This is a genomic window from Streptococcus sp. V940 (assembly GCF_054353495.1).
This window is the reverse complement of record NZ_JBTHHZ010000001.1, coordinates 167396-224317: the sequence shown is the minus strand read 5'-3', so window position 1 is coordinate 224317 and position 56922 is coordinate 167396. Positions and strand designations below refer to the sequence as shown.

Here is a 56922-nt window from a genome sequence, read left to right as displayed (position 1 = left end):
AGTCCATGCTCATATTTCCACTGATGAATGATTTATCTCGTAAAATCATCCATATTGACATGGATGCCTTTTTTGCTGCTGTAGAAATTCGTGACAATCCTAAACTTAAAGGGAAACCTGTTATTATTGGTAGCGACCCTAGGAAAACAGGTGGTCGGGGTGTTGTTTCAACCTGTAGTTATGAAGCCAGAGCATTCGGCATTCACTCAGCCATGAGTTCCAAAGAGGCTTATGAACGCTGTCCTCAAGCTATTTTTATTTCTGGGAACTATGAAAAATATACTAGTGTTGGCCAACAGATTCGAGCTATTTTTAAACGATATACGGATAAAATTGAACCCATGAGTATCGACGAAGCTTATCTAGATGTAACTGAAAACAAGCTTGGTATCAAATCTGCTGTTAAAATTGCTCGTTTAATTCAACAGGATATCTGGAATGAATTACAATTAACAGCTTCTGCTGGTGTATCATACAATAAATTTTTAGCTAAAATGGCAAGTGACTATCAAAAGCCTCGTGGTTTGACAGTCATTCTCCCTGATGAAGCTGAAGATTTTCTCAAACAAATGGATATCGCTAAGTTCCACGGTGTGGGCAAGAAAACAGTTGAAAAACTCCATCAAATGGGTGTATATACGGGTACTGACCTTTTAGAGATTTCTGAAATCACTCTCATTGATCGTTTCGGAAGACTCGGCTTTGATCTATATCGTAAGGCTCGAGGTATAGATAACTCTCCCGTCAAATCAAATCGTATCCGTAAGTCTATTGGTAAAGAAAAAACTTACAGTAAGATTCTAAGTCTAGATGAAGATATTAAAAAAGAGCTAACTCTCCTTTCGGAAAAAGTTGCTCTTAGTCTTCAAAAATATGAGAAAAGTGGTAAGGTCGTCATTTTGAAAATCCGCTATGCTGACTTTTCTACTTTGACAAAACGAAAAACACTGAATCAACAAACACAAGACTCTGAAGAAATTGCTCAAAGTATTATCCAACTCTACGAAACACTGAGTGATAAAGACAAGGGAGTCCGTTTATTAGGAGTCACTATGACAGGATTTTAAAAACCTTGAAGGAATCTTCCTTCAAGGTTTTTCTTTTCTTATACAAATAATCGAACAAAGCTATAAAGTAGCAACACACTACCAAGGACAATACGGTATTTACCAAACACTGTAAAGTCGTGTTTTTTGACATAGCTAGTTAAGAAACGAATGGAAACCATGCTGACTGCAAAAGCCACTACCATGGCTACCAAGAGCAAGAAGAATTGACCAAAGCTCAACACTTCTCCTGCTTTGATAAATTTAAAAATCTTCAAAGCGCTGGCTCCAAACATAACTGGAATTCCTAGATAGAAGGTAAACTCTGTCACCACCGAACGACTAGTACCGTTCAACAAACCACCTACGATAGTGGCACCTGAACGACTAGTGCCTGGCAAAAGGGCCAAGACCTGGAAAAGTCCAATATAGAGGGCTGTTTTATAAGGTAATTTATCTAACTCAGTAACTGTTGGCTCAATTGCTTGCGCTTTGTTGCGTTTTTCAAGATAGATAAAGGCAACCCCATAAACAATCAACATAATGGCTACTGATACCATATTGTGAAAGTGAGTGTCAAACCAGTCATCAAATTTAAAGACTAGAAGAAGAGGTAAAGTCGCAACAAAAACTTTGGACCATAACTGCCAAGTTTTACGGACTTGTACCTTATCCTTACCTGGCTTGAAGGGATTAAGCTTGTTAAAGTAGATAACCATAACGGCTAAGATGGCACCCAGTTGAATGACTACATTAAACATAGACATGAAGGCTTCATTTTGATCTTTATACTGGATAAACTCTTCCGCTAGGATTAAGTGGCCAGTACTTGAAATCGGCAACCATTCCGTAATTCCTTCAACAATACCAAAAAAGATTGATTTTAAAATTTCAAAAAAATACATAGATAACTCCTTTTTCTATCTTTCATTATATCATACTTTTAAAGGCTGTGTTGAGTTTTCTTTAGAAAGCACCAACACTTCCACCACCGCCACCGCCTGAGAATCCTCCACCAGAGCCACCACTTCCAGATGATACAGAGAAGGTACTTGCTGTATTTGCGACCGAGGTGTATAGATTGATTTGAGTAGCAGATGTGTGAAATTGTTTATCCCACCCACAAGATACATAAAGATTCATAGCAGCATTTTCAAGTTGAATATTGTGAAGTTTCATGATTTTATTTACCTTCTTAGCGTATCCATAGAGAGTCGCATAGACCAAAAGACGATTCCAAACAACAATACTCTCTAGTTCAGCCTTATCAAGATGAGCAATATCCCGAAGCATATTTTCAAAACTTGTCCAGAGATAAAAAACTTCTGCCCCTTCTTCATTTAAGGCTCCATCACGAGAAGGTCCTCGAGTTACTAAATGAATCAAACCACTCGCTAGTAAACCAATTAAACCTAAGGAAAGTAAAGAAAGCGAGAAATAGCCATGTGTTCGAAAGCTATAGTAAAAAATGATAAGTCCGACAACACCTGTTACAGCCGAACAGACTTTCATTTTTTTCACAAGATTATTTTCTTTTTCCGTTAAAGGTCGATAATAACTTGGAATTCGTAAAATGTTCACCTTGTCTCGAACACAACTTTGCATACGTTCAAGTCGTCTCTCGAAGGAACGTTTGAGGTGAAAGCCAAATTCTCGAATATGCTTCTCATCAGCTTCCTTAGCTCCATGGAACAAAACTGAAGAAACTTGATACTCAGGGAAAAGATCTGAAAGAGCCAGTTCTTTATTTGTAGAAAGAGTCATCCGCAGGCATTCCTTCTCAAAATTGGACAAACCCTTTTCACTGTTAATTTTGATCCACGGCTCTTCTTCACCTTGAAAAATGGATAAATTCCCGCGATCGACTAAATCTAACAAGGTTGCCTGGATTAGTTGTTCAAAACTGAACTTACCAAACTTCTGCTTGTTTAGAGGGCTAACTTCCTCTAAAGATGTTGAATAGATTGCTTCTGCCAAAACCATTGGAGGTAGGTCCATTGGGGGTTCGTAGAGACGATGATTCTTTGGATATACCTTTTTAAGAGTCGTATGCTGACGAAATTCTCTATAATAGTAGAACGTTACTAGTAAGAGAGCGATAAAGAAGATTGGAAAAATCCATTTTATCATGACCTTGGCGTGCACTTTATCGGCTTTTATTTCTATCTCAACTCTTTTGAAGTTACTTAAATCATCTTCATTCAACCCTTGACTTGGAGCACTTGAGAAAGCCTCTCTTGGCCAATAGGCGTGTAGTTCAACTTGACGTTTTTTAGGAAGATCCTTCATCTTCACCCAGTAGATATCATTGACTTTTTCGACACTTCCCTCATTTAGGAGTTCACCAGTATGGAAAAAGAGTTTCTCTGCCGGACTATCTGAAGTTACACGAAATTCCAGATCTTTGATATCCCCTGAACTATCTGTCAATGGTTGCCAATTCAGCTCAGCAATATCCTGATATAAGAAAAGAAGGTTTTTAAGTTGCCAAGTAACAGTCACACGAACAGTATCTCCTGCGTTTCCCGGATTAAAAATGGTAACCTTGTAGCCATCCTCTTCTTCCTTAGTATATGAAAGGACGTCTTGAACAATCTGGCCATTTTTAGATACTAAGACAGTTGGTTCGTCATCAATTTCAAATCCCTTCGGCATTTTCCCTGCTTTTCCGAGTCCAATCAATTGACCATTAAAATCATCTTTAAAGTGGTAGGTGATTGTTTCTTTGAAAACCGCTGTATTATCTGCATGAATATTCAAATCACCTTTATAGGATAGAATATCGAAGTCTACTGCAAAAACTAGACGAGGCACAAATAGCAAACAGGTAAATACCAGAGCAAGAACCCATCTCTTTTTCATTTTACATTCCCTTTCATGTTTTTTCACTATTATATCATTTTTTAGAAGTTAAGGTTTACTTGTATTGAAAATCTTACCATTTTTAGATACAATAGAGGGAGCCATTTTTAGACTAGAAATAGGAGAAAACATGAAAAAATTATGCTTATCTATCCTTGCTAGCTTAGCCCTTACTCTAGGACTAGTTAGCCAGGTCCAAGCCGATGAATATTTACGCATCGGAATGGAGGCAGCTTACGCACCATTTAACTGGACTCAAGATGACGACAGTAATGGCGCTGTCAAGATTGATGGAACAAACCAATATGCTAACGGTTACGATGTTCAAATTGCAAAAAAAATCGCTAAAGATCTGGGTAAAGAACCACTCATTGTAAAAACAAAATGGGAAGGACTTGTTCCAGCCCTGACTTCTGGAAAGATTGATATGATTATCGCAGGTATGAGTCCAACCGCTGAACGTAAGCAAGAAATTGCCTTCTCAAGCAGTTACTACACCAGTGAACCAGTACTTTTAGTCAAAAAAGATTCTGCCTATGCAAACGCCAAAACACTAGATGATTTTAAAGATGCAAAAATCACTTCTCAACAAGGGGTTTACCTTTACGACTTGATTTCTCAAATTCCAGGCGCTAAAAAAGAAACTGCCATGGGTGATTTCGCACAAATGCGTCAAGCTCTTGAAGCTGGTGTCATTGACGCCTATGTTTCTGAACGACCAGAAGCTCTAACTGCTGAGTCAGCAAATGCAAAGTTCAAAATGATTCAGCCTGAACCTGGTTTTAAAACTGGGGAAGAAGATACCTCTATCGCTATCGGTCTTCGTAAGGATGACGAACGTATCAGCCAAATCAATGCTAGCATCGAAACCATCTCTAAAGATGAACAAGTTGCCCTAATGGATCGTATGATTAAAGAGCAACCTGTAGAAGCTACAACTACCGAAGAAAACAGCAGTAATTTCTTTAGCCAAGTTGCTAAAATTCTAACTGAAAACTGGCAACAACTCTTACGTGGTGCTGGAATCACACTTTTAATTTCAATTATCGGTACCATCGTTGGTCTCGTTATTGGTCTTGCTATCGGTGTTTTCCGTACTGCGCCTCAATCTGAAAATCAATTTATCTACGTTATTCAAAATATAGTTGGTTGGATTCTCAATATCTATATTGAAATTTTCCGTGGAACTCCTATGATTGTACAATCTATGGTTATCTACTATGGAACTGCCCAGGCTTTCGGAATCAACCTAGACCGTACTCTGGCTGCTATCTTTATCGTTTCTATCAATACCGGTGCCTACATGACCGAAATCGTTCGTGGTGGTATCCTAGCTGTTGACAAAGGACAATTTGAAGCAGCTACTGCACTTGGTATGACTCATAATCAAACCATGCGTAAGATTGTTTTACCTCAGGTAGTTCGAAATATCCTACCTGCTACTGGTAATGAGTTCGTCATCAACATCAAGGATACTTCTGTATTGAATGTTATCTCTGTTGTAGAACTTTACTTCTCAGGAAATACAGTAGCAACACAGACTTACCAGTACTTCCAAACCTTTACCATCATAGCAGTTATCTACTTTGTCCTCACCTTTACAGTAACACGTATCCTACGCTTCATCGAAAAACGTATGGATATGGATACCTACACGACAGGTGCTAACCAAATGCAAACGGAGGATTTGAAATAATGAGTCAACCAATCCTTGAAATCAAACACCTCAAAAAATCCTACGGGCAAAACGAGGTCCTAAAAGACATCTCTCTCACTATTCACAAAGGAGAAGTTATTTCTATCATCGGTAGTTCCGGTAGTGGTAAATCAACCTTCCTACGTTCTATCAACCTTCTCGAAACACCAACTGAAGGTGAAATCCTTTATCACGGTGAAAACGTACTTAAAAAAGGGTATAACCTCACTCACTATCGTGAAAAACTAGGTATGGTCTTCCAGTCCTTTAACCTCTTTGAAAATCTCAATGTTCTTGAAAATACGATTGTTGCACAGACAACTGTTCTCAAACGTGAACGATCAGAAGCAGAGAAAATTGCTAAAGAAAACCTTGAAAAAGTAGGAATGGGAGAGCGCTACTGGCAAGCTAAACCTAAGCAACTTTCAGGTGGTCAAAAGCAACGTGTCGCCATTGCTCGCGCACTTTCTATGAACCCTGATGCCATTCTCTTTGATGAGCCAACTTCAGCCCTTGACCCTGAAATGGTCGGTGAAGTTCTCAAAATCATGCAAGATTTAGCTCAAGAAGGCTTGACCATGATTGTCGTAACCCACGAAATGGAATTTGCTCGCGATGTATCACACCGTGTCATCTTTATGGATAAGGGTGTCATTGCAGAAGAAGGCAAACCAGAAGACCTATTTACTAATCCCAAAGAAGAACGTACAAGAGAATTTTTACAACGCTATCTTCGATAAGAAAAAGACTGCCATTGCAGTCTTTTTTTATATTCCAAAAAATTAAAAGGCAGATTCTTTTCGAACCTGCCTATATCCAAAGACTAATCTTCAAATTTTTCATGATTTTTATTGTAGAAATCAATTAAGCCGAGGGCTGTTTCAAAGGAAATGTTTTTAACTTTTGCACGTCCTTGAGCCAAAGCAATGATAGACATCTCACGCGCATTCGTTTCCTTAGAAATACGATACCCTGTGATTTTCTTATCACGAACCCAGCTAACAACTGCTTCTACTTTTTCAAAGTTAGACTTAGCCATGTTATTCTCCTATTTTTTTCTTTACGCAACTTCATTCTATATGTTTTTATAGTATTTGTCAATTGAAACACATATATTAATAAAGTTATTGCGTTAAGATTATGATTATTTAGCTTTCAAAGCTGATAATATATGGGTTCGAATATCTTCAACTCCATTAGGATTTGCTGGCAAGAATATTGTATTATTTCCTTGTTTATCTGCAAAATTATTCAATGTATCCAAATACTGATTGGTTAATAGGATTGACATAATTTGTTCTTCAGTTAATTCGACATTGGCTCCTTTTAACTCTTTAATAGAATCAGCAAGTCCATCAACAATTGCTTTCCGCTGCTCTGCGATCCCCACACCATGGAGGCGATCTTTTTCTGCCTCAGCTTCAGCCGCTGTAACAATCTTAATTTTATCTGCTTCAGCCAATTCTTGAGCTGCCACTCTCTTACGTTGGGCAGCATTAATTTCGTTCATTGATTGTTTGACTTCTGCATCCGGCTCAACTTTGGTAATGAGCGTCTTAACGATAATATACCCATACGTTGACATTTCTTCCGCTACTTGTTTTTGAACTTCTAATGCAATTTCATCTTTTTTCTCAAACAATTCATCCAAAGTTAACTTAGGAACAGATGAGCGCAATGCATCTTCAATATAAGATTTGATTTGAGCTTCAGGTCTCATCAATTTATAGTAAGCGTCTGTAACGTTTAACTCATTTACACGATACTGAGTTGCGACATTCATAGTCACAAAAACGTTATCTTGGGTTTTGGTTTCAACCACGATCTCACTTTGTAAAAGGCGTAGCTGCACACGAGCTGCAATTTTGTCAATGCCAAATGGTGCCCGTAGATGAATACCACTATTACTTAACTTTTGATACTTACCAAATCGTTCGATAATTGCAACAGACTGTTGACGAACGACATAAACAGAGCTCACTAACACAGCTCCTACAATAAGCATTAGAATCACTAGAACAAGTAAAACTTGTAAAACCATGGGAATCTCCCCCTTTCTTCACTTACATTATAGCACTCGTATATAGGTTAGGCAAATGATATGATAAAAATTTTATAGGATATTAAACAAGCATATTATATAGAGTTTCATTCCCATTCAAGTTAATATAAGACGGATCAAATTTCTCCATTCGGTGAATCAAGCCCGCATAATCATGCTTGTTAGCAAGAGCAATCCCGATTAAGACTGGTCCTGTTCCCTTGCTAGCACGTTTAATATACTCAAAACGAGTGATGTCGTCATTCGGTCCTAAAATATCATTTACAAATTCGCGAAGTGCACCTGGACGTTGTGGGAAGTTTACCACAAAGTAATGCTTGATGCCATCATAAATCAAGGCACGCTCTTCCATCTCTGGCATACGGTTGATATCGTTATTTCCTCCAGAGATGATACAACAAATAGTCTTTCCTTTTATATAGTCTGACAGCACTTCCAAGGCCGCCACACTAGCAGCACCTGCAGGCTCAGCTACAATCCCCTGTTTAGAGTAAAGATCTATCAAGGTCTCAGAGATTAAACCTTCATCCACTCCGATAAGCGTTTCAACATTTTTACGGGTTGCTTCATAGGTCAATTGTCCAACCTTCTGCACAGCAATCCCGTCTGCAAACTTATCAATTTCTTTAAGTTTAACCGGACCTCCAGCCTCAAATGCCGCCTTCATGGAACGAGCTCCGTTGGCTTCTACACCCAGAACTTCAATAGCCGGATTCGTTTCCTTTATATAAGTAGAAACTCCTGCAATGAGTCCTCCACCTCCTACAGGCACCAAGACAGTATCAAAATCAATGGATTCTTTTCGCGCTTCTTCTAAAATTTCATAAGCTACTGTTCCTTGACCAGCTTGAACATAGGGATCATCAAAAGGATCAATAAAGGTACGATTTTCAGCAACTGTATAGTCTTGAGCTGCCTTGGCCGAGGCATCAAAGGTATCTCCTACCAATTTGATAGTTACAAAATCTCCACCAAAGAAACGAACCTGACCAATTTTCTGTTGAGGCGTTGTAATTGGCATAAAGATTGTTGCAGGAATCTTCATCTCGTTACAAGTATAGGCAACACCTTGAGCGTGATTTCCCGCTGATGCGCACACTACACCACGTTCACGTTCTTCCTTAGTCAATTGTGAGATGGCATAATAAGCTCCACGAATTTTAAAAGAGCGGACTCGTTGAGCATTTTCTTTTTTGAGATAAATTTTAGCTCCGTATTTTTCGGATAAATAATGATCGTAGTCAAGTGGTGTATTGGCTACGACACCACTCAAAACCTTGTGGGCCTTCACCACATCTTTTGCACTAAGCATAATCTTCTCCTTGATTCTTTTTCAAGATAAAAAGCGGGTTAGGTACCCCCCAACTCGCCTTCTATTTTTATTCTCAAAAATTAGTTGTAGATTTTGAATGCGTCATCGTCGTTTTTACCAACAAATGGCATTGCTTTACGCAACTCTGCACCAACCTTTTCAATTTCAAGGTTAGCTGCTTGTTCACGGTAAGCAGTCAATTTTGGACGTCCAGCTTTGTAGTCGTTGACAAAGTCGTTAGCAAATGTACCATTTTGGATGTCCGCAAGAACGGCTTTCATGTTTTCTTTCACTTGTTCAGTGATGACACGTGGGCCTGAAACGTAGTCACCGTATTCAGCTGTGTTAGAAATTGATTGACGCATTTTCTTGAATCCACCCTCGTAGATCAAGTCAACGATGAGTTTCATTTCGTGAAGCACTTCAAAGTAAGCCAATTCTGGAGCATATCCAGCTTCAGTCAAGACTTCAAAACCAGCTTCGATAAGGGCAGTCAAACCACCACAAAGAACTGCTTGTTCACCAAACAAATCTTCTTCAGTTTCTTCTTTGTAAGTTGTTTCCAAAAGACCAACGCGTGCTGCACCAACCCCTTTACACCAGTCCATAGCGATGTTTTTAGCATTTCCTGTTGCATCTTGGTAGACAGCGTAAAGTGCTGGAACACCAAAGCCTTCTTCGTAAGTACGACGTACCAAGTGTCCTGGTCCTTTAGGAGCACACATGAAGACATCTACATCTGCAGGAACTTTGATGAATTCGAAGTGGATGTTAAAACCATGCGCAAATCCAACTGCATTCCCAGCTTCCAAGTTTGGAGCAATTTCTGCTTCGTACAATTCTTGTTGGATTTCGTCTGGTGCCAAAATCATGATGACATCAGCCAATTTAGTTGCTTCTGCTACTGTATAAGTATCAAAACCATCTTCTTTTGCCTTATCAAAAGATTTACCTGGACGAACACCGATGATCACATCGTGACCTGAATCACGCAAGTTTTGAGCGTGAGCATGACCTTGTGAACCATAACCGATAACAGCGATTTTTTTACCATCAAGTGCTGCTACTTTTACATCTTTTTCGTATTCCATTTGAACTGCCATAGTTTTTCTCTCTTTTCTATTATTTATTGCCTTTTAGGCTGGTTTAACAAATTTAAGTTATTTTTTACTCAATGAAAATCAAAGAGCAAATTAGGAAGCTAGGCGCAGGCTGTACTTGGGTACGGCAAGGCAAAGCTGACGTGATTTGAAGAGATTTTCGAAGAGTATTAATCGCGGGTAAATCCAGTTGCACCCGTACGAGCGATATTCTTGATACCGTATGGTCGAATAACCCGAATCAAAGCTTCACTCTTTTCAGCATTCCCAGTCATCTGAACAGTAATGGAGCTCGGAGCCACATCAACAACAGTTGCACGGAAAGGCTGGATAATAGCTAAAATTTCTGCTCGCTTCTCTGCAGGCGCTGAGACCTTGATCAAGATCACTTCGCGCTCCAAGTGTGGTTTATCTGTGATATCACGGACACGGATAACGTCGACCTGACGGTTGAGCTGTTTGATGATTTGCTCCACTTCATCGTGAGATGCAACATCAATGATAATGGTAATCCGTGACACATTAGGATTTTCTGTCGCCCCTACCGAGATACTCTCAATATTGACTTGGCGTCTAGACAAAACACCAGTAAAACGATTGAGAACTCCTGACCGGTTTTGAAGTTTGGCTGTTAACATTCTACGCATTAAACTTCACCCCCAACATCTCATGATTACTCTTACCAGCTGGTACCATCGGTAAAACATGCTCTTTACGAGAAATATCTACCTCGATAAACATTGGTACATCTTCCAAGATGACTTCCAAATCCTTTTCTAAGGTTTCAGGATTATCAAATTTATAATTCTTAATTCCATAGGCTTGAGCCATCAATTGGAAGTCAGGAAGGCTATCAAAGACTGACTCAGATGTTCGACCATCATAGAAAGCTTCTTGCCATTGACGAACCATCCCAAGTGAATGGTTATTAAGCATGATGACCTTGATTGGAATCTTGTAAATGTTCAAGATTGCCAATTCCTGATTGGTCATCTGGAAACCACCATCACCGACAAAGAGCACGACCTCCTTATCTGGATTAGCAATTTTTGCTCCAATGGCTGCAGGAACTCCAAATCCCATGGTTCCTAGTCCACCTGAAGTTACGAGTTGACGCTCGTTTTGGTATGGATAGTATTGAGCCGTCCACATTTGGTGTTGTCCGACGTCAGTTACGACAATGGCATCACCCTTAGTCAATTCACCAATTCGTTCAATAACTGCTTGTGGTTGGACGACACGTTCCTTCTTATCATAAGAACGAACACGATTCTTATCTTTTGTAACTTTTTCAATCCATTTTTCAGTATTGTTACGAACGATTGGCTCCGCTAGCAACTGCTGCAAGGCCTTTTTCGCATCACCAACAACTGGGATATCAACAGCGATAATCTTACCAATCTCTGCTGGATCGATATCAATATGCGCTACTTTGGCATTCTTCGCAAATGTCTTAGGATTACCAGTCAAACGGTCATCAAAACGACAACCAATCGAAATCATAAAATCAGCTTCTGTCATCGCAATATTAGCCGCAAAGGAACCATGCATTCCACCCATCCCCAAAAACAGTGGATGGCTAGTTGCAATTGTTCCCTGTCCCAAAAGACTGGTAACAACAGGAATTTGATAACGCTCTGCAAATTCATTTAACTCCGCTGCAGCCTCTGCATAGCTAATTCCACCACCAGCTAACAAAACTGGCTTCTTAGCCTTAGAGAGTTGCTTCAAGATCTTCTTGATTTGCATCTCATTAGGTTCTAGAGTTGGTTGATAACTTGGTAAATCTATCTCTGAAGAATAGACAAAGTCCGTTTCAAGAGCAGAAACATCTTTTGGCAAGTCAATAACAACTGGCCCTGGGCGACCCGTAGTCGCAATATGTACAGCCTCTGTAATCACACGTGGAATATCTGCTGTCTCACGAACCTGATAGTTGTACTTGGTAATCGGCATGGTAATTCCGACAATATCTGCTTCTTGGAAAGCATCCTTACCGATTCCCGCTCTTGCTACCTGACCTGTGAAGACCAAAAGGGGAACACTGTCACTCATAGCATCTGCAATACCAGTAATGGCATTGGTAGCTCCTGGTCCACTTGTGACGACTGCGACACCAAGTTTTCCTGTTGACTTAGCATAACCTTCAGCTTCATGAAGACAACCTTGTTCATGTCGACCTAGAATGTGACGGATACCTTTAAAATTATAAATAGCATCATATAAAGGTAATACAGCTCCACCTGGATAACCGAAGATCGTATCGATTCCTAAATCACGGAGTGTTTCCAAAACGAGTTCTGAACCTGACTTTGGTGAATCTAAAATGATTTTCTCCATCGTTCCCCTTTCTCTTCTCAATAAAATGACTTGTTTCTATAATACCATTTTTTCAAAAATTTTCAAGACAAAAGAAACAATTTTCTGAATTTTCTATCTAGACGTTTTTTCACATACTTTTGCTTGCTTATCTTGATACTCGATTTCATTATTTTGAGAAATATAAAAAGGTTGAGACAGATCTGTCTTCAACCTTTTTTTTATATTTTCTACTTATTAAAGTGAGTTAACGTCAACCTTGATACCCACACCTTGAGTAGTTGTGATTGTCAAGCTTGTTACGTAAGTTCCTTTAGCTGTAGCTGGTTTAGCTTTTTGGATTGTTTCGTTGAATGCTTTGAAGTTTTCAACCAACTTGTCAGCTTCAAATGAAACTTTACCGATGATTGCTTGTACGATACCTGCACGGTCAGCACGGTAAGTGATCTTACCACCTTTAGACTCTTCAACTGCTTTAGCAACATCCATTGTTACAGTACCAGTTTTAGGGTTTGGCATCAAGTTACGTGGTCCAAGGACACGTCCAAGACGTCCAACAAGAGCCATCATGTCAGGTGTAGCGATAACTACGTCGAAGTCCAACCAACCGTCGTTGATTTTCGCAACAAGGTCGTCTTCACCAACGAAATCTGCACCAGCAGCTTTTGCTTCTTCAGCTTTTGCACCACGTGCAAATACAAGAACGCGAGCTGTTTTACCAGTACCGTTTGGCAATACCATTGCTCCACGGATTTGTTGGTCAGCTTTTTTCACGTCGATGTTCAAGTTGTATGCAACTTCTACAGTTGCGTCAAATTTTGCAAAGTTAGTTTCTTTTGCAAGAGCTACAGCTTCTTCTACGCTGTATGCTTTTGTGCTGTCGATTTTCTCAAGAGCAGCACGAAGTTGTTTGCTTTTTTTAGCCATTTTCTATTCTCCTTGTAAGTGGTTCAATCGATTTTCATCTCCCACGTCACTTCTCGAAATGATGAAGTCTTGCGGGTTATATAGGGAAGTTATTGATTAGTCAACAACAGTGAATCCCATAGAACGAGCAGTACCTTCGATCATACGCATTGCAGACTCAATGTTTGCAGCGTTCAAATCTGGCATCTTAGTTTCTGCAATTTCTTGTACTTGTGCACGAGTAACTGTAGCAACTTTAGTTTTGTTAGGTGTACCTGATCCTTTTTCAACACCTGCAGCTTTTTTCAAAAGAACAGCAGCTGGTGGTGTTTTAGTAACGAAAGTAAATGATTTATCTTCGTATACTGAGATAACAACTGGAATGATCATACCAGCTTGATCAGCTGTACGAGCGTTGAACTCTTTTGTGAATCCCATGATGTTGATACCAGCTTGACCAAGAGCAGGTCCAACCGGTGGAGCTGGTGTAGCTTTACCAGCAGGGATTTGCAATTTTACAAGTTTTTCGACTTTTTTAGCCATTTTTAAATCCTCCTTTGTGGTTTTGGCGGTAATTTAGAGATTTTTACCTCCCACAAGTATGTTTTACACATACCCTACTATTATACACTAATCTATCTCAAATGCAAGAGAAAAATTCTATTTTTAGAGAAATTTTATAACGGAATTTGTCTATCATTTCGATCATAAAAGGGTTGTAGACTACAATTTAAAAACCGCTCTGTTTTGAGCGATTATAAGAAATAATAAAGTTTAGTAGGAATCCAGTTTTAAGAGCAGGCTTTTCCCTTTTTCAGTACTTCCACTTTCCACAAATCCAAGGGACTCAAAACATCTTCTAGAAATCCGATTAAAAGTGTAGATTTCCTGAATTTTCAACTGTTTCCACCCCTTTTGCTGGGCTAGATCAATTAAAGCCCTTAAAACCTTGCGTCCAATACCTTGATGCTGATAAGCTGGATTGCCAATCACAATAGGAAGATTCTCCTGAGATAAGGCTACATCACCAATTGGAAGCCACTCTCCCTTTTCTCGAAACTCAATCCAGAACAAATCCCCTTGTTCCTCTAAATAGGAATACATGGCATTTAATTTTTCCAAACTATAGGGAATTCTAATGCCATCTACCAGTTCCACCAAATTCACATCTTGATACCAGGATAAAGCTGCATCACGATGATCTGCTAAAAAATAGGGAACTAGACGTAGGGAATCATCTATCCGAATAATCTTTGGCATCTTTTTTTACTCCTAACAACTGCTTCGCTGCCTGATTAAAACCATCACACCAGTTATACCATTTTGCTTCATACTCATCTTGGGCTAAGATATGATTTTTTAAATCTAGAACAGAGTATATCTTTCTTTCCTCGCAAACTTGCGCATAGAGATGATAGATTTCATCACCACCATCTTTATCCCACTCAGCAGAAATCGTATTTTGACCTGCTAACAAAGCTTGGTAAGCTCTGTGATGCCCATCTGTAATCAGCAAGCAATCTCCAGATGCAAGAACACTAATTGGATCAACATTGATTAGTTCTACCGACTGACAACTCATCTGAATATCTTGCAACTTCTTTTCTGATAAGTATAGTTGAGTCGGATGAAGATCTGTAATATTGACTTTCATTTCTTTCTCCTCAAGAAGAGTTAATATCTACTTTTGTTTGCCAGTAAATCTCCATTGAAAGCGAAGTTTGTCATAAAATGGAAATTCAATGAATAGAATTCCAAGACCCAGACAGAGACTGGCAAGAACATCTGATGGGTAATGAACTCCCAGATAGACTCTGGAAATGATTACACTTACTAGATAGATTCCCAGTAAAATCTGGAGAATGAGATTTACAGTCCTATCTTTCACTCTCTGTCCCACAATGATAATTAGAGAACCGATTAGGAGGGTTACTGCTAGCGAGTGACCACTAGGGAAAGAAAAACCTTCTTCTTCGACCAAGTGTAAAATTTCAGGTCGCGGACGTTGATAGAGGTGTTTTAAGGACACAATTAAAATTCCAGCCAAACTAAGATTGCCAGCTACTAAAAGGCTTTCTGACTTCCACTTTTTCAGATAAAAAATAACAGTCAATAGAATTGCCCAAGAAATAACGATTGGTAAGTCAATCAGACGAGTAATCCCACGAAATATAGTTGTCAATATAGCTGGTAAATCTCCACGGATTGCTGTCTGGATAGACGAATCAAATGGTATCAATTGTTCTGGATAAAACTTAACGACATAACCCAGAATTACAAATAGTAAAAGGGCAAAAGAGCCCTTTGTTAAATATGTTTGTTTATCTTTCATAGTATTTCAAAGTTGGTTTCAAGAGGACAAATAATAACCAGAATGAGATGGCAAAGATGACTCCTTCAATCAAATTAAAAGGTAAAACCATTGTCAACAAATAGTTACTTAGTCCTAGTATTTTCTCAATATCAAAATTAGCAAATTTTGCGTACAAAGGTACAGCATAAACGTAGTTTAGAACTAACATGGCTAAAGTAAGACCAATCGTCCCTGCTAATGAAGCTAGGACAAAACGCATGGTTGTACGCTCTTTTTTCCAAATCAGACCAAAAGCAAGAACAAAGACTCCTAAGGCTACGATATTCATCGGCAAACCAATGTAGGTACTAACTCCTTGATTGTTCAAAAGGATTTTCAACAAAGACCGAAGGAATAGTACTCCTAAAGCCGCTGGTAAATCCAAGACTACCAAACCTACAAGAACTGGTAAGATACTGAACTCAATCCTTAAAAAGGATGCCGCTGGTAGAAGCGGAAAGTCAAAGTACATCAACACAAATGAAAGTGCTGATAAAATTGCAATGGTCGAAAGTCGACGTGTGTTTGTCATAACAGGTTCCTCCAATTTTCTATAAAATCAGAAGAAGTTGGAAAGTTTCTCTCTATCTACTCTCTTAACTATCTCAAAAAACAACCTAAGCTTACAAAGAAACTGGTTTTATTTCTATTATAATGAAGCAGAATAGACAAAGCTATTCTTTCGTCTTCTCCCATCCAGACTATACTGTCGGTTGTGGAATCTCACCACATCAGCTTGCGCTCGCGGACTTATTTGGCTAAGATATTTTAGATTTATCTAGACGTCGCAGTCGAAGATAATACTTAAAGTATATCGAGACAAGACAACGAAGAGAAAGCTAAAATAGCTAGTCAAATTTACCGCCGGTCGGGAATCACACCCTGCCCTGAAGACCCTTTTATGATAACAAAAAAAGCTTGCAAGCGCAAGCATTTTATCTCTTCTCAGTATTTATTTCAACTTATCCGTTTCGTAAGTATGAACCAGTTCGAGACCCGCAAAATTTTGTTGACGAAGGGCCTCATAGACAATCATACATACTGTATTGGATACATTGAGACTACGGACATGTTCATCATTCATAGGAATTCTGAGAGCTTTTTCAGGATGTTCCCTCATAAATTCCTCAGGCAAACCTTTATCTTCACGTCCAAAAAGAAAATAATGGTTTCCTTCTATCGTGAAGTCAGCATCTGAATAGACCTTTTCTGCAAACTTGGAAATCAAGTAGACTTGACCATCCATTTTTTTCATAAATTCATCTAAACTATCATAAAAATAGATCTCAAGTTTGTCCCAATAGTCTAGCCCGGCTCGCTTCATTTTACGATCGTCAATCGGAAAGCCCATCGGTTTGATAATATGAAGGGGCGCATTCGTCGCCGCACAAGTTCGTGCAATATTTCCCGTATTTTGTGGAATTTGTGGTTCAAACAATACAATATGATTTGTCATGCCTTGCTTCCTCTCACTGGTGCAAAAAAATAGCCACACTGCCCGGAGTCAAGCTCAGCAAACAGCGTGGTTAAGGCATCGTTAACTTACCTCACAACAGGTTTGAAGTAAATCAGCGAAACTACTTTTTTAGTATAACACTTTCAGCCTGATTGTCAATAGAAATGACTTGATTTTTTCATTTTTTTTACAAGCATATTTACAAAAGTTAAATTTTCAACTTTCAGCAAGCAATATCATAGAATTTACATTGATTAAGAATTTTCGGAACAAGTTTTTTCATAAGCATATGATGTTTAAAGCAAAATATTTATCCGAATTCCCCTAATCCCTTTATTAAAGAAGGAAACAGTCGGTTGTTTAGTGCAATTTTTACAAAAAAAAGGTATGATAGAGACATAATGAAAAAGTAGGTTATTTAACTATGAAAATTATTCTTGTCGGAGGGGGAAAAGTCGGTTCTGCCCTTTGTCGTTCGCTTGTTGCTGACAACCATGACGTTGTCTTGATTGAACAGAACGAAACTGTTTTAAATTACATGACAAGTCGCTTTGATATTATCGGTATCGCAGGAAACGGTGCTGACTTTGCTATGTTAGAGGCAGCCAATGTTCAAGATTGTGATATTTTCATTGCCATGACTCAATACGACGAGGTCAATATGGTTTCGGCTGTTCTAGCCAAAAAAATGGGAGCCAAAGAAACCATCGTTCGTGTTCGAAACCCAGAATATTCCAACCCTTACTTTAAAGAAAAAAATATTCTTGGTTTTTCACTGATTGTCAACCCAGAACTCCTAGCAGCTCGTGCTATCGCTAATATTATAGACTTCCCCAATGCTCTTTCTGTTGAGCGTTTTGCAGGTGGATTAGTCAGCTTAATGGAATTCAAGGTACGGAATGACAGTAATATTTGCCAGATGTCTATTGCTGATTTCCGTAAAAAGTTTGGCAATGTAATCGTCTGTGCCATCGAACGCGATCACAAACTCATGATTCCTAGCGGAGATATGATTTTAGAGGATAAAGACCGTATCTTCGTGACAGGAAGCCGTGTCGATATGATGCTCTTCCACAACTATATTAAGTCCAGAGTTGTTAAGAGTCTGCTCATTATTGGTGCTGGAAAAATTGCTTACTATCTTTTAGGTATTCTAAAAGATAGTCGTATCGATATAAAAGTTATTGAGGTCAATCCTGAAAGAGCTGCCTTTTTCAGCGAAAAATTCCCTAAACTCTATATAGTCCAAGGTGATGGAACAACTAAGGACACCCTCTTAGAAGAAAGTGCCCAAAACTACGATGCTGTTGCCACTTTGACAGGAGTCGACGAGGAAAATATCATTACCTCTATGTTCTTGGATAATGTAGGCGTTCAAAAGAATATTACTAAGGTAAACCGAACAAGCCTATTGGAAATCATTCATGCGACAGATTTTTCAAGTATTATCACGCCTAAGACAATCGCTGTTGATACCATCATGCACTTTATCCATGGTCGTGTAAATGCCCAATATTCCGACCTTCAAGCCATGCACCACCTTGCAAACGGACAGGTAGAAACCCTTCAGTTCTTGATTAAGGAAGCCAATAAAATGACTGGCAAACCTTTGTCTCAACTGAAGCTCAAAAAGGATGTCTTGATCGCTGCTATTATCCGCAACGGAAAAACAATCTTCCCTACTGGAGAAGACACCCTCCAGGTCGGTGATAAGCTAGTGGTTATCACTTTGCTATCAAACATCACTAAGATTTATGATTTGTTAGAGAGGTAAGCTATGAATAGAAGTATGGTACGCTTTCTTCTTGCAAAGCTACTCTTGATTGAAGCTGTTCTACTCTTGGTACCAGTTAGTGTCGCTTTTTACTATCAAGAATCCAGTCAAGTATTTACAGCTCTTTTCTCTACCATTGGAATCCTTGTTGTTCTAGGTCTTCTCGGAATTATCAAAAAGCCTAAAAAACAACGTATCTACGCAAAAGAAGGAATACTAATTGTAGCCCTCTGTTGGATTCTTTGGTCTTTCTTTGGTGCCCTTCCTTTTGTCTTTTCAGGACAAATTCCCAATATGATAGACGCCTTCTTCGAAATTAGTTCAGGCTTCACAACTACAGGAGCAACCATCTTAAATGATGTTTCTATCTTAAGCCGTTCGCTTCTATTTTGGAGAAGTTTCACCCACCTCATCGGAGGGATGGGAGTGCTAGTTTTTGCCCTAGCTATTATGGACAATGCTAAAAACAGCCACTTAGAGGTTATGAAGGCCGAGGTCCCTGGACCAGTATTTGGTAAGGTTGTGTCTAAACTAAAAAATACAGCACAAATCCTCTATATCCTGTATCTGGCAATGTTCGCCCTCTTTGTAGTGATTTATTATCTTGCCGGGATGCCACTCTACGATAGTTTTGTCATCGCAATGGGAACAGCTGGAACAGGGGGATTCACTGTTTATAATGATGGTATTGCCCACTATCATAGTTCTCTCATCACTTATTTGACAAGTATTGGGGTTTTGATGTTTGGTGTCAATTTCAACCTCTACTACTATCTCATGCTTCGTCGATTTAAAGAATTCTTTTTCGATGAGGAACTTCGAGCTTATCTCTTAATCGTGGCTATATCTACTGGCTTAATCACACTCAACACACTGCACCTTTATAGTGGTGTTTCACAAAGTTTTGAGGTGGCCTTCTTCCAAGTTTCTAATATTATTACCACTACTGGTTTTGGTTATGGAAACATCACGAACTGGCCTTTGTTTTCTCAATACATCTTACTGATGTTAATGGCAATTGGTGGTTCTGCTGGTTCTACTGCTGGTGGTCTCAAAGTGATGCGTGGAGTTATTCTAGCTAAAATTGCTAAAAATCAATTTTTGTCTACCATATCCCCTCACCGTGTTTTAACTCTCCATGTTAACCAAACGGTCATCGATAAGGACACCCAACACAAGATTCTCAAGTACTTTGTAGTTTACATTATGATTCTACTCAGTTTAATTTTCATTATCAGTTTAGATGCTAACAATTTAATGATTGTTACGAGTGCCGTTTTCAGTTGCTTTAACAATATCGGCCCAATTCTCGGAACAACTGCAAGTTTCTCAATTTTTAGTCCATTTTCAAAACTCCTCCTATCCTTTGCAATGATTGCAGGACGTCTTGAAATTTATCCAATCATATTACTCTTTATGAAACGAACCTGGTCTAAACGTTAGCAATGTTATTATCAAAAAGCACATCCCTCAAAAAATGAGGGATGTGCTTTTTGATAAGATTTTTAAAAGACAGTTGAGAGTCAAAAAATAACACTTGGGAAAAATTTTATTTTTTGTGAATCATTTTGGTTATAATTTTAAAAAAACGTAGGGGTTTTATATGAAAAAAATGAACAAATCAATCCAACTTCTTTTATTGATTTCCTTGGTATACTTAGGTTGCTGTAGTTGCTTAGTTTGGCCTGGTATTGCTTTAACACTCAAACAATCCTGCTTTTACTTTTTACTTCTCTTAATGTTATTAGCAGGCATCTGTACATTTATCCACTATCTTTCAGGACATGATCATGTGAATAGTCAGCTACACAATCGTAGTCGATCTTTCTTTTTATTGTATAGCAGCATGGTTATCATTAATGTTGCTGGAGTCTGTTTTATTTTATTTGAAAGTATAAGTACTGACACTCTACTACAAAAAGAAATCGTTGACTTGTTACTCATCTCTTTCTTTTTCCTTTTCGGACTTGATATTGCTACCTTTCTACCGTTAAACAAATGGAGAAAATTACCAACTCATAAAAAGACAGGCCGGCTAACAACCCTTATCTTTCTTAGTTTATTTTTTCTGCACAATCCTTTAACTATACTTTCTGTCAGCTTTTATATCCTTTTGGGAGTCAGCTTTCTAAACTTTTTATTTCCTAAAACCTTAAGACAAGATTTAGCATTTTATAGTCACATAATCCGGAATATCTTACTTGTATTATCGACACTTATGTTCTGGTAGTTAATAGAATTCCTATCCAAAGTATGCTATAATGAAATAAATTTTTTAGGAGATATTTGAATGAATTTTTTTAAAGATTATCGTAAACGATTGATTTGGCTAGGAATCTTTATTGTGGCAATGGCCCTATCGCAAGTTCCTATCGTGACTTTAATATTACTTCAAAAAACGCAACTTGGATCTATCTGGTCATCTCTAATAGTGGGGCTTGTCTCTACCGCTATTGTTACACTCTTTTTATATGGTGCTCACAAAAGTAAGTTATTAAATCTAAAATCGAAACTCTTTGCTATTAATGATGCCCCTCGAATTGCTCTTAGTTATGTAGCCATTGTCACAGGAAATCTGATTGGAGCGATTTGGTTACAACTTCTGAAGCAAACAACTACTTCGAATCAAGAGGCTATCAATAGCATCATGTCAGAAAGCTCTCTAATTTCCAGCATTTTCGTGGTTGCAATAGTGGCACCTATTTGTGAGGAAATTATCTGTCGAGGTATCATCCCTACTAAACTCTTCGAAGGATACGAGAAAATTGGATATATTTTCGGTTGGTTTCTCTTCACTATAGCCCATATCCCAAATAATCTTCCTTCTTTCTTGATCTATGGCTGGATGTCTGCAGTACTAACTTGGATTGCTTATCGCACCAAACGTCTAGAGATGTCTATCTTACTGCACCTAGTGAATAATGGAGTCAGCATTCTATTGCTTATCCTTCTGACAATTCTTATCAAGGTTGTTGGTATAGATGCTTTTCAATAAATGAAAGTTCCACTACTAAAAAAAGACTAGGAATTCAATAGTTTCCTAGTCTTTTTGTTTATTCTTTGAGTGATTCCAAACTAAGTTAATGAGGCAGGTAGCTAATCCACTTTTTAACTGTTACGACAAAAAAATCCACGAATCGATACCATTCGTGGATTTTTCCTAGTAAAGCGTTTAGATAAACTGCCATAGCGGTTACCGTTTATTAGATTACGACACTTAGTTTTACAAATCGATTCCATTTGTAAAACTAAGTTAGTAAGGCAGTTAGAGAGTGGGACAGAAATCGGTAATTCGTTAGAATTCGATTTCGTCGTCCCGCCTCCGCACAGTTGAGTAGGGCTGTAAAAGCTGATGAAATCAGCGTAGTAGAGCCCACTCAGCCACTGCGTCTTGCTCGACAATCCAAAGACAATTGAGAGGATAGGATTTTTGTCCCTGACTCGTAGTCTACTTAGATTGCTTTGCAATCAAGTAGACTTACTGAATCACATTTTCTCTTCCAACTCCACATCTGGATACTTGTCCGCAAACCAGCGGAGGGCAAAGTCATTTTCGAAAAGGAAGACAGGTTGGTCAAAGCGGTCTTTGGCCAAGATGTTTCGACTTGAAGACATACGTTCATCTAAATCTTCTGGTTTAATCCAACGAACTGTCTTTTTACCCATTGGAGTCATGACAACTTCAGCGTTATACTCGCCTTCCATACGGTGTTTAAAGACTTCGAACTGGAGTTGTCCAACAGCACCTAGCATATACTCACCTGTTTGGTAATTCTTATAAAGCTGAATGGCTCCTTCTTGTACCAACTGTTCCATTCCTTTGTGGAAGGATTTTTGTTTCATGACGTTCTTAGGCGAAACCTTCATGAAAATCTCAGGTGTGAAGGTTGGTAGTGGTTCAAACTCAAACTTGTTCTTCCCAACAGTTAGCGTATCTCCAACCTGGTAGGTCCCTGTATCATAAACTCCGATGATATCTCCTGCTACGGCATTGGTCACATTTTCACGACTTTCCGCCATAAATTGGGTGACATTAGAAAGTTTAGCTCCCTTACCAGTACGAGGGAGATTGACACTCATACCACGCTCAAATTCGCCCGATACAATACGGACAAAGGCGATGCGGTCACGATGTCGAGGGTCCATGTTGGCTTGAATTTTAAAGACAAATCCTGAGAAGTCCTTATCATAAGGATCAACAATTTCTCCGTCTGTTTTCTTGTGTCCATGAGGTTCTGGAGCAAACTTGAGGAAAGTTTCAAGGAAGGTCTGCACCCCAAAATTAGTCAAGGCCGAGCCAAAGAAGACTGGTGTCAAATCACCTGCAAGAATGGCTTCCTCTGAGAATTCATTTCCTGCTTCATTCAAAAGCTCAATATCGTCTTTCACTTGTTCGTAGAATGGGTTGCTGGCAAAGAGTTTATCGCCATCTTCTAGGCTGGCAAAACGTTCATCCCCTTTGTAGAGTTCCAAACGTTGGTTATAGAGGTCATAGAGCCCCTCAAAGGCCTTCCCCATCCCGATTGGCCAGTTCATCGGATAGCTAGCTATTCCCAAGACTTCTTCCAATTCTTGCAAGAGATCTAGTGGTTCACGACCGTCACGGTCCAACTTATTCATAAATGTAAAGACTGGAATCCCGCGGTGTTTGACAACCTCAAACAATTTCTTGGTTTGGGCCTCGATACCCTTGGCAGAGTCCACTACCATGACCGCAGCATCCACCGCCATCAAGGTCCGATAGGTATCTTCTGAAAAGTCCTCGTGTCCTGGAGTGTCTAGGATGTTTACCCGTTTCCCATCGTAGTCAAATTGCATAACAGATGAGGTTACCGAAATCCCACGTTGTTTCTCGATATCCATCCAGTCTGACTTAGCAAAGTTTCCTGTTTTCTTCCCTTTTACAGTACCTGCCTCACGAATCTCTCCCCCAAAATAGAGCAATTGCTCAGTGATGGTTGTTTTTCCCGCGTCCGGGTGAGAGATGATGGCAAAGGTACGGCGTTTCTTAATTTCTTCTTGAATACTCATAACTTCTCTTTCTTTCTACTTTTTTTATTATTTCAATTGATAATCACTCTTTATTACATCGGACTCTAACATTCCTTTCAACACTCCATTATATCGGATTTTAGAGAGTTTTTCAATCGCTTATAAAAGAAAAGCAGGTCAAGATACTAGACCTGCTCTTCAGATTCTTTTGTTCAATATTTATTTTATATCGCTAGTTACAATCTCTTCAAAATTTAATTTTTTCTAGAGCAATTTTCTTTTGCCAACGTTTTTTAAACAAAATATCAAAGAGCACTAAGGCTGCAGATAGAATGATTGAAACCAGAAGATACTTTATCCATATAGGGGCATTTGGAATAAATGGCGTGGTATTTAAAAGCCCGTAATTCCCACCTGTTACTTGATTGACCCCAACTAGGAAAAGGTTGAGAATAAAAGTGTAGGCGATAATTCGATACTTTTTAAGTAGGTTTTTATCGTAGTGATTCATGAGATAAACCAGGGAATTGACCAAGAGGGCATAATGGCCAATCAGGAAAGAAAAACTGGTAATATGCGGAAAGTCATAGGGATCAAAAACGGGATAACCCAAAGCAAACACTGCCCCGCTGGCTCCCATAAGGGCAAAATACTGCTTGGTTTTCCATTTATCAGGTAAGAATACAACCGCGAACATGGCCAAACGACAATGGTAAAGAGGCAAGCTGTTCGAAAACGGAATGCTAAAACCTATATACCAGGTATAAAGAGCTAGCAATTGCGCTATTTGAATCCACTTAAACAATCGAACAAATTTGGGGTTTTTGTAGTAAGTAAGAGAAGCATAAATAGACAAGGCAAGAAGGCCTATCATGACACCGTACCAAAAAATCGGAATAGGCGGTGGCGTCGTTTGGGTTCTTGTAATAAAATGATGCATAAAGTCTCCTTAAGGTAACGAATTCAGTTGTATATTAACTATTCTTATGTTTATATTTAACGAGTTGATTGATAAGGATGAGAACACCTGTCATCAAACTGGTCACTATCAAATAGTTAAGCAAACTACCATGATCCCCAATCACAGGTGGCTTGCTCATAAAGCCATAATTTCCTCCTGTCAAGAAGTTGGCAAAAAAGATAATGGCATTGACTCCAAAAGTCATCTGGCATATTTTCCAAGTATCCCCTTTTTCAACTTTATAATATCTAACAAGATAAATCAAGCAGTTAGCCAAGAGGGCCCAATGTCCGAAAACATTGTTCACAGACGAAACATGAGGGAAAGGAAAAGGATAAAAGACTGGATAAACCAAGGCCATGATAGAACCAAAAACTCCAACCAGGGCAAAATATTGTTTAAAAAAGGTCTTATTAGGGGCAAAAAGAATTATCCACATAGCCATGCGACTATGGTAAAAAGGGAGAGCCTCAGATAGGGGCAGGCGTGCAGCAATATACCAAGCGTTGATAATGAGCAACTGAATCAATTGTCCCCAATACCAAAAGTTTCTGTAACCTTTAGATGATGCGAAACGAATCGATAAAACAGCTATGATTACCAAAGAAGTAGGTAATAAAAAGTACCAGGCTCCCAAATGAGGAGGAACTGTCTTTTTACTGGTAAAAAGTAACTCCCAAAGCGTCATATGTCATCCTTAACGTGTTCTAGTTGTGTCAATTCTACATCCTTTTTACCAACTAAAAACGACTGTTATTCTTTCTTCTAATTTCAACCATTATATCGAAATAAAAAGTATTTTTCAATTTCTGTTTCTTTCTTAGCTTGGCTTGCTTTATTTATAGGAAAATATGGTAAAATAGAACAGATAAAGAATCATCATTTCACGAAAGGATATCCGATGAAAATTACGCAAGAAGAGGTAACTCACGTTGCCAATCTTTCAAAATTAAAATTCTCAGAAGAAGAAACTGCAGAGTTTGCGACAACACTCTCAAAAATTGTTGATATGGTCGAATTGTTAAGTGAAGTTGACACAACTGGTGTTGAACCAACGACAACTATGGCTGACCGTAAAACTGTTCTCCGACCTGATGTGGCCGAAGAAGGAACAGACCGTGACCGCTTATTTAAAAATGTACCTGAAAAAGAAAACTACTATATCAAGGTGCCAGCTATCCTAGATGATGGAGGAGATGCCTAATGACTTTTAACAATAAAACGATTGAAGAGTTGCACAATCTCCTTGTCTCTAAGGAAATTTCAGCAACTGAACTAACTCAAGCAACGATTGAAGATATCAAGGCGCGTGAGGAAGCCCTCAATTCTTTTGTTACAATCGCTGAAGATCAAGCTCTTGCTCAGGCTAAAGCTATTGATGAAGCTGGAATCGATGCTGACAATGTTCTTTCTGGGATTCCCCTAGCTGTTAAGGACAACATTTCTACAGATGGTCTCTTAACAACAGCAGCTTCAAAAATGCTCTATAACTACGAGCCTATCTTTGATGCCACAGCTGTTGCCAATGCAAAATCTAAGGGTATGATCGTTGTTGGGAAAACTAACATGGACGAATTTGCCATGGGTGGATCAGGTGAGACTTCTTACTACGGTGCAACCAAAAATGCTTGGGACCACAGCAAGGTTCCTGGTGGATCATCAAGTGGTTCTGCTGCAGCTGTAGCTTCAGGGCAAGTCCGTTTATCACTTGGTTCTGATACTGGTGGTTCCATCCGCCAACCTGCTGCCTTTAACGGGATTGTTGGTCTCAAACCAACCTACGGAACAGTTTCACGTTTCGGTCTCATTGCTTTTGGTAGCTCATTAGACCAAATTGGTCCTTTTGCACCAACTGTTAAGGAAAATGCCCTCTTGCTCAATGCTATTGCTAGCGAAGATGCCAAAGACTCTACTTCTGCCCCTGTTCGCATTGCTGACTTTACTTCAAAAATTGGCCAAGACATCAAGGGCATAAAAATCGCTTTGCCTAAGGAATATCTTGGCGAAGGGATTGACCCAGAAGTTAAGGAAACCATCCTCAAAGTCGCTAAACACTTTGAAAAACTTGGTGCTATCGTTGAAGAAGTTAGCCTTCCTCACTCTAAATACGGAGTTGCCGTTTACTACATCATCGCTTCTTCAGAAGCATCCTCAAACTTGCAACGTTTTGATGGTATTCGTTACGGTTACCGCGCAGAGGATGCGACTAATCTTGATGAAATTTATGTAAACAGCCGTAGCCAAGGTTTCGGTGAAGAGGTGAAACGCCGTATCATGCTAGGTACTTTCAGCCTTTCATCGGGTTACTACGATGCATACTACAAGAAGGCTGGACAAGTCCGTACCCTCATCATCCAAGATTTCGAAAACGTCTTTGCGGATTATGACTTGATTTTGGGACCAACTGCTCCTAGCGTTGCCTACGACTTGGATTCGCTCAACCATGATCCAGTTGCTATGTACTTGGCTGACATCTTGACCATCCCAGTTAACTTAGCTGGTCTCCCAGGGATTTCGCTTCCTGCTGGATTTGTTCAAGGTCTACCAGTGGGACTCCAATTGATTGGTCCTAAGTATTCAGAAGAAACTATCTACCAAGCTGCTGCTGCCTTTGAAGCGACAACAGACTACCACAAACAACAACCCGTGATTTTTGGAGGTGATAACTAATGAACTTTGAAACAGTCATTGGACTTGAAGTCCACGTAGAGCTCAACACCAATTCAAAAATCTTCTCACCTACTTCTGCCCACTTTGGAAATGACCAAAATGCCAATACAAACGTGATTGACTGGTCTTTCCCTGGAGTACTACCAGTTCTCAATAAAGGGGTTGTCGATGCTGGTATCAAGGCAGCTCTTGCTCTTAACATGGACATCCACAAGAAGATGCACTTTGACCGTAAGAACTACTTCTATCCAGATAATCCTAAAGCCTACCAAATTTCTCAGTTTGATGAACCAATCGGTTACAATGGATGGATTGAAGTGGAGCTAGAAGACGGTACAACTAAGAAAATCGGTATCGAACGTGCCCACTTGGAAGAGGACGCTGGTAAAAACACCCATGGTACAGATGGTTACTCTTATGTTGACCTCAACCGCCAAGGGGTGCCTTTGATTGAAATCGTATCTGAAGCAGACATGCGTTCACCAGAAGAAGCTTATGCTTATCTAACAGCCCTCAAAGAGGTTATCCAATACGCTGGCATTTCTGACGTTAAGATGGAAGAAGGTTCTATGCGTGTGGATGCTAACATCTCGCTTCGTCCTTATGGTCAAGAGAAATTCGGTACCAAGACTGAGTTGAAGAACCTTAACTCCTTCTCAAACGTTCGTAAGGGGCTTGAATACGAAGTCCAACGCCAGGCTGAAATCCTTCGCTCAGGTGGTCAAATCCGCCAAGAAACTCGCCGTTATGACGAAGCGAACAAGGCAACTATCCTCATGCGTGTCAAGGAAGGAGCTGCTGACTATCGCTACTTCCCAGAACCAGACCTACCACTCTTTGAAATCTCAGACGAGTGGATCGAAGAAATGCGTACTGAGTTACCAGAGTTTCCAAAAGAGCGCCGTGCTCGCTATGTCTCTCAACTCGGATTATCAGACTACGATGCTAGTCAGTTGACTGCCAATAAAGTCACTTCTGACTTCTTTGAAAAAGCTGTTGCCCTCGGTGGTGATGCTAAACAAGTATCTAACTGGCTCCAAGGTGAAGTCGCTCAGTTCTTGAACGCTGAAGGCAAGACACTGGAACAAATCGAATTGACACCAGAAAACTTGGTTGAAATGATTGCCATCATCGAAGACGGCACTATTTCATCTAAGATTGCTAAAAAAGTCTTTGTTCACCTAGCTAAAAATGGTGGTGGCGCTCGTGAATACGTTGAAAAAGCAGGTATGGTTCAAATCTCAGATCCAGATATTTTGATTCCAATCATCCATCAAGTCTTTGCTGATAACGAAGCAGCTGTTGTTGACTTCAAGTCAGGAAAACGCAATGCCGACAAGGCCTTTACTGGTTTCCTCATGAAAGCGACCAAAGGCCAAGCCAACCCACAAGTAGCCCTCAAACTACTTGCCCAAGAATTGGCTAAGTTGAAAGAAGATTCATTATAATATAACTGTCACAAGCTAATAAAAATTCTAGCTTGATGCCTTGCACTTTGTACTCACATAGTTAGGAGACATATGAAAAAGTTATATACTCTTATCGCTACTTGCATGCTTCTTCTCTTTGTGACACCCCTACAATCCATCGATGCAGGTGTTGGACATTCTCGAAGTGGTAGCTCTAGTCGCAGTAGCTCACGAAGCAGTAGCAGTTCTCGAAGCAGTAGCAGTTCTCGAAGTAGTAGCTCTAGCCGAAGTCGTTCAAGTGGTAGTTCTTCTTCTAGAAGCAGCTATCGTTCTGGCGGTAGTTACTCAAGTTCAGACGGTTCTCTAGGGACAGGAATGACCATTCTGATCATGTTTGGTGTCGGAGGTTTCATACTCTTCATGCTTATCAAATATCTGAATGACCAGAATTCATCATCTGGTAAATCTTATGGAAGTTCGACTAGCTACCAACCAGAACCAACTATCCATCGTCGAGTTGAAAATAATAGCCAAGCTATTGATCGTCTTAGATACTATGATCCAAACTTTGATGCCTCGGCTTTCACTTCATGGGCTAAAGAAGTTTATATCCAGTTGCAGGCTGCTTGGACTAAAAAGGATTGGAATCTGGTGCGTTCTCTTGAAAGTGTTAGTCTCTATACTCAACACAGTGCTCAACTGGAAGACTATATCCAATCTCAAACAACGAATGTTTTGGAACGCGTTTACGTTGAAAATGTTCGAATTAAAGATTTCAATAGTAATCCAGATGGAAATGATACTTTAGTCGTTATCTTATCATCTACCTTGAGAGACTATGTCATCGACGACAAGACTCGTAAGGTTATTGAGGGAGACCCTCAAAAAGATCTATTTACAGTTTATCAAATGAACTTCATCCGTAAACATGGCAGTCAAACTGAAAGCTCTGTCCAAGATGAAGCCGTTAGCGACCGCTGTCCAAACTGTGGCGCTCCACTGAAAATATCAGCAATCAGCAAATGTGACTATTGCGGATCTGATATCACCCGTAGTCCTAACCAATGGGTACTTGATACCTACGATGTTGTGGATGAAGACGAACTATATAATTAGGAGGAAATTATGGGATTTATCCGTATGGCCAAAGAGCAAATTAAGGGAGTTGTTGATGTTGCCAAAACTGCTGGTATTAATAGTTTTAATGACAGTAAATTTAAGGAAGCCGTTGTACTTCCCGAACACGTATCATCAGAAGCATTAGCTGTTAAAGGAATTCTTCTTACAAAAGACCCTGACGGAGTTTCTAGACAAGGTAATCAACATACAGGACTTTTAACAGATGGTTCTGTCGTAATTGTGCCACAAGGTTATGTTGCTATCCTTGTAAATAACGGCACTTTCCTTGGTGATGTCTTAGAAGCTGGTAGCCATGAATGGCGCTCTGGCGACAACGCTTGGCTTCTAGAAAAAGGCGGAATAAGAGGAACTTGGGAAAACTTCAAGCACCGCTTTTCATTTGCTGGTCAAGTCGTTACTCAACAAGAAATCATCTTTGTCCGTGTCCAACCGATTGCGGGTAATAAATTTGGTACACAAAACGCTGTAGAATACTTCAGTGAACGTTACCAACAATTGCTCAATATCCGTTTCTATGGTTTGTTTGATATCAAGATTTCTGACCCAGTCCTTTTCTACGTTAGCTCTATCAGTCAACAAATTGACGAACATAAACCATTTACACTCCAAGATGTTGCTCAAGGAACTCTTCGACAAAATATCTCCCCTAAAATTGCGATTGCAATTGCCAAATTTACTAATGAGTACCGAGTTGATATCTATAGTCTAAATGCTAATCAAGATACCTTCAATGAAATCGCTAAACAAGAAGTCAATAAGGTATGGACTGGTCTCTACGGTATTGAAGCAACCAATATCCTTCTTGAGGATTTGAGCTACGACCAAGAAAGCTTGGAACTTGTTCGTAAACTTGATAGCGAACTCGTTGCAATGAAATACAATACCATCGAAATTGAAGAACGTCGTGCTCGTAACGAAGCTCTCATTGCAGCAGCCAATAACGAAGGTAATGGCAATGGTATGAACATGTTTATGGGTATGAATCTCGGTCAAACTCTCGGTGGCCAACTCACCCAACAAGCTCAACCTACTAGCCCAAATCAAACCGTTCCCCCAGTACAACCCGCTGATCCAAACCAAGCATTTACTCCGGTCCAAACTGCAAGTCCTGAGCAAGTTGCTAACCCAGTAGAGACTGTTAGCCCTGAACAACCCGCTAACTCAGTAGAATCTACTAATCCAGAAGTAACAACTCCTGTTCAAGAAGTGACAACTCCTGCAGAAGAATCTACTAGTCAAGAAAAACCAACTAATAAAAACTTCTACATTGAAGTTGATGGCAAGTACGTATTAGTAACTAAAGATGAAGAAGGAAACATCGTTCCTGTCAACTAATCTCACTTTCCTGATATTTGAGAAATCTTGCGACTTATGATACAATAAAGAGTAAATTATTTTATTAAAGAGGTAAAAACATGATTGAAGCAAGTAAATTAAAGGCTGGTATGACCTTTGAAACAGCTGATGGAAAATTGATCCGCGTTTTGGAAGCTAGCCACCACAAACCAGGTAAAGGAAACACTATCATGCGTATGAAATTGCGTGATGTCCGTACTGGTTCAACATTTGAAACTAGCTACCGTCCAGAGGAAAAATTTGAACAAGCGATTATCGAAACCGTGCCAGCACAATACTTGTACAAAATGGACGATACAGCTTATTTCATGAACACTGAAACTTACGACCAATACGAAATTCCTGTTGTAAATGTTGAAAATGAATTGCTTTACATCCTTGAAAATTCTGAAGTTAAAATTCAATTTTACGGAACTGAAGTAATCGGTGTAACAGTACCTACAACTGTTGAATTGACAGTTGCTGAAACTCAACCATCTATTAAAGGTGCAACTGTTACCGGTTCTGGTAAACCAGCTACACTGGAAACTGGTCTTGTCGTGAACGTTCCAGACTTCATCGAAGCAGGACAAAAACTCGTTATCAACACTGCAGAAGGAACTTACGTTTCTCGTGCCTAATCTCTAGAAAGAGGTCATTCTATGGGAATTGAAGAACAATTAGGCGAAATCGTTATCGCCCCACGTGTACTTGAAAAAATCATTGCAATCGCTACAGCCAAAGTTGATGGTGTCCACTCTTTTTCAAATAAATCAGTATCTGACACCCTTTCAAAACTTTCACTCGGTCGTGGCGTCTATCTAAAAGAATCTGAAGAAGAACTAATAGCTGATATCTATCTCTATCTTGAGTATGGTGTCAAGGTTCCTAAGGTTGCAATGGCTATTCAAAAAGCTGTAAAAGATGCCGTTCGTAATATGGCTGATGTAGAACTCAATGCTGTGAATATTCACGTTGCTGGTATTGCACCAGATAAAACACCAAAACCAGCATTAACAGATTTGTTTGATGAGGACTTCCTCAATGACTAGTCCATTATTAGAATCTAGACGCGAACTACGAAAATGTGCCTTCCAAGCACTGATGAGTCTTGAATATGGTTCTGATATTGAAACTGCTTGTCGCTTCGCTTATACTCATGATCGAGAAGACGACGAGGTAAAACTCCCTAGCTTCCTAATCGATCTTGTATCTGGTGTTCAAGCTCAAAAAGAGGAACTAGACAAACAAATCACTCAGCATTTAAAGTCTGGTTGGACGATTGAACGTTTAACCTTAGTTGAAAAGAATTTATTGCGTTTAGGAGTTTTCGAAATCACTTCCTTTGATACTCCTCAACTTGTAGCTGTGAATGAAGCTATTGAACTTGCAAAAAGCTTCTCAGATCAAAAATCAGCCCGTTTCATCAACGGACTACTCAGTCAATTCGTAACTGAAGAAAACTAAATCTCAAAAAAGTGTTTGACCTCTGTCAAACACTTTTTTATTTGTCTCCTCAAATTCTATCTAAAAAAACGATCATAGATAAAATTAGAAAGGAATAACCAGATGAAATCTGCATGAATGAGAAAGTTAATAAAACTATGGCACAGGATTGTGATTTTTAAATTCTTTGTCCAACGGTAGACTAAAGCAAAGAAAAGACCGAAAAAACAATAAATCATCAAACTGATGGGGTCGCGATGGGACAATACCAAATGACTGAGCCCAAATATAAGAGCTGATAAGATGACATCCAAGTAGTATTTGGACTTAGGGAAAAAGGTATTCATAAAATAGCCTCTATGAACAATCTCCTCCAATATAGGCCCCAAAATGACAACGGAAATAAAAGAGAAGCAAGTCGTTAAAATAGTAGATTGCTCACTGAAGGATAGGACCGAAAGAAGGTCTTCAAAGATATAGTGATTATTAATGAAGCGACTAAACTGTAAGTAAAAAGCACTTAACAACTGACGGACAAAATAAGCAGCCACTAAACTAACTAAAAGGTAAAAGAATCTGGATTTCTTCGAGCCCTTTTTTTCAAAAATATAGAGCATTCTTTTCTTTTTTAGCCAATAGATAAATAGTCCTAAAAGAGCTAGTTGCTCTACTGCTACAATAATAGAATAGCCATCCATACCCCAGACAAACATCTTAGCCAGATAAAGACTACTGAAATCTAGTAGATAAATTGATAGGAATACCAGTAATGTATAGATTCCCAAATGACCTATTTTTTTCATACTCACTCCCAAAAAGCTTTGTTGACTTATTTTTATAGCACACGCATCCCTTGTTATATTAACAGATATTTTTACAAGAGTCAATTTTTCATTCTGAAATGTATTTTATAGAATCCAAAAAGCTAGAACTATATCTTAGTCCTAGCTTACTTTTTAGTATTTTCTAAAGCGTTGGTAACGTTCCTCAATGAGCTGCTCTAGTGGCAGTTTACCAAGTTCATCAAGTTCTGCTCGGAGTTGTTCTTTGACTTGCTTGATTAGATCTTTACTTGATAGACCTACCTCAGAGATAACCTTATCAACAATTTTCATATCTAGCAATTCAAAAGAAGTAATTTTCATCAACTCTGCAGCTTCCATGGCACGACTGCCATCCTTCCATAGAATAGACGCAAAGCCTTCAGGACTGAGAACTGCATAGATCGAGTTTTCTAACATCCAAACACGGTCAGCTACTGCAAGAGCTAAAGCCCCTCCTGAGCCACCTTCACCGATAATAATGGCAATAATTGGCACCTTAAGATCACTCATCTCCATGAGGTTACGGGCAATAGCTTCACCTTGCCCACGCTCTTCTGCTCCGACACCAGGATAGGCTCCAGCCGTGTTGATAAAAGTTACAACAGGACGGCCAAATTTTTCAGCCTGCTTCATCAAGCGAAGGGCTTTTCGATAACCTTCAGGATGAGGTTGTCCAAAGTTACGGTTAAGATTATCCTGTAAGCTTTTACCTTTTTGAATTCCAACAACAGTTACTGCTTGGTCTCCCAACCAACCGATACCACCAATAACAGCACCATCATCTCGGAAAGAGCGATCACCATGTAGCTCTACAAAGTCATCAAATATTCCTGTTGCGAAGTCCAAGGTAGTTAAGCGGGTTTGTTCACGTGCTTCTCTGACGATTTTTGCAATATTCATCAACAATCCCCCTTATGTAACCTTACTAATCGAGCAATCATATCTGGCAATTCTCTCCGTTTAACAATCGCATCCACAAATCCATGTTCTAACAAAAACTCTGCCTTCTGGAAATCCTCTGGCAAATCTTCCCTTACGGTATTTTCAATGACACGACGTCCAGCAAATCCTACCAAACTTTGAGGCTCTGCCAAGATAATATCCCCTTCCATAGCAAAGGAAGCTGTAACACCACCAGTTGTTGGATCAGTAAGGATTGTTAGGTAAAAGAGACCTGCATTGGAATGACGTTTGACTGCTGCAGAGATTTTAGCCATCTGCATCAAACTCATGATTCCTTCTTGCATACGTGCTCCACCAGATGCTGTAAATAAGACGACTGGTAATTTTTCAGCTGTCGCGTATTCAAACAAACGAGTGATTTTTTCACCAACTACTGTTCCCATAGACGCCATGATAAAGTTAGAATCCATGATTCCAAGAGCAACTTTTTCGCCCTTAATCAAAGCAGTTCCTGTAACAACAGCCTCATCAAGACCTGTTTTTTCACGCATAGAGGCTAATTTTTTCTGGTAGCCTGGAAATTCCAATGGATCTTGCGTCTCAATTCCTGTAAACATCTCTAGGAAGCTTCCCATATCAATGGTTAAAGCAAGACGCTCTTGAGCTGAAATACGGAAGGTATAGCCACAGTGAGGACAAATACGGTCACTTCCCAAATCCTTTTGGTAAATGGTATGTTTACAACCTGGACATTTTGAGAAGAGTTCGTCTGGAACCTCAGGCTTGGCTTGGGGCTTTTCTCTAAGTGAACGATTGGGATTAATTCGTATATATTTATCTTTTTTACTAAATAGAGCCATACATCCCCCTTTTCAGTCTCATACTTTTTATATTATTCTTTTTCTTGATAGTGTGGTAAGAAAGTTTCCATCAAGAATGAAGTATCGTAGTCCCCTGCTATCACACGACGATCTGAAATCAAATCGAGTTGAAAATCAGCATTGGTGACGACCCCTTCAATTTCGAGTTCATAAAGAGCTCTTTGCATTTTCATGAGTGCATCAAAACGATTTTCACCATGAACAATAATTTTAGCAATCATACTATCATAGTATGGTGGAATGGTATACCCTGGATAAACTGCAGAGTCAACACGCAAGCCAACACCACCGCTTGGTAGATAAAGATTAGTAATCTTACCTGGGCTCGGTGCAAAATTAAAGGCTGGGTTTTCTGCGTTGATACGGCACTCAATAGCATGTCCTTTTAGAATAATATCTTCTTGTTTCAGAGTCAAAGGTTGACCTGACGCAATACGGATTTGTTCCTTGACAATATCCACACCAGAAACAAATTCGGTTACTGGATGTTCTACTTGGACACGAGTATTCATCTCCATAAAGTAGAATTTGCCACTTGCTTCATCTAGTAGGAACTCGATGGTACCCGCATTTTCATAACCAACAGACTCCGCTGCACGGACTGCTGCAGCACCAATTTCATTACGCAGTGTTTTCCCAATGGCAATCGAAGGACTTTCTTCTAGAACCTTTTGGTTATTCCGCTGAAGCGAACAGTCACGCTCACCTAGGTGAATCACATGTCCCATTTGGTCAGCAAGAATCTGTACCTCAATGTGGCGAGCAGGATATATCACGCGCTCGAGGTACATAGCCCCGTTACCAAAGTTTGCTTTGGCTTCACTAGAGGCTGTTTCAAAGGCTGATACAAGATCTTCTGCCTTTTCAACCTTACGAATTCCTTTACCACCACCTCCAGCTGAAGCTTTCAGCATAACTGGATAACCAATTTTTTCGGCAACAGCCAGAGCCTCTTCTGCAGTATGAACTTCACCATCTGATCCTGGAATGACAGGCACATTAGCCTTAATCATTTGAGCACGGGCGTTAATTTTATCTCCCATGACATCCATTACTCGAGCTGATGGCCCGATAAATTTGATACCGACTTCTTCACACATAGTTGCAAATTTGGAATTTTCACTTAAAAAACCAAATCCAGGGTGAATAGCTTCAGCTTCAGTCAAGACCGCAGCTGATAGGATGGCATTGATGTTCAGATAAGATTCTGTAGCCTTCCCAGGGCCGATACAGATAGCCTCATCAGCCAAAAGCGTGTGGAGAGCTTCCTTGTCAGCAGTCGAATAAACAGCAACTGTAGCAATTCCTAACTCTCGTGCCGCACGAATAATACGAACAGCAATTTCACCACGATTGGCAATTAAAATCTTACGAAACATGGAAAACCTCCCTAGTTTCCAATAGCAAAGGTCAGAGTACCGCTTGCTGCAAGCTTACCATCTACTTCTGCCTTCGCTTCTACTACGGCGATTGTGCCACGACGTTTGACAAAAGTTGCTGTCATGACAAGCTGATCACCAGGAACAACTTGTTTCTTAAACTTAACCTTATCCATGCCAGCATAGAAGACAAGTTTCCCTTTGTTTTCAGGTTTAGACAATTCCAAAACACCTGCTGTCTGAGCCAAGGCTTCCATAATGAGGACTCCAGGCATAACTGGGTATTGAGGAAAATGACCATTGAAGAAAGGTTCGTTAATCGTTACATTTTTAATGGCAACAATTGTATCTTCACTAACTTCTAAGACACGATCTACTAAGAGCATGGGATAACGGTGTGGCAAAGCTTCTTTAATTCCTTGAATATTAATCATTTGATACGTACCAAGCCTTTCCCGAACTCAACCATTTCTTCATTTTCAACCAGAATTTCTGTTACAACACCATCTTTAGGTGCTGGGATTTCGTTCATGACCTTCATAGCTTCGATGATGACCAGGGTTTGGCCTTTTTTAACCGTATCACCGACTGAAACAAAATTAGGTTTGTCTGGTCCGGCAGCCAAGTATGCAACTCCGACAAGTGGACTTTCTACAAGATCCCCTTCGGCTACAGATTCACCAGCACCTGATTCTGAAACTGCTTCTACAACTGGAGCTACAGTTTGGGTTTGTGGTGCAACTGTAGATTCAGTTGCTGAAACCGCTGGTTGAGGTGCTGGACTTGTTTCTGAAATAAGTTTTGCTTCATTCTTACTGAAAAGCAACTCATCCGTTCCATTTTTATAAGAAAATTCTCTCAAGCTTGACTGGTCAAATTGTGCCATCAAGTCTTTGATTTCATTTAAATTCATCTTTACTTATTCTCCCAACGTTTGAAAGCAAGAACTGCATTATGCCCACCAAATCCAAAGGTATTTGAGATAGCATAAGGAATTTCACGTTCCAAGCCTTGTCCATAAATAACGTTTGCTTCAATGTAGTCTGACAATTCTGTAGTTCCAGCTGTCATCGGTACATAGTTGTTACGGATTGCTTCAATTGTTGCAATAGCCTCAACTGCACCTGCTGCACCAAGTAAGTGACCTGTAAATGACTTCGTTGACGATACAGGTACTTCCTTACCAAGAACAGCTACGATTGCTCCACTTTCTCCTTTTTCATTAGCAGGAGTTGAAGTACCGTGAGCATTAACATAAGCTACTTGATCTGGAGTAATCTCTGCTTCATCCAAGGCAAGTTTAATAGCTTTAATAGCTCCTTGGCCCTCTGGATGTGGAGAAGTCATATGGTAGGCATCACAAGTGTTACCGTAACCCACAACTTCAGCCAAGATAGTTGCTCCACGTTTTTCAGCGTGTTCTAAGCTCTCAAGTACTAGCATACCTGATCCTTCTCCCATGACAAATCCATTACGATCTTTGTCAAATGGAATAGAAGCACGCGTTGGATCCTCTGTTGTTGAAAGAGCTGTCAAAGCTTGGAAACCAGCAATCGCAAATGGAGTAATAGAAGATTCTGATCCACCAACGAGCATGATGTCTTGGAAACCAAATTTGATAGAGCGGAAGGCATCTCCAATAGCATCATTTGATGAAGCACAAGCTGTATTGACAGATTTACAGATACCATTGGCACCAAAGCGCATAGCAACATTCCCTGCCGCCATATTCGGCAAAGCTTTTGGAAGTGTCAATGGTTTTACACGTTTTGGTCCTTTTTCGTGAAGGCGAAGGACTTGGTCTTCGATTTCTCTGATTCCACCGATACCTGATGCAACGATGACACCAAAGCGATCTTTATCAACCGACTCTACATCAAGATTTGCATTGTTGACTGCTTCTTGAGCTGCATACAAGGCATACAAAGAATAATCATCGAAACGATTAGTATCTTTTTTTACAAAATATTTGTCAAAAGGAAAATCGTTAATCTCCGCTGCATTATGGACGTCGAAAGCACTGTGATCAAACTTGGTAATTTCACCAATTCCAATTTTTCCGTTCTTTAGACTGTTCCAAAATTCCTCTGGTGTGTTTCCTATTGGAGATGTTAATCCATAACCTGTTACTACTACACGATTTAGTTTCATTTTCATACCTCTATTTTAACTCTTATTGCATGGTAAGTCCACCATCAATTGCGATGACTTGTCCCGTTAGATAATCTTGGCTTGCAAGAAAGGCTGTGACCTCTGCGACTTGCTCTGCTTGGCCAAATTGTTTCATCGGAATTTGTGCCAACATGGCATCTTTTACCTTATCAGATAGAACTGCAGTCATATCTGATTCAATCATTCCTGGAGCAATAGCATTGACACGTACATTACGGTTGGCAACCTCACGCGCTACCGACTTGGTAAATCCAATCAGACCTGCCTTAGAAGCAGCGTAGTTCGCTTGACCGATATTCCCCATCAAACCAACAACACTAGACATATTGATAATGGCACCCTCACGAGCTTTTATCATCTGCTTCAAGACTGCTTGTGTCATATTAAAAGCACCCGTTAGATTGACTTTCAAGACCTTTTCAAAATCTTCTTCTGTCATCTTAAGCATAAGAGTATCTTGAGTAATCCCAGCATTATTAACGAGGACGTCTACTGAACCCAACTCCTCAATCGCTTGTTCCACCATGCGTTTTGCATCTGCAAAGTCAGAAACATCACCAGAAATCGTAAGAACTTTCACCCCGTACGGTTTAAACTCGTCTAGAAGTTCCTCGGAGATCTCACCACGACTATTCAAGACAACGTTGGCCCCAAAGCTGGCAAATTTATGAGCAATGGCAAGACCAATCCCTCTACTTGAGCCTGTAATAAAGACATTTTTCTGTTCTAGTTTCATTTTTCTCCTTTCAGAACTTCTATCACTCTTCTCTAATTTTCTAAGAATGCTAGCAAACTTGCTTGATCTTCCACATTAGCAAGTTGAGCAGTTTTATCAATCTTTTTAACAAATCCTGACAAGACTTTCCCAGGACCAATCTCGATAAAACGAGTCACCCCAGCTTCTTGCATAAGAGCAACACTCTCATAAAAACGTACAGGTTCCTTAACTTGACGCGTTAAGAGTTCTGCAATTCGGTCTTTTTCCATAACCTTTGCTTCTGTATTGCCAACAAGAGAACAAGCAAAGTCACTAAACTCAACTTCTGTCAGGGCTTGAGCTAATTTTTGACTAGCCGCTTCCAATAAAGCTGTATGGAAAGGTCCAGAAACATTTAGGGGAATCAAACGTTTTGCCCCTGCTTCTTGCAAGAGTTCAACTGCTCTATCCACTGCATCTACCTCACCACCAATAACAATTTGACTTGGAGTGTTGTAGTTAGCTGGAGTCACAACACCAAGTTGAGAAGCTTCTTGACAAGCTTGCTCAATAACTTCAACCGGTGTGTTGAGCACAGCTACCATTTTCCCTGACCCCGCAGGTGCTGCTTCTTCCATATAAGCCCCACGCTTAGCAACTAGAGCCACTGCATCCTCGAAATCCAAAGCACCACTTGCTACAAGGGCAGAATATTCGCCAAGAGATAGACCAGCAACCATATCTGGTTGATAACCTTTCTCTTTTAGTAGTCGGTAAATGGCAACGGATGTAGCTAAAATAGCTGGTTGCGTGTAACGAGTCTGATTTAGCTTCGTTTCATCGTTATCAATCAAGTCACGAAGATCATAACCTAAGACTTGGCTAGCTTGGTCGATTGTTTCCTTGACGATAGCATATTGGTCATATAGCTCACGTCCCATTCCAAGGTACTGGGCTCCTTGACCTGCAAATAGAAAGGCTGTTTTAGTCATTTCTTGTAACTCCTGCCCAACGAGCGGCTTCTTTTTGAATTTTCTCAGCTGCACCATAGTAGATATCTTTTAAAATTTCTTCAACTGTTTCTTCTTTAGATACCAAACCAGCAATTTGACCGGCCATCACTGAACCACCATCCACATCACCATGGACAACAGCCTTGGCCAAAGCTCCTGCACCCATTTGTTCGAAAATCTCTAAATCTGGATTTTCTTGTTTAAAGGCATCTTTTTCAGCTTGTTCGAAATCACGAGTCAATTGATTTTTGATAGCACGAACTGCGTGTCCAAAATGCTGTGCTGAAATGGTTGTATCAATATCACGAGCTTTTAAAATTTTAGCTTTATAGTTTGGATGAGCATTTGATTCTTTAGCAACTACAAAACGAGTTCCTACTTGCACAGCTTCCGCACCAAGCATAAATCCAGCAGCAGCTCCCTCACCGTCTGCGATACCACCTGCAGCGATAACAGGAATTGAAACAGCCGCCGCAACTTGACGAACCAAGGTCATGGTTGTTAATTTACCAATGTGTCCACCGGCTTCCATACCTTCACAAATGACAGCATCTGCACCGATTTTTTCCATACGTTTAGCCAAAGCTACGCTAGGAACTACAGGAATAACGGTGATTCCTGCTTCATGAAATCGCTCCATATATTTACTTGGGTTCCCTGCACCAGTTGTGACTACCTTAACCCCTTCTTCAATCACAAGGTCAACAATATCATCAACAAATGGAGACAAGAGCATGATATTGACACCAAAAGGCTTGTCTGTTAAAGATTTAATCTTATCGATGTTGGCTTTAACCACTTCTTTAGGTGCGTTTCCTCCACCAATGATTCCGAGACCACCAGCTTTTGAAACAGCTCCAGCCAAATCGCCATCTGCTACCCAGGCCATTCCACCTTGGAAGATAGGATATTTAATATTTAATAATTCAGTGATACGTGTTTTCATATTGCCTCCATAAGTCTTGCTTACGTAATAGTTCGACTTTATTATAATTTGACGGTCAAACTATTACCTAAACAAGAGGGAGCGGGTCTCCCCTACTCCTTCTTCATTTATTCTAATTATTTAGTTTGCTCTTCAACGTAAGCAACCAAGTCGCCAACTGTTTTCAAGTTGTCTTCAGCTTCGATTTGGATATCAAAAGCGTCTTCGATTTCTGAGATTACTTGGAACAAGTCCAATGAATCTGCATCCAAATCATCAAAAGTAGATTCAAGTGTTACTTCTGATGCATCTTTTCCAAGTTCTTCAACGATAATTTCTTGTACTTTTTCAAATACTGCCATGATAGACTCCTTTAAAATAAATAGTTTTTTTATAACAATGTGATCACCACATGATTACCTAAATTGTAACAATAAGTGTGCCCCATGTCAAACCTCCACCGAAACCTGACAAGAGAACTTTTTGGCTACCATCCAAATGGATGAGCCCTTCTTCTACACACTCAGAAAGTAAAATCGGGATACTTGCCGCACTGGTATTTCCATATTTCATCATATTAGCAGGAAGCTTGTCACGATCGACACCGATTTTTCTAGCCATCTTATCTAAAATTCGAATATTAGCTTGATGAAGCAAGAGATAATCGAGTTCATCTGCTGATATTGGACTTTTTTCGATGGTCTGTTTAATAGATTTAGCCACGTCTCGAATTGCAAAGTCAAAAACTGCTCTCCCATCCATTTTCAAGAAAACATCTGGTTCTTCTTGAATCGAAAATGGTGAAATCAATCCTGTCAGTCCATAAGTGAGACACTCACCACGAGAACCATCGCTATTGAGACTTTCAGCTAAGAAATGTTTTTGGTCACTTGCCTCAAGTAGTACACCACCAGCTCCATCTCCAAACAAGACAGCTGTTGAGCGGTCAGACCAATCCAAAGATTTTGACATGGTCTCACTACCGATAACCAGACCCTTGCGATATGTTCCTGAAGAAATGAACTTTTCTGCAGTTGATAGGGCAAAAACAAATCCACTACAAGCGGCTGTTAAATCATAGGCAAAAGCCTTATGAGCGCCAATCTTTGCCTGAACACGAGCTGCGGTTGATGGCATCATCGAGTCAGGTGTCATAGTCGCTATAATGATGAAATCTAGCTCTTCAGCAGAAATCCCTGCCTTCTCTAGAAGTTGTTTTGCAACCTCTGTAGCCAAATCTCCTGTTGATTCTGACTTGGAAATATGACGTTCTTTAATCCCTGTTCGACTTGAGATCCATTCATCACTCGTATCCATGACCTGAGCCAAGTCTTCGTTAGTGATAATCTGCTCTGGAGCATAATGAGCGACCTGGCTTATTTTTGCAAAAGCCATTACTTCAAATCCTCCAAAAAGTGATAAAGATTAGTTAACCCTTTACCCATAACACTCATTTCTTCAGGACTCATGCCCTCGATAATTCTTTCGACCATGGCCTTATGGAAACGTTTATGGAGACGATGTACGAGGCGACCTTTCTTTGTCAAATGCAGATGCACTACACGACGATCTTGATCTGAACGGATACGTTCGATATATCCTTTTCTCTCTAAATTGTTTAAACTCGTTGTCACAGTCCCTAGAGTTACCATCAACTCTTTGGATACTTGACTTGGAGTCACTTCTGGATACTTACCGATAACATCAATCGTGTGCATTTCTTTGATAGAGATGTCTTTGAAACGACTACCTCGCAAACTTACTTCCTCGATCACTAGGACGTTGTTAAAAATTGATGTTAAATAGTCATTGACTTGTTGGTAGTCCATTTCTCTTCCCTCCTTTATCAAAAAAAGTTTAATAATCAAAACATTTGACAAGAAAAGTATATCAAACTTCAAAGAATAGTGCAAGTATTTTTTATTTCCCGACAAATTTTGGACGTCTTCTCTCAGAATGTGCACGAACACCTTCTTTAAAATCTTCCGTATAGGATAGTGATTTTTGTAGTTCCAATTCAAGTTGAGCATATTCATGCCACTGCTTGAATTCACTTTCCCAAACAAGTTTCTTAATCGCAGCATAGGAATTTGAAGAGCCACGTCTCAACTTCTTCAACAATTGTTCTCTAGTTTTTTCTAATTGTTCACTAGTACATAGACGATATAGAGCTCCTGCCTCCATTGCCTTTTCAGCGGTGAAAGCTTCTCCTGTCATAGCTAATTGAGTTGCTCTAGTTGCACCGAGCGATCTTGTCAGCAAGAATAAGCCACCCGCGTCAGGAGCCAATCCTACACCTACAAAAGCCTGGATAAATTTAGACTTGTCAGATGCGATGCAGAAATCAACTGCCAAGGCCATATTGGCTGCAGCTCCAGCAACTGCTCCATCCACCTCCATGATAACAGGCTTAGGAATCTGTTTAATCTTATAAGAAATAGTATTGACCAATTCAGCAATTCGGGTTAAGGAATCAATATCATCCTCATCGACAGCACGTTTCATTTCAACTAAATCGCCACCGACAGAAAACACCTTACCAGCAGCATTGATGAGAACAAATGAAACAGAATCGTCTTTTTCAGCTAATTCCAGTGCTTCTAAAATTTCTTCACACATAGGAATATGGAAACCATTTGCCACCTCGGGACGATTTAAAGTAATCACCGCTAAATCGTCTTGAATTTGAAAGATAATATGATTCATAGCCACTCCTTTAATTTAAAAAGCTGATTAAATTATTTTATCTTCAAAGTATATCTTTTTCTTTTTAGTTATACAAGTAAAAATTGTATAAAAGTGTATCAGCCGATTTTTTAAGGGTATTTTCTATACTAAAAATAACTAAGTTAAGCTAATCATGTCCAGACCTCTAATAAGATGTAGCCTTTCCTATTGCAGATTGAAAAAAGACCTTCTTTCTGCTATAATCGTATAAAATACTAACTGAGGAGTTCTTATGAAGGTTGTAAAATTTGGAGGAAGTTCACTTGCCTCTGCTAACCAGTTGAAAAAGGTTCTAAACATTGTAAAAAGTGACCCTGAACGTCGTTTTGTGGTTGTATCTGCACCAGGAAAGCGTGATTCTGAGGATACCAAGGTTACGGATGCTTTGATTAAATATTATCGTGATTATGTAGCTGGAAATGATATCAGTGCTAGCCAAAATTGGATTATCGATCGTTACGCTGCAATGGTTAGCGAACTCGGGCTTAAACCTGCTGTTTTAGAACGAATCTCTAAAAGCATCCGAACTCTCGCTACCCTTCCAATTGAAAACAATGAATTTCTTTACGATACCTTCCTTGCTGCAGGGGAAAATAACAACGCTAAACTCATTGCAGCTTACTTTAACCAAAATGGATTAGAAGCTCGCTATGTTCATCCACGAGAGGCTGGTATTGTTGTAACAAGCGAACCTGGAAATGCTCGTATCATTCCTTCAAGTTATGACAAAATTGAAGAACTCAATAATGGCACAGAAGTTCTAGTTATCCCAGGATTCTTTGGCGTGACCAAGGAAGATCAAATCTGTACCTTCTCTCGTGGTGGATCTGATATTACTGGTTCAATTATCGCAGCTGGAGTTAAAGCTGACCTTTATGAAAACTTTACTGATGTTGACGGAATTTTTGCTGCCCACCCTGGTATCATTCACAAGCCACACTCAATCCCTGAATTGACTTACCGTGAAATGCGGGAATTGGCCTATGCAGGTTTCTCTGTACTACATGACGAAGCACTCCTTCCAGCCTACCGCGGGAAAATCCCTCTTGTTATCAAAAATACCAATAATCCTGACCATCCAGGTACTCGCATCGTTCTGAAACACAGCAGTGATGAATTCCCAGTAGTGGGGATTGCTGGTGATTCTGGTTTTGTCAGCATCAATATGTCCAAGTACCTCATGAACCGCGAAGTTGGTTTTGGTCGTAAAGTACTTCAAATTCTAGAAGACCTGAATATTGGTTGGGAACACATGCCTACAGGTATCGATGACCTTTCTATCATCCTTCGTGAGCGTGAGCTTACACCAATCAAAGAGGAAGAAATCCTCCGTCAACTTGTTCAAAAAGCTGAGGTCGACCACGCTGAAATCGAACATGACCTCTCTATTATCATGATTGTTGGTGAAAAAATGAAGCGTCACATCGGGGTAACTGCTACAGCTACTCGTGCTCTATCAGAAAATAAGATCAACATTCAAATGATGTCTCAAGGTTCGAGCGAAGTTTCTATCATGTTCGTTGTTCAAAAAGACCAAGAAAAAGCTGCTCTTAAGGCTCTCTACCAAGCATTTTTCGGTGAAAGTAAGGAAGACTAAACATGGCACAATCTCTTAATAAAGTCGTTGACTTACAAACTACTGGAACTTCTTACCTCTCTATACAAGGAAAAGTTGGAAAATTTCTGGTAGGAGACCAAGCCTTGGAGTTTTACTCAGATCGCAATATTGAGGATTATATTCAAATCCCATGGTCTAGCGTTAATCAAATCGGAGCCAATGTTTCAGGCCGTAAGGTTAGTCGTCATTTTGAAGTTTTTACAGACCAAGGAAAATTCCTCTTTGCCTCAAAAGACTCCGGAAAAATTCTTAAAATTGCTCGGGAAAAAATCGGAAATGAAAAGGTTGTGAAGCTTCCAACCTTACTCCAAATCATCGGTCGTAAAATCAAAAATCTATTTGCAAAAAAATAGAAAGTTTAGTATAATCATAGAAACGGATAAGTAGGTTATCCTCTTCTTCCAGAAAGTCTGCGGATGCTGCGAGCAGATAGGAGAGATAGGTGAAATTCTACCGTTGTTTTAAATCAAATACAGAATCAAGTGCACACCTGTGAAGTTGGATGGAACCGTGGCTCTGCCACTCCAACGCTTTGTCAGGTGTGCTTTTTTCATAAAGGAGTTTATATGCTAGATATCAAACGTATTCGTACAGACTTTGATGCTGTCGCAGAAAAATTGGCTACACGTGGTGTAGATGCTGCTATCTTGAACGAGATGAAAGAAATCGATGCTAAACGTCGTGACATCTTGGTTAAGGTTGAAACCCTCAAGGCAGAGCGTAACACGGTTTCTGCTGAAATTGCTCAAGCTAAGCGCAACAAGGAAAATGCAGATGACAAGATTGCTGCCATGCAAAACCTATCTGCCGAAGTCAAAGCACTCGATGCAGAATTAGCTGAAATCGATGCTAAATTGACAGAATTTACCACTACTCTTCCAAACATCCCAGCTGACAGTGTTCCTATTGGGGCAGACGAAGATGATAACGTAGAAGTTCGCCGTTGGGGAACTCCTCGTGAGTTTGACTTTGAACCAAAAGCCCACTGGGATCTCGGAGAAGACCTCGGTATTCTTGACTGGGAACGTGGTGGAAAAGTCACTGGAGCTCGTTTCCTCTTCTATAAAGGCCTCGGAGCTCGTTTAGAACGTGCCATCTACAACTTTATGCTAGATGAGCATGGTAAGGAAGGTTATACTGAAGTCATCACCCCTTACATGGTTAACCATGATTCTATGTTTGGTACTGGCCAATATCCAAAATTTAAGGAAGATACTTTTGAGATCAGCGATACCAACTATGTCCTCATTCCTACAGCTGAAGTACCTTTGACTAACTACTACCGTGATGAAATCATTGATGGTAAGGAACTGCCAATCTACTTTACTGCTATGAGTCCATCATTCCGTTCTGAAGCTGGTTCTGCTGGTCGCGATACTCGCGGTTTGATTCGTTTGCACCAATTCCACAAGGTAGAAATGGTGAAATTTGCCAAGCCTGAAGAGTCATACGAAGAACTAGAAAAGATGACAGCTAACGCTGAAAACATCCTTCAAAAACTCAACTTGCCATACCGTGTAGTTGCTCTTTCTACAGGAGATATGGGCTTCTCAGCTGCTAAGACTTACGACTTGGAAGTTTGGATCCCAGCACAAAATACCTACCGTGAAATCTCAAGCTGTTCAAATACAGAAGATTTCCAAGCACGTCGTGCCCAAATCCGTTATCGTGACGAAGCAGATGGTAAGGTTAAACTTCTCCACACCTTGAACGGTTCTGGACTTGCTGTTGGACGTACCGTTGCTGCTATTCTTGAAAACTATCAAAACGAAGATGGTTCTGTTACTATTCCTGAAGTCCTTCGTCCATACATGGGTGGAGCTGAAGTTATCAAACCATAACATTTTCAGATAAAAAAAAGAGGAAGCTGAGCTCCCTCTTTTTAAGTGATTCAAAAGAAACAGGTAGAAATTGTGATTTCTACCTGTTTTTATTTATTAGTAACCACCCATCATTGATGGATCCATAGCTGGTGCTGGTGCTACCGGTTCTGGTTTGTTAGCCACAACGGCTTCTGTTGTTAGAATCAAACTTGCTACTGAAGCTGCATTTTGAAGGGCTGAACGGCTAACCTTAACAGGATCGATAATACCTGCTTCAATCATGTTAACCCATTCACCTGTCGCAGCGTTGAAGCCTGTACCAGCTTCTGCATTTTTCAAACGATCGATAACGATTGAGCCTTCATAGCCTGCATTGTAGGCAATTTGGCGAACCGGCTCTTCCAAGGCACGAAGAACAATGCTACGTCCTGTTGCTTCATCTCCTGTCAATTCTAAAGCTTCAACGGCTGGAATAACATTCACTAAGGCAGTACCACCACCTGCAACAATACCTTCTTCTACTGCTGCACGAGTAGCGTTAAGGGCATCTTCGATACGGAGTTTCATCTCTTTCAACTCTGTTTCGGTTGCAGCTCCGACCTTGATGACTGCAACGCCACCAGACAATTTAGCCAAGCGCTCTTGGAGTTTTTCACGGTCGAATTCTGAAGTTGTGGTTTCGATTTGTGATTTGATCACAGCCACACGGTTAGCAATTGCTTCAGGATTTCCTGCACCTTCAACAATAACTGTGCTATCTTTATCTACAGATACTTTAGCTGCTTGACCTAAAGCTTCGATAGTAGCATCTTTTAGCTCAAGACCAAGATCTTCTGTGATAACAGTTCCACCTGTCAAGATTGCGATATCTTCAAGCATAGCTTTACGTCGGTCACCAAATCCTGGTGCCTTAACAGCAACTACGTTGAAAGTTCCACGAATCTTGTTCAAAACAAGAGTTGGCAAAGCTTCACCATCAACATCATCTGCAATAATCAAGAGCGGACGACTGCTTTGAAGAATACTTTCTAGAAGTGGCAAGATTTCTTGGATATTTGAAATCTTCTTGTCTGTGATTAAAATGTATGGATTTTCAAGGTCTGCAACCATTTTTTCATTATCAGTAACCATGTATTGTGAGAGGTAACCACGGTCAAACTGCATTCCCTCAACCACTTCAAGCTCGGTTTCCATACCACGTGATTCTTCAATAGTGATAACTCCATCTTTACCAACTTTTTCCATTGCTTCAGAGATGTATTCACCAACTTTTTCAGAACGAGATGATACTGCAGCGACCTGAGCGATAGCTTCTTTATTTGCTACTGGAATAGCATTGTTCTTCAAGGCTTCAACGGCTGCAGCGACCGCAGCTTCAATCCCACGGCGAATACCAATTGGATTTGCGCCAGCAGTAACGTTTTTGATTCCTTCACGGACGATAGCCTGAGTCAATACTGTTGCAGTAGTTGTCCCATCACCAGCGATATCATTGGTTTTAGAAGCTACTTCTGATACCAATTTGGCACCCATATTTTCAAAATGGTCTTCCAATTCGATTTCTTTAGCGATTGTCACCCCATCATTGGTAATCAATGGTGAACCAAATGATTTTTCAAGAACAACGTTACGGCCTTTAGGTCCCAAGGTCACTTTAACAGTATCAGCTAGGATATCAACGCCACGGACCATTGCTGAGCGTGCATCAGATGAAAATTTAATCTCTTTTGACATACTTATTTCCTCCTATTATTCTTCCACAATTGCTAAGATGTTAGCCTCACCAACGATGACATATTTTTCATCACCATCTTTGACTTCAATACCCGCATGAGCTTCGACTAAAACTTGATCTCCAACTTTTACACTTGGAGCAACTAGTTCACCGCTCAAGGTACGAACACCTTGTCCAATAGCTACTACTTTAGCTGTTTTTGTTTTTTCTTGGGCTGATCCTGCAAGGACAAAGCCACCAACTGTTTGTTCTTTTTCTTCAATTTTCAAGACCACGCGGTCTCCTAATGGTTTCAACATCTGCTTTCCTCCATAAGATAATCATATTATTAGCACTCTTTGCATACGAGTGCTAAACCATAGTTCTATTGTATCACTTAGTCAGAAATAGTCAAGAAAAAAGTCTGATTTATAGCATAAAAAAGAGAGTAGGACAGAAATCGGTAATTCGTTAGAATTCGATTTCGTCGTCCCACCTCCGCACAGTTGAGTAGAACTGTAAAAGCTGATGAAATCAGCGTAGTAGAGGCCACTCAACCACTGCGTCTTGCTCGACAATCCAAAGACAATTGAGAGGCTAGGACTTTTGTCCCAGCCTCCTATCATTTTAAAAAGGTAGTTCCTCCTCTTCCAAAACCAGATCTGCTAAGTCTTGGCCTGCATTATTTTCACGCATAGCACGTTGGGCACGACTTTCTAAAAGCTGAAAGCCTGTAGCGAGAACTTCGGTCACATAGTTGGTCTGACCATTCTTCTCGAACTTACGGGTACGAAGCTCCCCATCCACAGAAATAAGACTGCCTTTGCTTGCATAGCTAGCCAAGGTTTCAGCAAGTTTGCCCCAGACAACAATATTGATGAAGTCCGCTTCACGCTCCCCGTTTTGATCCTTGAAACGACGGTTAATAGCAATCGTCGCACGAGCCACTGACTTGTCGTTGTTAGTTTTGTGCAATTCTGGTGTAGACGTCAAGCGTCCAATCATGATAACTTTATTATACATTTTTTCATCCTCCTACTTATCTATTCGAAGGAAAATAAAAAAAGTTACAAGATTTGTAACTTTTTTAAATAACATTAATCTCTATGAATCATAAACCCAGTTGCTTGTTGATTGGCCATAATCGTCATATCTGTGATTTGCACACGACGAGGTTGACTGGTCACATAAACCACAGCATCAGCGATGTCTTGCGCCTGTAAGGCTTCGAGTCCCTGATAGACCGTCGCCGCCCGTGCCTCATCTCCATGAAAACGAACTTTAGAAAAATCAGTTTCTACAATACCAGGCTGAATAGTGGTCACCTTGATATTTGTCGCAATGGTGTCAATCCGAAGCCCGTCTGAAAAAGTTTTGACTGCAGCCTTGGTTGCTGAATAGACCGCTGCTCCAGCATAGGCATAAATCCCTGCAGTAGATCCCATATTGATGATATGCCCTTGATTAGCTACTACCATGGAAGGCAAGAGACAGCGCGTAACTGCCATCAAACCCTTGACATTGGTATCCAGCATAGTCAACATATCCAACTCTTCATAATTTTGATAAGGAGCTAGACCCAAAGCAAGTCCGGCGTTATTGACCAAGATATCAATCTGACCTACAGTCTCTAGAATTTCTGAGCAAACAGTCTTTACCATGTTCATATCTGTTACATCTAACGGAAAGGTCCAGACCTTTTGATTTGGAAAGACTTCTGCGAATTCAGTCTTTAAAGCTTCGAGTCTTTCTGTTCGACGTCCTGTGAGGACAATATTCTCACCTTTTTCAAGATAAGCACGCGCAATTGCTTCACCAATACCTGATGTTGCACCTGTAATGACTACATTTTTTGCCATCTTATTTCCCTCTGTCAAAGATTATAAATCACTTTTAGTGATTAAGCAGTCCAGTGCTTAGCTGGGTCAAAGGGTGTTCCAACTACCTGGTCGTCTGACAATTCAATGACCCCACGTTTTTGGGGAGCATTTGGCAAGGCAAGTTCACGAGGACTACACATCATACCAAAACTCTTTTCCCCACGAAGTTCCCCTGGGAAAATGAGATTGCCTTTTGGCATCATGGCTCCAGGAAGAGCAATAATGGTTTTCAAACCGACACGCGCATTGGGAGCACCAGCAACGATTTGTACTGTCTTGTCATTCCCAACAGCAACTTGGCAGATATTGAGGTGGTCACTATCTGGATGCGCAACCATTTCTACAATCTCACCAACCACAAATTTGGGTTCCTTGTCATTGATGATTTCTTCAGTAAATCCTTCTTCTTGCAATTCTTGGTTCAAACGAGCTACTTGCTCGTCAGTTAAAAAGACTTGCCCGCGCTCAGAGATTTCAAACATGCTAGAAACTTCAAAAATGTTCCAAGCGACAGTCTCACCAGTTTCTTTTAGGAAAACACGCGCTACATTACCTTTACGCTCAACATCTAGTTTGGCATCTCCACTGTTTTTCACGATGACCATAAGTACATCGCCGACATGTTCTTTATTATATGTAAAAATCATTCTTTTCTCCTATTTCAAACTTGCTAAAAAGTCATTGATTTGCCCCTTGGTTTTACGGTCACGATTGACAAAACGTCCAATCTCCTTGTCCTTGTCTAAAACAACAAGACTTGGAATCCCGTATACATCCCAAAGTTTAGCAAGTTCCATGTACTCATCTCGGTCTACCCGTATAAAAGTGAACTCTGGATTTGCCTCTTCAATCTCTGGCAAGGCAGGATAGATATAACGGCAATCGCCACACCAATCCGCAACAAAAAGGAAGACCTTCTTGCCATCCTGCTCTACTAGATTTGCTAATTCTTCTATATTTTTAGGAGAAATCATAAGGCCTCCTCCTCGTAGATGAGATCTTCATCTTCATAGACAAAGGTATAGTGACGACCATCTTCAAAAATGACACCACCAACAAGACGTTCTAGGCTACTTTCGTATACTTGGACATAGAGAGTCCCAATCTCACCCATTTCTGAGAAATAGTCACGCACAATAGCCGTTAACTCTCCCTGTGTCTTCATGAGTTTGTGATCATCAGCTACTTTCTTAGCACCAAAGGCAAGTGCTCCAAGCCCTGCCACGACTAAACCTGTTTTAATAATATTTTTCGTTTTCATGCTAACATTGTAACACAAAAAGGCTCAAGGAACAATGAAAAAGAGAGTGGGACAGAAATCGGTAATTCGTTAGAATTCGATTTCGTCGTCCCACCTCCGCACAGTTGAGTAGGGCTGTAAAAGCTGATGAAATCAGCGTAGTAGAGCCCACTCAACCACTGCGTCTTGCTCGACAATCCAAAGACAATTGAGAGGCTAGGACTTTTGTCCCAGCCTCCTTTCTAATTTCTAAAAATTAATAATTTCTCTCGCCATACAAACCTTCTGGTAAATCATGGAATCCCTTGCCTGCCTTGAAATTTTCAAATTTACCTAGTAAGAACTGGTAGGCATCCAAGCGACTCTCGTAGCGAATCATGGCATCTTTAGCGCGCTCATCTTGATCTTCTTCATAGACCTTTTGGCTTTCCTTAAGAGCCATATCGTTGATCATAATCTGGGTATTAACCCAGGCTTCAAATTCCTTCATAAATTCTTGCTCGTAACTCATTTTTTCTCCTTATTCTAATCCACGGAAAAAGTCTGTATCAATCTCACGGTAGGGTTGGATGTCCTGAACATATTCCAAAACTCCTTGAAACTCTCCTGCTTGATCGTGGACAGCTACGTAGGTAACATGGACAAACTTTCCACGTGATTCTGACTTGAACCACATCTCGTACTTGTCTTTTTTCCCTTCACGAAGACCTTGCATAATGGCTTTGACCTTCTCCAAATATTTTGGTGGATGGCATAGTTCGACATTTCGTCCAACCTGAGACGGTGCCCGCTTGAAAATCATTTCATCTGCTGGCGTATTATCGTTATAATACTGGAAGATATCATCCTTATTAACAAAGGTAATCTCCATCGGCAAATGATTAAGGATAAGATTCGCCTGTTCAACTGAGAGATAGCCATTGCCAAAAGCCTGCTGGCTATTGCGATCTAGCACCGTTTCCTTTTCCTTTTCCTTTGGTGTAAAGGTGATAGTAAACTGACCTTCTGGTATATCGATCACTTGCTGAACTTGTCCATCTACAGTTTCTGGCTGAGTTGGTTCTTCTACACTTTTTTCCTCAACAAAACTTTGACGTTCAGGAACCCATTTCTCAGACGGACGGATAATAGCATATCCATAGGCATCACTTTCCTCAGCAATCTGAATCCAGTCATCCTGGGTAAAGGATTCAAGCAGAATCATGAGAAGGATTGATTCCTCCTTAAAAATCATACTCTCAAACTCTGTCGCAAACGCTTCAAAAGCTTCCTTTACAGCGGAAATTGGCACTTCTGGGAGCGACTTAGTTGCTACTAAGGCTGTTTGAAAGAGGTCCCTAATCTGATCATCCACTCCCCACATAACTTTGGGAGGTGAATCATGGCCATAACGTTCCATGATAGGAAAGAAGAGCTCTTCCTTGCGCTGGTAGTGAATATCAAATTGACCAACAAGCCCCATCTGACGTACCAAGCCTTTGCGCATCTCAACCAGCATTTCCTCATCGTCCACAGATTCATAAGTCGAGAGCAATCTACGGACCCGAATCAAAGCAGCACGGAGGGCTAAATTTTCATCCTTAAAAACACGCACAGGGTGACCAGGATGTTCGGTGTCCTCAACTTCGACACCCTTAACAGCATTCTTAAAGAGATTGGCATGCACATCACAGAGTTCCATGACATCTTCAAAGGTAACGCCTGAGTCAGAGTTCATCAACTCATGCTCCATAAGTGAAATCTCAATAGCAGATACACCTGTAAAAGTAGCATCAAATCGTTCCTGAACGGACTCCGGAGAGGCTCCATTATGCAATTCTAATAAAATATCCCGCAGGATATGAATACGTTCATCTGTCATTAGTCTAACCCGATCACTTCGTAACCATTTGCTTCAAGCGTACGCACAATCTTATCCATAGGAGTCCCTTCAAGCTTTGAGCCTTGTTTGAGCGAAACTTTTCGCCCTACAGTATTACGCATCAAGGGATTTGCAAGAGGTTTAAAACCAAGCTCAACCAAAATATCTAAAACTTCTGGATGTTTATCCACCACTTCCGCAACTGGAATTGATACGTCAATAATATTATCCATCACAACCTCCATTCTGTTTTCACACAGGATTTTCTTTTTTCATTATACCACAAGGGCTAGGATAAAAAAACTAGCAGTACGAGCCTACTAGTTTCTTCCTATTACTCTGCTTCGATGATTTCTGCTTCTTTTCGAATCGTTTCTACATCTCTTTGATACTGAGCTTCACTATAATTGACTAGTTTGGATAATTCTCTTTGCAAACTTTTACCCATAGGTTTCATGGTCGTATAGGTTAAACCACCTGAAACGACACCTCCTAGGATTGGGATAAATTTGCCCATTCCTTTAGCAAGGCCTCCCTTTGTCAGATTCACCCCAAAAATTTTCAAAACTTTTTCTAAAATAGGATACCATAAAGTCTTAGCCAAAGCCTTCTGGGGAACTGTCTTCATGACATGTTTAGCAACTGATACTCCCCCAGCTCGAAGGAGGGCTCCTGCACTATTGACTCCAAGCATGACCCCAAGATAGAGCAAGAGCGTATTTTTGGCTTCTTCACTCAATTCATTTCGTGAAGCCCAAAGATCATCATAGCCATAAATATATCCCAATTCTTGAGCCAATTTTAACGAAAAAGCATAAAACTGAGCAACATCAGTTGGAATGGTGATTGCAAGGGCTAGACCACCAGGAATACCTGCAAGAACAGAAGTTCCACTCGCCAATAGAACATTATCCTTAATACAAGAATCAGCAACTTTATCTAAAATATCCTGGGGTAACAAGGCTGTTGGTCCCTCTTCTAGTAATCTAGGAATATCTTTTGGGTCTAATTGTTTGGAAAATTTATCTACTAAAAATTTTGAACGATCAACTTTAACAACAGGGAGTTTCACGACTTGTTGCAATACTTGCATAGCTAAATCTTGTTTAGACATCTAGTTTCTTCTCTTTTTCTTTCATTTTGAACTATATCATATCACATTTGCTCCATAAAAGAAATTTTCAGAACTTATTTTTTCTTTCTGATTAGCCTTTAAGTCTAGAATACCCTCCTTCTTCTAAACAAAAAAGAGGGTTGCCCCTCTTTCTTATTTCTTATCCAGATTGCGTAACATTTCGTCAATCTTGTTTCCATACTCGATGGATTCGTCTTTGACGAAGGTCAAGTCTGGAATTTTATACAATTTCAAATTGTGACCAAGCTCACGTTTGATAGTTCCGGTTGCTTTTTCAAGACCAATTTGGGCCTTTTGATTATCTGAAGCAAGATTACTCAAAATGGTGTAGTAAACCTTAGCTACAGACAAGTCACCTAGCATCTGAACATCTGTGATGGTCACACCTTGGACACGGGGATCACGGACTTTCTTTTGTAAAATCTCATTGACTTCACGCTTGATTTCCATGCCTACACGATCCGTACGGAAATGATTTCCCATGCTATTCCTTCCTCTCTATTGAATCAAAAGCTAGGCCAGCAGACCTAGCTATTTCTAGAAGATAGAGGAACTAGAGCCATTTGAATCTAGGAAACAAGCCTTAGATAGAACTAAGGGTTCATCAAGGCACTGTTGACAACGAGTCAAATGAGCTATCGTTTCTCTATTATCGTTTAATTTCTTCCATGATATAAGCCTCAATCACATCATCCATCTTGATATCATTGTAACCATCAATCATGAGACCACCTTCACGGCCGTTTGTAACTTCTTTGACGTCATCTTTATAGTGTTTCAAACTTGCAAGTTCACCATCGTAAATAACGACACCGTCACGAATAACACGGACTTTAGAGTCACGGGTAACTTTACCGCTAGTAACCATAAATCCACCGATTGTTCCGACTTTAGACACTTTGAAGGTTTCACGGATAATCGCTTCACCGATAACTTTTTCTTCAAATTCTGGATCAAGCATACCTTTCATGGCTTCTTCCATCTCTTCGATAACCTTGTAGATAATGCTGTGGAGACGGATTTCTACATCGTCTGCTTCTGCTTGTTGGCGGGCTTGTGGTGTAGGACGTACGTTGAAACCAACGATAAAGGCATTTGAAGCTTCGGCAAGAGTCACGTCAGATTCGTTGATAGCACCAACTGCTGAGTGGACGATGGTAACTTTTACACCTTCCACATCAATCTTTTGTAGTGAGGCAGAAAGGGCTTCAACCGAACCTTGTACGTCGGCTTTGATGATGACGTTAACAGACTTGAGTTCACCAGCTTTAAGAGTATCAAAGAGATTTTC

62 protein-coding genes and 1 riboswitch (1 of these 63 running past the window's edge) are annotated in these 56922 nt (G+C 40.1%); of the genes, 17 read left to right on the top strand and 45 right to left on the bottom strand.

The genetic code is table 11. From position 1 onward, the window contains the following. Positions 1-5 precede the first annotated feature (5 nt). Positions 6-1067, top strand: coding sequence for a DNA polymerase IV (dinB, locus tag ACXYSM_RS01290; protein ID WP_458634060.1), 1062 nt, complete (start codon positions 6-8; stop codon positions 1065-1067). A 38-nt stretch (positions 1068-1105) separates the two neighbouring features. Here the strand turns inward: dinB and ACXYSM_RS01285 are convergent, their stop codons facing one another. Next, positions 1106-1951 carry an undecaprenyl-diphosphate phosphatase gene (locus ACXYSM_RS01285; RefSeq protein ID WP_458634059.1) on the bottom strand — a complete coding sequence of 282 codons (846 nt, stop codon included), beginning with the start codon at positions 1949-1951 and terminating at the stop codon, positions 1106-1108. A gap of 61 nt (positions 1952-2012) precedes the next feature. After that, on the bottom strand, positions 2013-3908 hold the full coding sequence (locus tag ACXYSM_RS01280) for a DUF2207 family protein (protein ID WP_458634058.1): 1896 nt from the start codon (positions 3906-3908) through the stop codon (positions 2013-2015). A gap of 130 nt (positions 3909-4038) precedes the next feature. Between ACXYSM_RS01280 and ACXYSM_RS01275 the strand changes: the two genes are divergently transcribed. Both ACXYSM_RS01275 and ACXYSM_RS01270 read left to right on the top strand, forming a co-directional pair. Then, positions 4039-5604 (top strand): ABC transporter substrate-binding protein/permease, encoded by a 1566-nt coding sequence (locus tag ACXYSM_RS01275; protein WP_458634057.1) that lies wholly within the window; start codon positions 4039-4041, stop codon positions 5602-5604. Beyond that, a complete protein-coding gene (locus ACXYSM_RS01270) occupies positions 5604-6344 on the top strand; it encodes an amino acid ABC transporter ATP-binding protein (RefSeq protein ID WP_458634056.1) in 741 nt (246 codons plus the stop codon). Before ACXYSM_RS01275 ends, ACXYSM_RS01270 begins: the two co-directional genes overlap by 1 nt. Positions 6345-6427: 83 nt before the next feature. Here ACXYSM_RS01270 and ACXYSM_RS01265 read toward each other — a convergent pair whose 3' ends face one another. From ACXYSM_RS01265 to ACXYSM_RS01205, 13 genes are all read right to left on the bottom strand, one after another. Next, a complete protein-coding gene (locus tag ACXYSM_RS01265) occupies positions 6428-6643 on the bottom strand; it encodes a capsule biosynthesis transcriptional regulator (protein WP_004251963.1) in 216 nt (71 codons plus the stop codon). Positions 6644-6748: 105 nt separating this feature from the next. After that, the gene (locus tag ACXYSM_RS01260) at positions 6749-7645 is read right to left on the bottom strand and encodes an SPFH domain-containing protein (protein WP_178895385.1); all 897 of its coding nucleotides are present in this window, start codon (positions 7643-7645) and stop codon (positions 6749-6751) included. Positions 7646-7727: 82 nt separating this feature from the next. Beyond that, complete coding sequence (gene ilvA / locus ACXYSM_RS01255; protein WP_004251960.1) at positions 7728-8978, bottom strand: threonine ammonia-lyase IlvA; 1251 nt, start codon at positions 8976-8978, stop codon at positions 7728-7730. 80 nt (positions 8979-9058) lie between these two features. Beyond that, entirely contained in the window at positions 9059-10081 is a 1023-nt protein-coding gene (gene ilvC / locus ACXYSM_RS01250) for a ketol-acid reductoisomerase (protein WP_006147961.1), read from the bottom strand. A gap of 167 nt (positions 10082-10248) precedes the next feature. Then, positions 10249-10725, bottom strand: a complete 477-nt coding sequence (gene ilvN, locus ACXYSM_RS01245) for an acetolactate synthase small subunit (protein WP_004251957.1) — start codon at positions 10723-10725, stop codon at positions 10249-10251. Continuing rightward, positions 10718-12418 (bottom strand): acetolactate synthase large subunit, encoded by a 1701-nt coding sequence (locus tag ACXYSM_RS01240; RefSeq protein WP_006152123.1) that lies wholly within the window; start codon positions 12416-12418, stop codon positions 10718-10720. Before ACXYSM_RS01240 ends, ilvN begins: the two co-directional genes overlap by 8 nt. Positions 12419-12634: 216 nt before the next feature. Further along, a complete protein-coding gene (rplA, locus tag ACXYSM_RS01235; protein ID WP_001085672.1) occupies positions 12635-13324 on the bottom strand; it encodes a 50S ribosomal protein L1 in 690 nt (229 codons plus the stop codon). A 96-nt stretch (positions 13325-13420) separates the two neighbouring features. Beyond that, positions 13421-13846 (bottom strand): 50S ribosomal protein L11, encoded by a 426-nt coding sequence (gene rplK, locus ACXYSM_RS01230; protein WP_001085808.1) that lies wholly within the window; start codon positions 13844-13846, stop codon positions 13421-13423. A gap of 231 nt (positions 13847-14077) precedes the next feature. Then, positions 14078-14563, bottom strand: a complete 486-nt coding sequence (locus ACXYSM_RS01225) for a GNAT family N-acetyltransferase (protein WP_458634055.1) — start codon at positions 14561-14563, stop codon at positions 14078-14080. Beyond that, positions 14538-14957 (bottom strand): chromosome partitioning protein ParB, encoded by a 420-nt coding sequence (locus ACXYSM_RS01220; protein ID WP_458634054.1) that lies wholly within the window; start codon positions 14955-14957, stop codon positions 14538-14540. Before ACXYSM_RS01220 ends, ACXYSM_RS01225 begins: the two co-directional genes overlap by 26 nt. A 27-nt stretch (positions 14958-14984) precedes the next feature. Continuing rightward, on the bottom strand, positions 14985-15635 hold the full coding sequence (locus ACXYSM_RS01215; protein ID WP_458634053.1) for a phosphatase PAP2 family protein: 651 nt from the start codon (positions 15633-15635) through the stop codon (positions 14985-14987). Then, complete coding sequence (locus ACXYSM_RS01210) at positions 15625-16188, bottom strand: ECF transporter S component (protein WP_458634052.1); 564 nt, start codon at positions 16186-16188, stop codon at positions 15625-15627. Before ACXYSM_RS01210 ends, ACXYSM_RS01215 begins: the two co-directional genes overlap by 11 nt. A gap of 148 nt (positions 16189-16336) precedes the next feature. Further along, positions 16337-16555: riboswitch (FMN riboswitch) on the bottom strand. A 53-nt stretch (positions 16556-16608) separates the two neighbouring features. Further along, a complete protein-coding gene (locus tag ACXYSM_RS01205) occupies positions 16609-17112 on the bottom strand; it encodes a tRNA (cytidine(34)-2'-O)-methyltransferase (protein ID WP_458634051.1) in 504 nt (167 codons plus the stop codon). Positions 17113-17536: 424 nt separating this feature from the next. Between ACXYSM_RS01205 and trkA the strand changes: the two genes are divergently transcribed. From trkA to ACXYSM_RS01190, 3 genes are all read left to right on the top strand, one after another. Continuing rightward, entirely contained in the window at positions 17537-18886 is a 1350-nt protein-coding gene (gene trkA, locus ACXYSM_RS01200) for a Trk system potassium transporter TrkA (RefSeq protein WP_458634050.1), read from the top strand. A 3-nt stretch (positions 18887-18889) separates the two neighbouring features. Beyond that, on the top strand, positions 18890-20329 hold the full coding sequence (locus ACXYSM_RS01195) for a TrkH family potassium uptake protein (protein WP_458634049.1): 1440 nt from the start codon (positions 18890-18892) through the stop codon (positions 20327-20329). An 847-nt stretch (positions 20330-21176) separates the two neighbouring features. Further along, entirely contained in the window at positions 21177-21881 is a 705-nt protein-coding gene (locus tag ACXYSM_RS01190; RefSeq protein WP_458634048.1) for a lysostaphin resistance A-like protein, read from the top strand. Between the two features lie 491 nt (positions 21882-22372). Here ACXYSM_RS01190 and ACXYSM_RS01185 read toward each other — a convergent pair whose 3' ends face one another. The 3 genes from ACXYSM_RS01185 to ACXYSM_RS01175 form a co-directional block, all read right to left on the bottom strand. Continuing rightward, positions 22373-23917: a peptide chain release factor 3 gene (locus ACXYSM_RS01185; RefSeq protein ID WP_414287496.1), complete on the bottom strand. Its 1545-nt coding sequence runs from the start codon at positions 23915-23917 to the stop codon at positions 22373-22375. Between the two features lie 208 nt (positions 23918-24125). Continuing rightward, on the bottom strand, positions 24126-24818 hold the full coding sequence (locus ACXYSM_RS01180; RefSeq protein WP_314943535.1) for a YwaF family protein: 693 nt from the start codon (positions 24816-24818) through the stop codon (positions 24126-24128). Between the two features lie 34 nt (positions 24819-24852). Further along, the gene (locus tag ACXYSM_RS01175; protein WP_458634047.1) at positions 24853-25527 is read right to left on the bottom strand and encodes a YwaF family protein; all 675 of its coding nucleotides are present in this window, start codon (positions 25525-25527) and stop codon (positions 24853-24855) included. A gap of 213 nt (positions 25528-25740) precedes the next feature. On the opposite strand from ACXYSM_RS01175, the gene gatC reads away from it, so the two are divergent. The 8 genes from gatC (at position 25741) to nusB (ending at position 32860) form a co-directional block, all read left to right on the top strand. Further along, the gene (gene gatC / locus ACXYSM_RS01170) at positions 25741-26043 is read left to right on the top strand and encodes an Asp-tRNA(Asn)/Glu-tRNA(Gln) amidotransferase subunit GatC (protein ID WP_458634046.1); all 303 of its coding nucleotides are present in this window, start codon (positions 25741-25743) and stop codon (positions 26041-26043) included. Beyond that, positions 26043-27509: an Asp-tRNA(Asn)/Glu-tRNA(Gln) amidotransferase subunit GatA gene (gene gatA, locus ACXYSM_RS01165; RefSeq protein ID WP_458634045.1), complete on the top strand. Its 1467-nt coding sequence runs from the start codon at positions 26043-26045 to the stop codon at positions 27507-27509. The genes gatC and gatA overlap by 1 nt, the downstream gene beginning before the upstream one ends. Then, on the top strand, positions 27509-28957 hold the full coding sequence (gene gatB / locus ACXYSM_RS01160; protein WP_458634044.1) for an Asp-tRNA(Asn)/Glu-tRNA(Gln) amidotransferase subunit GatB: 1449 nt from the start codon (positions 27509-27511) through the stop codon (positions 28955-28957). Before gatA ends, gatB begins: the two co-directional genes overlap by 1 nt. 72 nt (positions 28958-29029) lie before the next feature. Further along, on the top strand, positions 29030-30034 hold the full coding sequence (locus tag ACXYSM_RS01155; protein WP_458634043.1) for a zinc-ribbon domain-containing transport protein: 1005 nt from the start codon (positions 29030-29032) through the stop codon (positions 30032-30034). 9 nt (positions 30035-30043) lie between these two features. After that, a complete protein-coding gene (locus ACXYSM_RS01150) occupies positions 30044-31393 on the top strand; it encodes an SPFH domain-containing protein (RefSeq protein WP_458634042.1) in 1350 nt (449 codons plus the stop codon). An 80-nt stretch (positions 31394-31473) separates the two neighbouring features. Then, positions 31474-32034 (top strand): elongation factor P, encoded by a 561-nt coding sequence (efp, locus tag ACXYSM_RS01145; RefSeq protein ID WP_458634041.1) that lies wholly within the window; start codon positions 31474-31476, stop codon positions 32032-32034. A 21-nt stretch (positions 32035-32055) separates the two neighbouring features. Then, positions 32056-32445, top strand: coding sequence for an Asp23/Gls24 family envelope stress response protein (locus tag ACXYSM_RS01140; protein ID WP_036756919.1), 390 nt, complete (start codon positions 32056-32058; stop codon positions 32443-32445). After that, positions 32438-32860, top strand: coding sequence for a transcription antitermination factor NusB (nusB, locus tag ACXYSM_RS01135; RefSeq protein ID WP_004251901.1), 423 nt, complete (start codon positions 32438-32440; stop codon positions 32858-32860). The genes ACXYSM_RS01140 and nusB overlap by 8 nt, the downstream gene beginning before the upstream one ends. A gap of 56 nt (positions 32861-32916) precedes the next feature. Here nusB and ACXYSM_RS01130 read toward each other — a convergent pair whose 3' ends face one another. The 14 genes from ACXYSM_RS01130 to ACXYSM_RS01065 form a co-directional block, all read right to left on the bottom strand. Further along, positions 32917-33642 (bottom strand): CPBP family intramembrane glutamic endopeptidase, encoded by a 726-nt coding sequence (locus tag ACXYSM_RS01130; protein WP_414314214.1) that lies wholly within the window; start codon positions 33640-33642, stop codon positions 32917-32919. Positions 33643-33795: 153 nt separating this feature from the next. Continuing rightward, entirely contained in the window at positions 33796-34563 is a 768-nt protein-coding gene (locus tag ACXYSM_RS01125) for an acetyl-CoA carboxylase carboxyl transferase subunit alpha (protein WP_458634040.1), read from the bottom strand. After that, positions 34563-35426, bottom strand: a complete 864-nt coding sequence (gene accD / locus ACXYSM_RS01120) for an acetyl-CoA carboxylase, carboxyltransferase subunit beta (RefSeq protein ID WP_004251892.1) — start codon at positions 35424-35426, stop codon at positions 34563-34565. The genes ACXYSM_RS01125 and accD overlap by 1 nt, the downstream gene beginning before the upstream one ends. Before the next feature lie 32 nt (positions 35427-35458). After that, positions 35459-36826, bottom strand: coding sequence for an acetyl-CoA carboxylase biotin carboxylase subunit (gene accC / locus ACXYSM_RS01115; protein ID WP_458634039.1), 1368 nt, complete (start codon positions 36824-36826; stop codon positions 35459-35461). A gap of 11 nt (positions 36827-36837) precedes the next feature. Beyond that, positions 36838-37260: a 3-hydroxyacyl-ACP dehydratase FabZ gene (gene fabZ / locus ACXYSM_RS01110; RefSeq protein WP_414294453.1), complete on the bottom strand. Its 423-nt coding sequence runs from the start codon at positions 37258-37260 to the stop codon at positions 36838-36840. After that, entirely contained in the window at positions 37257-37739 is a 483-nt protein-coding gene (gene accB, locus ACXYSM_RS01105; protein ID WP_458634038.1) for an acetyl-CoA carboxylase biotin carboxyl carrier protein, read from the bottom strand. Before accB ends, fabZ begins: the two co-directional genes overlap by 4 nt. Before the next feature lie 2 nt (positions 37740-37741). After that, on the bottom strand, positions 37742-38977 hold the full coding sequence (fabF, locus tag ACXYSM_RS01100; protein WP_458634037.1) for a beta-ketoacyl-ACP synthase II: 1236 nt from the start codon (positions 38975-38977) through the stop codon (positions 37742-37744). Between the two features lie 22 nt (positions 38978-38999). Continuing rightward, positions 39000-39734 (bottom strand): 3-oxoacyl-[acyl-carrier-protein] reductase, encoded by a 735-nt coding sequence (gene fabG, locus ACXYSM_RS01095; RefSeq protein WP_458634036.1) that lies wholly within the window; start codon positions 39732-39734, stop codon positions 39000-39002. A gap of 32 nt (positions 39735-39766) precedes the next feature. After that, on the bottom strand, positions 39767-40687 hold the full coding sequence (fabD, locus tag ACXYSM_RS01090; RefSeq protein WP_458634035.1) for an ACP S-malonyltransferase: 921 nt from the start codon (positions 40685-40687) through the stop codon (positions 39767-39769). Next, the gene (gene fabK, locus ACXYSM_RS01085; protein ID WP_004251880.1) at positions 40680-41654 is read right to left on the bottom strand and encodes an enoyl-[acyl-carrier-protein] reductase FabK; all 975 of its coding nucleotides are present in this window, start codon (positions 41652-41654) and stop codon (positions 40680-40682) included. The genes fabD and fabK overlap by 8 nt, the downstream gene beginning before the upstream one ends. Before the next feature lie 116 nt (positions 41655-41770). After that, positions 41771-41995: an acyl carrier protein gene (locus ACXYSM_RS01080; protein ID WP_000257840.1), complete on the bottom strand. Its 225-nt coding sequence runs from the start codon at positions 41993-41995 to the stop codon at positions 41771-41773. Positions 41996-42053: 58 nt separating this feature from the next. Beyond that, entirely contained in the window at positions 42054-43028 is a 975-nt protein-coding gene (locus tag ACXYSM_RS01075) for a beta-ketoacyl-ACP synthase III (RefSeq protein WP_458634034.1), read from the bottom strand. Continuing rightward, positions 43028-43462, bottom strand: a complete 435-nt coding sequence (gene fabT, locus ACXYSM_RS01070) for a fatty acid biosynthesis transcriptional regulator FabT (protein ID WP_458634033.1) — start codon at positions 43460-43462, stop codon at positions 43028-43030. The genes ACXYSM_RS01075 and fabT overlap by 1 nt, the downstream gene beginning before the upstream one ends. Before the next feature lie 91 nt (positions 43463-43553). Then, entirely contained in the window at positions 43554-44339 is a 786-nt protein-coding gene (locus ACXYSM_RS01065) for an enoyl-CoA hydratase (protein WP_373074958.1), read from the bottom strand. A gap of 253 nt (positions 44340-44592) precedes the next feature. Between ACXYSM_RS01065 and ACXYSM_RS01060 the strand changes: the two genes are divergently transcribed. The 3 genes from ACXYSM_RS01060 to serS all read left to right on the top strand — a co-directional run bounded on the left by ACXYSM_RS01060 (position 44593) and on the right by serS (position 47819). After that, positions 44593-45957: an aspartate kinase gene (locus tag ACXYSM_RS01060; protein WP_458634032.1), complete on the top strand. Its 1365-nt coding sequence runs from the start codon at positions 44593-44595 to the stop codon at positions 45955-45957. A 2-nt stretch (positions 45958-45959) separates the two neighbouring features. Further along, positions 45960-46331: a DUF956 family protein gene (locus ACXYSM_RS01055; protein WP_004251868.1), complete on the top strand. Its 372-nt coding sequence runs from the start codon at positions 45960-45962 to the stop codon at positions 46329-46331. A gap of 213 nt (positions 46332-46544) precedes the next feature. Beyond that, positions 46545-47819 carry a serine--tRNA ligase gene (gene serS / locus ACXYSM_RS01050; protein ID WP_458634031.1) on the top strand — a complete coding sequence of 425 codons (1275 nt, stop codon included), beginning with the start codon at positions 46545-46547 and terminating at the stop codon, positions 47817-47819. Between the two features lie 96 nt (positions 47820-47915). On the opposite strand, the gene groL is transcribed toward serS, so the two are convergent. The 13 genes from groL to infB form a co-directional block, all read right to left on the bottom strand. Next, complete coding sequence (gene groL, locus ACXYSM_RS01045; protein ID WP_303404160.1) at positions 47916-49535, bottom strand: chaperonin GroEL; 1620 nt, start codon at positions 49533-49535, stop codon at positions 47916-47918. Between the two features lie 15 nt (positions 49536-49550). Continuing rightward, on the bottom strand, positions 49551-49835 hold the full coding sequence (groES, locus tag ACXYSM_RS01040) for a co-chaperone GroES (RefSeq protein WP_000917314.1): 285 nt from the start codon (positions 49833-49835) through the stop codon (positions 49551-49553). 307 nt (positions 49836-50142) lie between these two features. Then, on the bottom strand, positions 50143-50538 hold the full coding sequence (locus tag ACXYSM_RS01035) for a single-stranded DNA-binding protein (protein ID WP_075566369.1): 396 nt from the start codon (positions 50536-50538) through the stop codon (positions 50143-50145). 74 nt (positions 50539-50612) lie between these two features. After that, positions 50613-51374 (bottom strand): SDR family NAD(P)-dependent oxidoreductase, encoded by a 762-nt coding sequence (locus tag ACXYSM_RS01030; RefSeq protein ID WP_458634030.1) that lies wholly within the window; start codon positions 51372-51374, stop codon positions 50613-50615. Between the two features lie 41 nt (positions 51375-51415). Next, positions 51416-52042, bottom strand: coding sequence for a YtpR family tRNA-binding protein (ytpR, locus tag ACXYSM_RS01025; protein ID WP_458634029.1), 627 nt, complete (start codon positions 52040-52042; stop codon positions 51416-51418). Positions 52043-52051: 9 nt separating this feature from the next. Beyond that, on the bottom strand, positions 52052-52369 hold the full coding sequence (locus ACXYSM_RS01020) for a thioredoxin family protein (RefSeq protein WP_006144978.1): 318 nt from the start codon (positions 52367-52369) through the stop codon (positions 52052-52054). Continuing rightward, positions 52366-52656: a DUF4651 domain-containing protein gene (locus tag ACXYSM_RS01015; RefSeq protein WP_458634028.1), complete on the bottom strand. Its 291-nt coding sequence runs from the start codon at positions 52654-52656 to the stop codon at positions 52366-52368. Before ACXYSM_RS01015 ends, ACXYSM_RS01020 begins: the two co-directional genes overlap by 4 nt. 235 nt (positions 52657-52891) lie before the next feature. Further along, on the bottom strand, positions 52892-53146 hold the full coding sequence (locus ACXYSM_RS01010; protein ID WP_458634027.1) for a DUF1912 family protein: 255 nt from the start codon (positions 53144-53146) through the stop codon (positions 52892-52894). Positions 53147-53155: 9 nt separating this feature from the next. Further along, a complete protein-coding gene (locus tag ACXYSM_RS01005; protein ID WP_458634026.1) occupies positions 53156-54496 on the bottom strand; it encodes a DUF438 domain-containing protein in 1341 nt (446 codons plus the stop codon). Next, on the bottom strand, positions 54496-54729 hold the full coding sequence (locus ACXYSM_RS01000; protein WP_000368732.1) for a DUF1858 domain-containing protein: 234 nt from the start codon (positions 54727-54729) through the stop codon (positions 54496-54498). Before ACXYSM_RS01000 ends, ACXYSM_RS01005 begins: the two co-directional genes overlap by 1 nt. A 101-nt stretch (positions 54730-54830) precedes the next feature. After that, positions 54831-55610 (bottom strand): hypothetical protein, encoded by a 780-nt coding sequence (locus ACXYSM_RS00995; RefSeq protein WP_458634025.1) that lies wholly within the window; start codon positions 55608-55610, stop codon positions 54831-54833. Positions 55611-55763: 153 nt separating this feature from the next. After that, on the bottom strand, positions 55764-56114 hold the full coding sequence (gene rbfA, locus ACXYSM_RS00990; protein ID WP_004251823.1) for a 30S ribosome-binding factor RbfA: 351 nt from the start codon (positions 56112-56114) through the stop codon (positions 55764-55766). A gap of 166 nt (positions 56115-56280) precedes the next feature. Next, positions 56281-56922, bottom strand: partial view of a translation initiation factor IF-2 gene (gene infB / locus ACXYSM_RS00985; protein WP_458634024.1) — the 3' portion only. It continues 2100 nt past the right edge of the window; only the last 642 of its 2742 coding nucleotides appear in the window; the start codon falls outside the window, past its right edge; its stop codon occupies positions 56281-56283.

Excerpts from the sequence above, each read along its gene's own strand:
- dinB (WP_458634060.1), top strand. The coding sequence starts at position 6 with ATGCTCATATTTCCACTGATGAATGATTTATCTCGTAAAATCATCCAT.
- ACXYSM_RS01285 (WP_458634059.1), bottom strand. The coding sequence starts at position 1,951 with ATGTATTTTTTTGAAATTTTAAAATCAATCTTTTTTGGTATTGTTGAA.
- ACXYSM_RS01280 (WP_458634058.1), bottom strand. The coding sequence starts at position 3,908 with ATGAAAAAGAGATGGGTTCTTGCTCTGGTATTTACCTGTTTGCTATTT.
- ACXYSM_RS01275 (WP_458634057.1), top strand. The coding sequence starts at position 4,039 with ATGAAAAAATTATGCTTATCTATCCTTGCTAGCTTAGCCCTTACTCTA.
- ACXYSM_RS01270 (WP_458634056.1), top strand. The coding sequence starts at position 5,604 with ATGAGTCAACCAATCCTTGAAATCAAACACCTCAAAAAATCCTACGGG.
- ACXYSM_RS01265 (WP_004251963.1), bottom strand. The coding sequence starts at position 6,643 with ATGGCTAAGTCTAACTTTGAAAAAGTAGAAGCAGTTGTTAGCTGGGTT.
- ACXYSM_RS01260 (WP_178895385.1), bottom strand. The coding sequence starts at position 7,645 with ATGGTTTTACAAGTTTTACTTGTTCTAGTGATTCTAATGCTTATTGTA.
- ilvA (WP_004251960.1), bottom strand. The coding sequence starts at position 8,978 with ATGCTTAGTGCAAAAGATGTGGTGAAGGCCCACAAGGTTTTGAGTGGT.
- ilvC (WP_006147961.1), bottom strand. The coding sequence starts at position 10,081 with ATGGCAGTTCAAATGGAATACGAAAAAGATGTAAAAGTAGCAGCACTT.
- ilvN (WP_004251957.1), bottom strand. The coding sequence starts at position 10,725 with ATGCGTAGAATGTTAACAGCCAAACTTCAAAACCGGTCAGGAGTTCTC.
- ACXYSM_RS01240 (WP_006152123.1), bottom strand. The coding sequence starts at position 12,418 with ATGGAGAAAATCATTTTAGATTCACCAAAGTCAGGTTCAGAACTCGTT.
- rplA (WP_001085672.1), bottom strand. The coding sequence starts at position 13,324 with ATGGCTAAAAAAAGCAAACAACTTCGTGCTGCTCTTGAGAAAATCGAC.
- rplK (WP_001085808.1), bottom strand. The coding sequence starts at position 13,846 with ATGGCTAAAAAAGTCGAAAAACTTGTAAAATTGCAAATCCCTGCTGGT.
- ACXYSM_RS01225 (WP_458634055.1), bottom strand. The coding sequence starts at position 14,563 with ATGCCAAAGATTATTCGGATAGATGATTCCCTACGTCTAGTTCCCTAT.
- ACXYSM_RS01220 (WP_458634054.1), bottom strand. The coding sequence starts at position 14,957 with ATGAAAGTCAATATTACAGATCTTCATCCGACTCAACTATACTTATCA.
- ACXYSM_RS01215 (WP_458634053.1), bottom strand. The coding sequence starts at position 15,635 with ATGAAAGATAAACAAACATATTTAACAAAGGGCTCTTTTGCCCTTTTA.
- ACXYSM_RS01210 (WP_458634052.1), bottom strand. The coding sequence starts at position 16,188 with ATGACAAACACACGTCGACTTTCGACCATTGCAATTTTATCAGCACTT.
- ACXYSM_RS01205 (WP_458634051.1), bottom strand. The coding sequence starts at position 17,112 with ATGACAAATCATATTGTATTGTTTGAACCACAAATTCCACAAAATACG.
- trkA (WP_458634050.1), top strand. The coding sequence starts at position 17,537 with ATGAAAATTATTCTTGTCGGAGGGGGAAAAGTCGGTTCTGCCCTTTGT.
- ACXYSM_RS01195 (WP_458634049.1), top strand. The coding sequence starts at position 18,890 with ATGAATAGAAGTATGGTACGCTTTCTTCTTGCAAAGCTACTCTTGATT.
- ACXYSM_RS01190 (WP_458634048.1), top strand. The coding sequence starts at position 21,177 with ATGAATTTTTTTAAAGATTATCGTAAACGATTGATTTGGCTAGGAATC.
- ACXYSM_RS01185 (WP_414287496.1), bottom strand. The coding sequence starts at position 23,917 with ATGAGTATTCAAGAAGAAATTAAGAAACGCCGTACCTTTGCCATCATC.
- ACXYSM_RS01180 (WP_314943535.1), bottom strand. The coding sequence starts at position 24,818 with ATGCATCATTTTATTACAAGAACCCAAACGACGCCACCGCCTATTCCG.
- ACXYSM_RS01175 (WP_458634047.1), bottom strand. The coding sequence starts at position 25,527 with ATGACGCTTTGGGAGTTACTTTTTACCAGTAAAAAGACAGTTCCTCCT.
- gatC (WP_458634046.1), top strand. The coding sequence starts at position 25,741 with ATGAAAATTACGCAAGAAGAGGTAACTCACGTTGCCAATCTTTCAAAA.
- gatA (WP_458634045.1), top strand. The coding sequence starts at position 26,043 with ATGACTTTTAACAATAAAACGATTGAAGAGTTGCACAATCTCCTTGTC.
- gatB (WP_458634044.1), top strand. The coding sequence starts at position 27,509 with ATGAACTTTGAAACAGTCATTGGACTTGAAGTCCACGTAGAGCTCAAC.
- ACXYSM_RS01155 (WP_458634043.1), top strand. The coding sequence starts at position 29,030 with ATGAAAAAGTTATATACTCTTATCGCTACTTGCATGCTTCTTCTCTTT.
- ACXYSM_RS01150 (WP_458634042.1), top strand. The coding sequence starts at position 30,044 with ATGGGATTTATCCGTATGGCCAAAGAGCAAATTAAGGGAGTTGTTGAT.
- efp (WP_458634041.1), top strand. The coding sequence starts at position 31,474 with ATGATTGAAGCAAGTAAATTAAAGGCTGGTATGACCTTTGAAACAGCT.
- ACXYSM_RS01140 (WP_036756919.1), top strand. The coding sequence starts at position 32,056 with ATGGGAATTGAAGAACAATTAGGCGAAATCGTTATCGCCCCACGTGTA.
- nusB (WP_004251901.1), top strand. The coding sequence starts at position 32,438 with ATGACTAGTCCATTATTAGAATCTAGACGCGAACTACGAAAATGTGCC.
- ACXYSM_RS01130 (WP_414314214.1), bottom strand. The coding sequence starts at position 33,642 with ATGAAAAAAATAGGTCATTTGGGAATCTATACATTACTGGTATTCCTA.
- ACXYSM_RS01125 (WP_458634040.1), bottom strand. The coding sequence starts at position 34,563 with ATGAATATTGCAAAAATCGTCAGAGAAGCACGTGAACAAACCCGCTTA.
- accD (WP_004251892.1), bottom strand. The coding sequence starts at position 35,426 with ATGGCTCTATTTAGTAAAAAAGATAAATATATACGAATTAATCCCAAT.
- accC (WP_458634039.1), bottom strand. The coding sequence starts at position 36,826 with ATGTTTCGTAAGATTTTAATTGCCAATCGTGGTGAAATTGCTGTTCGT.
- fabZ (WP_414294453.1), bottom strand. The coding sequence starts at position 37,260 with ATGATTAATATTCAAGGAATTAAAGAAGCTTTGCCACACCGTTATCCC.
- accB (WP_458634038.1), bottom strand. The coding sequence starts at position 37,739 with ATGAATTTAAATGAAATCAAAGACTTGATGGCACAATTTGACCAGTCA.
- fabF (WP_458634037.1), bottom strand. The coding sequence starts at position 38,977 with ATGAAACTAAATCGTGTAGTAGTAACAGGTTATGGATTAACATCTCCA.
- fabG (WP_458634036.1), bottom strand. The coding sequence starts at position 39,734 with ATGAAACTAGAACAGAAAAATGTCTTTATTACAGGCTCAAGTAGAGGG.
- fabD (WP_458634035.1), bottom strand. The coding sequence starts at position 40,687 with ATGACTAAAACAGCCTTTCTATTTGCAGGTCAAGGAGCCCAGTACCTT.
- fabK (WP_004251880.1), bottom strand. The coding sequence starts at position 41,654 with ATGAAAACACGTATCACTGAATTATTAAATATTAAATATCCTATCTTC.
- ACXYSM_RS01080 (WP_000257840.1), bottom strand. The coding sequence starts at position 41,995 with ATGGCAGTATTTGAAAAAGTACAAGAAATTATCGTTGAAGAACTTGGA.
- ACXYSM_RS01075 (WP_458634034.1), bottom strand. The coding sequence starts at position 43,028 with ATGGCTTTTGCAAAAATAAGCCAGGTCGCTCATTATGCTCCAGAGCAG.
- fabT (WP_458634033.1), bottom strand. The coding sequence starts at position 43,462 with ATGGACTACCAACAAGTCAATGACTATTTAACATCAATTTTTAACAAC.
- ACXYSM_RS01065 (WP_373074958.1), bottom strand. The coding sequence starts at position 44,339 with ATGAATCATATTATCTTTCAAATTCAAGACGATTTAGCGGTGATTACT.
- ACXYSM_RS01060 (WP_458634032.1), top strand. The coding sequence starts at position 44,593 with ATGAAGGTTGTAAAATTTGGAGGAAGTTCACTTGCCTCTGCTAACCAG.
- ACXYSM_RS01055 (WP_004251868.1), top strand. The coding sequence starts at position 45,960 with ATGGCACAATCTCTTAATAAAGTCGTTGACTTACAAACTACTGGAACT.
- serS (WP_458634031.1), top strand. The coding sequence starts at position 46,545 with ATGCTAGATATCAAACGTATTCGTACAGACTTTGATGCTGTCGCAGAA.
- groL (WP_303404160.1), bottom strand. The coding sequence starts at position 49,535 with ATGTCAAAAGAGATTAAATTTTCATCTGATGCACGCTCAGCAATGGTC.
- groES (WP_000917314.1), bottom strand. The coding sequence starts at position 49,835 with ATGTTGAAACCATTAGGAGACCGCGTGGTCTTGAAAATTGAAGAAAAA.
- ACXYSM_RS01035 (WP_075566369.1), bottom strand. The coding sequence starts at position 50,538 with ATGTATAATAAAGTTATCATGATTGGACGCTTGACGTCTACACCAGAA.
- ACXYSM_RS01030 (WP_458634030.1), bottom strand. The coding sequence starts at position 51,374 with ATGGCAAAAAATGTAGTCATTACAGGTGCAACATCAGGTATTGGTGAA.
- ytpR (WP_458634029.1), bottom strand. The coding sequence starts at position 52,042 with ATGATTTTTACATATAATAAAGAACATGTCGGCGATGTACTTATGGTC.
- ACXYSM_RS01020 (WP_006144978.1), bottom strand. The coding sequence starts at position 52,369 with ATGATTTCTCCTAAAAATATAGAAGAATTAGCAAATCTAGTAGAGCAG.
- ACXYSM_RS01015 (WP_458634028.1), bottom strand. The coding sequence starts at position 52,656 with ATGAAAACGAAAAATATTATTAAAACAGGTTTAGTCGTGGCAGGGCTT.
- ACXYSM_RS01010 (WP_458634027.1), bottom strand. The coding sequence starts at position 53,146 with ATGAGTTACGAGCAAGAATTTATGAAGGAATTTGAAGCCTGGGTTAAT.
- ACXYSM_RS01005 (WP_458634026.1), bottom strand. The coding sequence starts at position 54,496 with ATGACAGATGAACGTATTCATATCCTGCGGGATATTTTATTAGAATTG.
- ACXYSM_RS01000 (WP_000368732.1), bottom strand. The coding sequence starts at position 54,729 with ATGGATAATATTATTGACGTATCAATTCCAGTTGCGGAAGTGGTGGAT.
- ACXYSM_RS00995 (WP_458634025.1), bottom strand. The coding sequence starts at position 55,610 with ATGTCTAAACAAGATTTAGCTATGCAAGTATTGCAACAAGTCGTGAAA.
- rbfA (WP_004251823.1), bottom strand. The coding sequence starts at position 56,114 with ATGGGAAATCATTTCCGTACGGATCGTGTAGGCATGGAAATCAAGCGT.